Here is a 56,808-nt window from a genome sequence, read left to right on the forward strand (position 1 = left end):
GTGGGGGGCCCCGGGCTACCGGCTGGTCGCTCCTCCACGTGCGGCGACCGAGATGGTGACGTGCGCGATGATGAATGCGAGAGCGCCCAGCCCATACCAGAGCGCGCGGCGATCAATCGGAACCTGAGTGTCCGGCGCGTTGTGCGGATGGCCTCTGCCGGACCAGTGGATGATCAGCAGGATCATGAGCACCGCGCCGGCCAGTGTGAGCCACGTCGCGCAGGTGAGATGCCGTGCTCTGACGGACGCAGGCATCGAGGGAAGCGTACCGGCCAGAGGGTCTGGGGTTGCAGCGGCAGGCGGGTGGCACAACGAAAAGGGCCCGGCGCGCTCCCGCGCGTGGCCCGATGCTCACTCATTGATCCTGTCTTTCTCCGCGCCTCGCGCCTCCGCGAGAGACTTGGAGTGGGAAGGTGAGGAGGCTAGTCGCAGCTCGGGCGCGAAAGGTCGGTCAGGTCAACCGGGGTGGTCCTCAGCACCGCATCGAACTTGGCCATGCCATGATCCCGCACCAGCGCAATCTCCGCATCGGTGATGGGAAGCACGCGGCAGAGCGTGATCGGGCAGCCCTCATCGGGAGTGACAACCAGCGGGTTCGTGGATCCCACATCGTTTACCAGGCACATCAGGGCCGTGCACTGTGAGCCCTCGGCGAGCGGCCCGCGGGGGCCGATGATCTGCCCGTGGGAGTGACCGAGGCCGCGCCGGATCGTTTCGAGTCCCAGATCCTGAAGGATGGCGGGGATCGCCATCAGCGACTCGGGCCTCACGCGGATGAAGAGTTCCTCCCGCTGGACACAATCGCACGAGGACCTGCACAGTTCGACGCGCGAGAGTCCGAGCGTGGCGAAGGTCCGCTCCCCGCTGGGGTGTGCAAACTCCACGACCTGGAAGGGCATCGCTCGGCCTTCGGGGTCGCGGGACCACCCGTGCAGGATCCGCCCGAAGACATTCTCCAGCATGTCAGGCAGGGTGCTCAAGGAGCCTCCGTCTGAAGGGCGGTTGGCCGGTTGCGGCACCCGTCGCCCCTTTCGTCGCGCAGCCTAATGCAAAGGAACGAAGTCCGCGTCGAGTCCAAAGGAAAAGCGGGCTGGACCTCATGATCCAGCCCGCTCCTGATGGCTTCCTCTGTGCGCTCTGTGTGCTCTGTGGTGAAAGGCCTCCGCCTTTACGCCGCGAGCTTGCCGGACGTCGTCACGCTGCTGATGGCGAAGCCGCCGCCGGTCACGCCGAACTTGACCAGGAACACCTCGGTGGGCCCGCGCTGGGTGGAGCGCACGCCGGTGATCTGGTAGTACACCGAGCCCGAGCCCGCGGGCAGGGTGTCGTCGGTGAACTTGCGCGTGCCGCTGACGCCGAGGTACTCGAAGGGGCCCGCGTCGCTGCCGATGCTGCGCTTGACCTCGTACACCACGCCGCCCACGTTGCCGGGGTTGACGCACTTCCACGCCAGCTCCAGGCTGCCGGTCTTGCCCAGCGTGACGCGCAGGTCCGCGGGCAACCCGGGGGGCGGGGTCGGCTTGGGCGATTGCGGGGCGGGGACGTCCGCGGTTGTATAGATCGCGGTGGGGTTGCTGGAGTTGCTGGCGAAGGCGTCGATGGTCCGCATGCAGTCGCCCACGATGGTGCGGGCGCTCGTGAGCTCGGCGTCGAGCTCGGCCACCGCGTTGCGGAACGCCTGCTCGGCCGCCTCGCGGGCCTCGAACTTCGCCAGCAGGCTGGCGGACGCGGCATCGACGGCCGTGCCCTGCGAGGTCGTCAGGCCCAGGACGCTGGCCTGGGTCTTCCACTTCGGCCCGCGCGGCTTGAGCCAGTTCACGAAGTCGACGGTCTTGCGGGGAACGCGGTGTGTGTTGTTGCTCATATCTGGGTTCCTTTGAACAAGCCTTCCGATCACGCCCGCGCCCCCTCTTACTAAAAAAACGGCCCGTGATTGGGCCGCCGTTGGCATGGACGGGAGCGACGTTGCTCCACCCTTGTTTTCGTCAAGGCCGGCACACCCCTTGAGCCCCGCGCGCACGGAAAGTTGGGCATGCCCCGCAGATTCTGTTCTGGGACCTTGGCGCCGGCGCGACGCCGCCACGCCCGAGAAAACCGGCGTCTGCTGCGCTCCAACGCGGCCGCGTCGCCTCAATCCCCTCGAACGGTGGCCGCCGTCAACACCACGGCGCGGTTTGAGTGTGGCACGGCGCGGATTGAGTGCGGCCCGGCGCGGGCTGTCGAGGCCCCGGCGAGGTCTGTTGATGGCACGGCGCGGTTTGTCGAGGCCCCGAGGCGAGTTGCTGATGGCACGGCGCCGGCTGAGCATGGCCCGCCGCGGGCGGGGCCTCGACAGAACGCGCGGCGCCTGACCTCCGCGCGTCGAACCATCACCTCTCGCAGAGCCCACCTGCCGCCATGCACCACCGGCGTAAACTTTTGAACGCTACCCCCGCGATCATGTACGATCGGGTGATGAAGCAGAATCTACGATTCCTTCGCGTGTTGCTGGCGGTTTCTGCCTCGGCGCTCGCGGTGGGCTGTAAGGATCGTGGGACCACAGCCGCGACGGCGCCGGCCGCGTCGGCACCGCCGGGCGCGGGCGCTGCCACGAAGACCGATTACGAGTTCCTGGTCGATGGACGCCCGCGCAACCCCGTGGAATGGGCCCGGACGCCCGCAGCGGCGGCGCCCGGCGGTGGGGCGTTGCTTGCGAAGCTGAAGGTCGGTGAGTTCCGCGATCTGGTCGCGAAGAACGACGCGGTGGCACTGCGCAACCACCTCGTCGGCGAGACCGAGGCGCTCAAGGCGCTCAGCGGCGCCAAGCTTGACGGCATCAGCTGGGACAAGGGCGCGCTGGTGCTGCCCGCGGGCGAGCGGCTCGCTGCCGAGGACCTGGCGGCGTACTTCGCGGCCATTGAGAAGTGGGCACGCGCGGGTCAGTGGACCAACACCGAGTACGTCCCCATCGCGCAGGGCATGCTGAGCCTGGGTTATCAGGTGTACGAGTCGGACACCTCACAGGACACGCGCGCGGCTCGGGTATCGGTGTGGGAGGCCGCGTGGGGCGCCGCGTTCCGTTTCTACGAGCGGCAGATGCTCAGTGAACGCAACGACAAGGGTCGCGAAAGCTGGAAGGTCCGGCGCGAGGAGCTCAAGGATGCGGCTGCGGCGATGAAGTGAAGGAACGGGTGCCGGGTGCAACTGACGGGGGCTTCGCAGCCTGTGCCGCGGTGGGTGCGGTGGAAGGCAAAGGCTATTTGGGACGCTGCGCGAAGGTGTCGGGGGATAGTTCTCCGATTGCCGGGGGACGCTTGCCCGACACCAGTGGGGTGGCCGTGGACCGTTCTTGCGTGACCGGCCTTTCGCGCGGTGCCGTGGTTCTTGAGCGGCGGAGCGCAGGTGGCATCAACTTCGCCGTGCCACCACCTTTCTGCTCTGAGAAAGGTGGTGGTTGTGCGCGGTGCGGACCTGCGACGCCGGTTACACCCACGCCGAACCATCACCTTCGCAGAGCCGAAGGTGATGGCACGTTCAGGAGAGTGGAGCCACCAGCCGTCGTGCTCAGCCCGCGGCGTATCGGTAGTCTTTGGCGCGGCCACTCGATGGATCCCGGAGGCCCGCCAACCGGAACCTACCAATGAAGCGGCGAGCAGCGCCCTCGACAGCAGCTACCGTGATCTTCTTCCTGGTCGTCATCGGCGTCGGGGCCTTCTTCGGCTCTGAGATGGACCTGTGGCGGAACCTGCAGCGCTGCCGGACGACGTACTCGACCACCACCGGCCTCCTGACTGAGGTCGGGGCCGTGTACGAGTACCGCAGCAGCTCCGGGCGCGGCGGCCGCGTGAACACCCGCGCCTTCATGGTCCCGGCCCGATATACGTTCTTTGTCAACGGACAGACCTTCCATGGCGAGCGTGTCGGTCTCCTGGGTGACCACCGATTCCCACTTGCGGCCGACGCGGAGATCATCCGCACCGCCTTCGCGCAGCGCCGCCCGATGACCATCCGCTACAACGCGGCGGACCCCACGGACAACTACCTCATCGACCCCGTCATGGATGAACGTGCGCGCGTGAGGGGTGTGTGGATCACAGCAGGCGTCATCGGGCTGATGTTCGGCCTGAGCATCGTGATGATCGGCGTGAAGGTGCTGCGGCGGCCTTCGTGATTGCCCGTCCGGTGCGGTAGCGAATCGATTGCGCCATACGTCCCTCGATGCTCCCCGCCGTTAGACTGCGGAGATGCTTGGGCAGCGCTCAATAAGGCGGGGGAGCAAGTGGGTCTGCACGTTTGTGGCCGCGGCTTGCCTGGCGGGGTTCGCGGTGAGCTTGTTGTATTGGGTGGCTTGGCGAGACTCGTCGTACCGGGTCGCGGTTTGGATCGAGGGTGGCTTTGTCGGCGGCAAGTGGGGGAGTGCCCCCCGCACCCCGCCGCCGGTGGCAGCGGGCTTCGAGTTTGCGGAACTCCCGGCGGCCATGCGCGGCGTCGGCCTCTGGCCGCGTGTCATGCACAATCCCAACAGCGACTCGCTGGAGGTCCCCCTCTGGATGCCCTTCCTTGTGACCGCCGGCCCCGCCGCGTGGCTGTGGCGGAAGGACCGCAGACTGGCCAAGCTGGCCCGAGTGGGCAAGTGCACGGGCTGCGGTTACGACCGAGCAGGCGTGGGCGCCCGCGCCAAGTGCCCGGAGTGCGGCCTGGCCGAAACATCACCTTCGCAGAGCCGAAGGTGATGGCACGTTCCGGAGGGTGGTGCCACCAGCCGTCCATCGCGCGAGCCCCGGGAGGGGCGGCAGTCCCTTGAGCGAACGAAGAGTGCCGCCCCATCCGGGGCTCGAAGCCAAAGAGAAGAAAACAGGTGCGCGGCCCGATCACCCGGGGCTCGCGCCCCGGGCTACCGGCTGCCCGCACCTCCGGTGCTCGGGAAAGGAGTCGTTCGGCCTTACTGGTGTCGGTCGAGTTGTGCCAGGGCGCGAGTTGTGTCCTACCGACACCTGGGCGGAGCCTCCCAAAGAAAAACTACGACGGCGCGGTAGGCTGTGGGCGTGCCCGTGACCCGGCCCCGCAACTCTTCACGCCCCCGCCGCTGGACCCTCAAGCTCACCCTCGCCCTGCTTGCGGGCGCGGTGGTCACGTGGGCGGTGGCGTGCGGGTGTGCGCTGTGGGGGAGAGCCGCCGGAGGGAATGGGACGGCCAACATACCGCCTCTGCCTGAGGTTGCTCCCCTCGGATGGGCACCTGAGGTCCACATCGTGTTCAAAGCGGCGGGCTTGACCGAGCGGGTGTGGTCCGCGGATGTGATGAAAGATCGCAGCGGGCGTTTGGCGTGGGAATGCACGTACGGCTGGCCGTGCCGATCGATGAAGTACTCGATGTTCGACCCAGGCGTTGCCGCCGGTAAAGCCGTGACCACCGCGTTGGAGGTTCCAAACTGGCTGCGAGTTTCCGGCGCTCGGTCGAATCTTCCGGTGTCGCTGCTCCCCCTTGGCTTCACCCTCAACACCCTGCTCGCGGCCGCGGTCATCCTGACGCTCACCGAGGGCGCGGGGGCGTGGCGGCGGCGGGCGCGGCGGCGGAAGGGCAGGTGCCCGGGGTGCGGCTACGACCGCGCGGGGGTGGCGGGTGACGCGGCGTGCCCGGAGTGCGGGAGGGGCGCGTGAGCATTCTGCGGAAGCTGTTCGCCTGGTGCTCGCTCGCGTTGTTGCTCGGGGCGCTGTGGTTCGGCATCCGCCACTACAGCGGTTCGTGGCTCCTTCCCTGGCTGATTCCTGGTGCGATGCTCGCCTTCCTGCTGATGGCGCTCGTTCTGAGCTCGATGAACGACCAATCCAAGGGCATCGCCGCCGCCCGCCTCGCACAGGTGCGGAAGGCGGAGGGCCGCTGTCCGTCGTGCGGATATGACCGGCGCGGCCTCTCGCCATCGGTGGCGTGCCCAGAGTGCGGCCGCGCTCCACCCGCCCCGCTGGGGCGGGCATCGCCGGGGGCCGGCGATCCGGGGGTGTCGAGGACGCCACGCCCCGGCTGAGGCCGTGCGCCGCATCCGCGGCGAGAGAGGCGCGGGGCCACACGACGCATAGCGACGAAGACGTCGCCATGGCACGCGAAGACATGCTCACGCACGCGAAGACATGCTCACGCAGGGCCGTGAGCATGCCACCCGGCGCACTGCGTCACTCCGTCACTTTGCCACTTCGCCACTTCGCCACTTCGCCACTTCGCCACTTTGCCACTGGCCTTAGGCGCCGCCCTGGTAGAGCTTCTTGGGCGGGGGCTCGGGGGGCGGGGGGGGTTGGGCGGGGCCGCCGGTTTTGGTGGGGGCGGCGGGGTCGGTGCCGCTGGCGGTGGGGGCGGGGGGCGGGGGTGTGGGCTTGGGGTCGGGCTTGGGCCAGAAGACATAGACGCAGGCGGCGAGGAGGACCGCGATCAGGATGATCTGGCCCTTCTTCTCCTTGAGCGTCTCCGCGGTGATTTTTTCCATGCTCGTCTCCGTTCTTGCTGAGTGGGGGCGCGGCGGGGGTGCTGTTGAATCCACCCTTAGCCCACGTCGCGCCGCTGGAACAGGATAACACCCAGCGAGAGGAACGCGCCGATCTGGAAGATCGCGTAGAGGCTGACGTAGACCAGGTAGTCGCCCGGGATGAGGCGGTTCTGGGTCACGGCGTCGAGCAGCCAGAAGAGCTGCATGTTGGGGATGGCGGCCCAGGCGACCAGGGCGGGTTTGTTGATGCTGGTGGGGGTGTTGAAGACGTAGTCGCCGTAGATGGGGGGGCGGCTGAGGAGGATGGGCTTGTCGCCGGTGGTGCGGACCTTGATGGTCTGGCGGTCGGACTCCATGACCACGATGCTCTGGGGGGCCTCGGGGCCCATGACGTCGTTGGCCTCGCGGAGGTCGCCGTCGAAGGGCTGCATCTCCTTGTTCACCATGGGGAAGCCGCTGGGGCTGGGGCTGTAGTAGAAGATCTCGTTGACCCGCGGCGGCTCGTTCATGGGCTGCTGCAGGGTGATGGTGGCGATCTGCCCGGGCTCGTTGAAGACCTTGGACTCGTCGGCGGGCTGCACGCGGGCAACGACGCCCAGGGGCTTGTTGGTGAAGACGTGGCGGCCGATGAGGTGGTTGGACATCAGCGCCATCAGGAAGACGCCGCAGCAGACCACGATGGTCATGACCTGCCCCAGGCGCGTGGACGCGGCCACGGCAACCGATGAGAGGACGAGGATGGCCAGACCCAGGGCGATGGAGGCCATCACGATCTGGGCGTTGAGGTCCTTGGTGATGGGCTGGAGGTGCCACTCCTTGTTGAAGAGCAGCACGAGGACGTAGCCCACGCTGACGAAGGGGATGAGCAGCGACATGGTCGTCTGCGCGAAGTTCCAGCCGTAGAAGAAGTTGCACCAGGCCCCCAGGCCCGCGGCGAGGCAGACGGCGCCGAAGCCAAAGAGCATGACGGGGGCGTCGAGGTCGTCGGCGGTGGTGCTCATGACGCCGTGGCGGACGGCGAGCATGAGGAAGATGAGCATGACGAGGATGGACCCGGCAAGGGCGGCGGCGACGCCCAGGTACTTGCCGATGACCAGGGTGTGGCGGGAGACGGGCTTGCTGACGACGGTGAGGACGGTCTTGTTCTCGATCTCGCGGGACATGACCGCGGTGGCGATGAACCCGGCGAGGATGGTGCCGATGACGAAGATGGTGCCCATCCCCACGTCGAGGAGGAGCTTGTTGTCGCCGGTGAGGCCGGCGGAGTCGGTGTCGCTCATGGAGAAGCCGGTGTTCCAGGTGTTGAAGACCTGGAAGAGGCCCGACAGCAGCACCAGGAGCAGCAGGACGGGTTGCCGGACGCTCTCGACAAAGGCGTTGCGGGCGATTGTCAGGGATTGGAGGAGCATGCGGTGGGTGTGGGGGGTGGGGCCCGCGTCGGGGGGGCTAAAGGGTGAGACCCCGCGGGAGGGGATCGGGTGATCGGGAAGAGAACGCCCGCGGCGGCAACGAACTACGGAGGTCCGCGAACACGGGTTCGGGCTGATCGTACAAGCAAACCGGGACCGGGGCCGAGATGGTACCGGTCTCCCCTGAGTGCGTGTGCGGATGCGTGTGTCTGTAGAAGGTGGCAGGGACGAGAGGACAGGAAGAGGCGTGCAGGAGGCTGTTCGGTATCGGGGTAAGTGCCCTGCTGGAAAGAACGGCGTCGGCTTGCCACAATACGCCCCCCTGTTCGGACCTGACCTTGAGGTCGGAGCCCAACGAGGGGGGAGCAGGACGCTGAGAAGGGAAGGAGTCCCGCAGCGACCCCGGCCGTTCTGGTCGGGGGGTAGACGAACCCGGGGACCGGGACGGAACGGAAAGGCCTGACGCGGCGCTGAGGGGGATGCCTCCTTCACCGCCGCCGAGATGTAAGAGAAGGGTGCATGAGAGCCGACTACCTGACGTACCGGCGGGCAACGAGCGAGAGCGTGCGCGGGCTGCTGCTGCAGGCGGTGCTCGCGATCGGGGTGCTGATCTACGCGATCGTGGGAAGCGACGATGCGGCGATGAGTGCCGCGGCGTTCATCGGCATCGGCGTGCTGGGGTGGCTGACGCTGGCGGTGGTCTATGACCAGCACCGGCGCGAGCGGATCGAGGCGATCGAGAACGAGGCGCTGGCCACGGCCCCCACGGCGGGGACGAGCGTTTTCGAGAAGCAGGACGAGTTCCTCCCCGCGGCGCGCCGGCTGGCGGGGCTGTACAAGTTCTTTGTCCCGATCATGAGCATCGTCATCGGGTCCCTGCTCGTGGGGATCGGGTTGTGGCGGTTCATGGTCAATAAGGATGGGCTTGGGGAGCTTGGCACCGCGGCGGTGGGGCGCGCAGGCTGGGGCCTGGGCGTGGGCGGCCTGGCGGCGGTGATTGGGTTCACGTTCGCGCGGTACACGGCAGGGCTGGCGAAGATGCCGGCCTTCAGCAACCTGCGGGCGGGGTCCTCGTTCGCAGTGGGCGCGGCGCTGCTGGGCCTGACGCTGGCCATCGGCAAGTTCGTGCACATGCTCGGGCCCGACGTGGTGGTGAAGTACCTGCGGGTGGTGTTCCCCGCGTTCATGGTGGTGATCGGCGTTGAGGTGTTCGTGAACTTCGTGCTGGGGGTGTACCGCCCGCGACGCGCGGGGGAGACGCCGCGGCCGGCGTTTGATTCGCGGCTGCTGAGCTTCGTGGCGGCGCCGGACAAGATCGCGCAGTCGATCAACGAGGCGATCAACTACCAGCTGGGCTTTGACGTCACGGGCGGGTGGTTCTACAAGCTGCTGAGCAAGTGGGCGCTGCCGCTGCTGGTGTTCGGGCTGCTGATCGTGTGGGGGCTGACGAGCGTGGTGATCGTGAAGCCGCACCAGCGGGCGATGGTCCTGCGGTTCGGCAAGCCGGTCTCGACGCAGGATCTGGGGCCCGGGGCGCACTTCAAGATGCCCTGGCCGATCGATTCGGTCTACGTGCCCGAGTACTACTCGAAGGACGAGAAGGGGCGGTCGAAGGTCACGGACCGCACGGCGACGGGCATCCGCGTGCTGGACCTGGGCACGAGCCCGCCGGCGATCAACGACGCGATCCTGTGGACCAACGACCACGCGGGCGACGAGGTGTACCAGTTCGTGCGGGCGAGCGCGTACGACCAGGGCGGCGCCCAGCAGGAGCTGGCGGACCTTGCGATCGTGTCGGTCGAGATCCCGATGCACTACACCGTGAGCGACGTGCGGCTGTTTGACGAGCTGGCGCCGCCCGACAAGCGGGACGACGTGCTGAAGGCGGTGGCGCGCCGGGAGCTGACGTACTACTTCCAGCGGGTGCTGCTGGACGAGGTGCTGGGTGGGAAGCGCGAGCAGATGTCGCGGGACCTCAAGAAGCGGATCCAGCAGGCGTACGACAACCTGAACCCGGACCCGGCGACGGGGAAGGCGCGGGGCGCGGGCGTGCAGATCGTGTTCCTGGGGATCGCGGGGGTGCACCCGCCCAAGGAAGTGGCCGCGGCGTTCGAGGGTCCGGTGATGGCGGACCAGCGGGCGGAAGCGAATATCGAGGATGCGCGGGCGTACGCGATCATGAAGCTGGCGGACATCGTGGGGAACGTGACGCTGGCGCGGAGCATCATCGCGGAGATCGACGCCTTCGAGCGGATGAACCAGGCGAAGGCGGACCCCAAGGCGCTGGAGGAGCAGGAGCTCAAGGTGCAGGGTCTGATCGAGAGCGCGGGCGGTGGCGCGGCGATCGCGCTGGCCCAGGCCCGGGCCGACCGCTGGCAGGCGCACATGGGGATGAAGGGGCGGGCGGCGCGTCACCAGGGGCAGGTGGCCCTGTACACGGCGGCGCCCGCGTACTACAAGGCGTCGCGGTACTTTGATTCGCTGAAGGTCGCGATGGCGAACGCGCGGGTGTACATCACCAGCGAGGAGATCCGCGACCTGCGGACGGACATCGACCTCAAGGACAAGACGGTGGGCGTGGACGTGTTCTCCGAGAAGGAGGATTGACGTCCCCCGCGCCCAAGTTGAGCAAGAGCATCGAGAGAGTCGGATTGAGACAGGACCGGATTTGACACAAGGGCCGCCAGAAGGGGCGGCCTTTCCAGCCAGGAGCCTCCACGTGCGTCGAGCGCTGACCTACTTCCTGACCGCGGTATTCATCGTCGCCCTGCTCGCGTTCACCATCACGTACCAGGTGCGGTTCACCGACGCGGCCGTGGTGACCACGTTCGGGCGCGCGGAGGAGGCGGACGTCCGCAACGACGCGGGCCTGTACTTCAAGATGCCGTACCCGATCCAGTCGGTGACGATCTACGACAAGCGGATGCGGATCCTGACGAATAAGTTCGAGCAGCTGGCCACGGCGGACAACCGGCAGGTGGCGGTGGAGACGTTCTGCATGTGGCGGGTGGAGAACCCGCTGCGGTTCTTCCAGAGCTTCAGCAACGCGGGGCTGCGGGCGGAGGAGCACTACGCGAAGGCGGAGGGGGCGCTGCGGCAGAACCTGCGGGCGGCGGCGGCGCTGGTGAGCCAGTACACGATGGACGAGCTGTTCAGCGCCGGCAAGGGCGGCAGCAAGCTGCCCGAGCTGCAGAAGAAGATGCTGGAGACGTTCCAGGGCAGCGCCGACCAGAGCGGGCTGAAGCTGGCGGACTACGGCATCGAGGCGGAGGACCTGGGGCTGATGCGGGTGGTGCTGACGGAAGAGGTCTCCAAGGCCGTGATGGAGCGGATGCGGTCCAGCCGCGAGAAGATCGTGAAGGACACGCAGAGCCAGGGGCAGGCGATGGCCAACGGCATCCGCTCGCAGGCGGACAGCGACGCGAACCGGATCAGCCAGTTCGCGGAGAACCTGGCGCAGAAGATCCGGGCGCAGGGCGAGTTCGAGGCGGTGCAGTACTACCAGCAGATGAACGACCACCCGGAGCTGGCGCAGTTCAACGCGAACATGGAGTTCATCCGCGAGGTGTACGCGAAGCGGATGACGATGGTGGTGTCGGCGGGGATGCCGGGCATCGGCCTGATGTTCCCCGACGCGGTGGAGCAGATGCGGACGGGGAAGATCCCCTCGATCGTAAAGCCGGCGGAGACACGGACCACTGGGACTGAGAACAACCCGGGCGGCACGAAGGTGTCGAGCGAGGGCACGACGGCGACGCCGGCGGAGGGCGGGCGATGAGCGATCAGAACCCCAATCTGCCCGAGGAGCTGGCGGCGCCGGTGGCCCGCCGGGCGGGCTCGCTGACGCTGCGGGAGACGGGCGGCGTAGAGGCCGCGGCGGTGGACCCGGCGAACCAGTCGCTGGCGGACGCGCTGCGGGTGATGCTGCGGCTGCTGCAGTTCGGGATGGTGATCCTGGCGGTGCTCTACGTGTTCAGCGGCATGAAGCGCGTGAACGAGGGCGAGCGGGGCATCAAGCTGCTGTTCGGCAAGAAGGTGGAGACGAACCTGGAGCCGGGCTTCCACTGGACCCCGCCCTACCCCATCGGCGAGCTGGTGAAGGTGCCGCAGGGCTACCAGGAGCTGGACATCGGGCGGGACTTCTGGGTGGACGTGCCCGACGGGCAGGTTGACAAGTCGCTGGACAAGCTCGTGGGCACGCCGTCGCTCAAGCCCGACCAGAACGGCAGCGGGTCGGTGATCACCGCAGACGGGAACATCGCACACACGAAGTGGAAGGCGAGCTTCAAGCGGACGGACGTGAGCAAGTTCAGCGAGCGGGTGTACCCCGAGGCTGAGCAGGACATCGTGAAGGCCGCGGTGAAGCAGGCGGTGGTGCAGGCGGTGTCGGAGGTGACGCTGAACCAGCTGCTGCAGCAGGCGAGCACAGAAGGTGCGACGGTCCCCGCGCGGGCCAAGGCGCTGGCACAGCAGACGCTGGATGAGCTCGAGACGGGGCTGTTCATCGACGGGCTGACGATGGACCCGCCGATCCCGCCCTTGTACCTGAAGGACGTGTTCAACGCGGCGGCGGCCGCGTCGGCGCAGGCGAACAAGACGATCCAGGAGGCGCAGTCCTACCGCAGCGAGCGGCTGAACAACGTCGCGGGCGGCGCGGCCAAGTACCTCATTTACTACATCGATCAGTACGAGCAGGCCCTGGCGAAGAAGGACCCCAAGGCCGACGAGATCCTGACCACGATCGAGGCCCTGATGGTGGGGCAGAGCGAGGTTGAGGTGCTGGCGCTGGGTGACGACGGCAAACCCGAGCGCGACGAAGAGGGCGTGGCGACGGGGCGCAAGATCAGCGTGCGGATCGCGTCCACGGGCGAGATCGCGACACGGATCAGCGACGCGACGCTGTACCGCACGGGCGTGCGGAGCCGGGCGCAGACGACGCTCTCGCGCTACCAGGCGAAGCTCGCGCAGTTCCAGCAGAACCCGACGGTGATGATGCAGAACGAGTGGGACTCGGCGATGCGGTCGTTCATGAGCAAGCCGAACTTCGAACTGATGACCCTTCCCAAGGGCGTGAGCACGATCTCGCTGCTGCTCAACAGCGACCCGGACATCGAGCGGGACATCCAGGCTGATCAGAAGCGTCGCCTGCGCGAGAAGCAGGAGCGCGACCGCCAGCAGGAGCAGATGCGCCGCGGCAAGGAAACCGACACCAACGCTCTGAACGTGAAGGGTTGAGCATGACGCAGGCCGCCACTCCCAGCACAGCCACGCCGAACGTGGTACGCCCCTCGACGCCCTCGTCGCGCCAGAGCGCCGGGGCGGACGCGGTGGTGGTGTCCCAGAACCTGACGAAGGTGTTCAAGGACTTCTGGATGCGGGACCGGGCCCGCGCCGTGAACACCCTGAACTTCGAGATCAGGCCGCGGGAGGTGTTCGGGCTGCTGGGGCCCAACGGCAGCGGCAAGAGCACGACGATCAAGATGATCCTGGGGCTGCTCAAGCCCACGAGCGGGCGGGTGGCGGTCTTCGGGCACCCTCCGTCGGACGTGTCGATCAAGCGGCGGATCGGGTACCTGCCGGAGGAGAGCTACCTCTACGGGTTCCTCAACGCGCGGGAGACGCTGGAGTACTACGCGAAGCTGTTTGAGCTCGATCACCGCACGCGGACGCGGCGCATCGACGAGCTGCTGGACATGCTGGGGCTGACTGGCGCGCAGTTCCGGCCGGTGCGAGAGTACTCCAAGGGCATGCAGCGGCGCATCGGCATCGCCCAGGCGCTGATCAACGACCCCGACTTCCTGATCCTCGACGAGCCGACGACGGGGCTGGACCCCATCGGCACGAAGCAGATCAAGGACCTCATCATCGAGCTGGGGCGGCGGGGCAAGACGATCCTGCTGTCCAGCCACCTGCTGGCGGACGTGGAGGACTGCGTCGATCGTCTGATCATCCTCTACGGCGGCCAGAAGCGGGCGGAGGGGACTTGCGACGAGCTGCTGGTGGCGCAGGACCGCACGGCCATCGAGGCGGGCACGCTGGATGAGGGCACGATCGCGGCGATCGACAATGTCATCCGCCAGCGGACGGGCAGCGAGAATGCGATCCTGCGGGTGAGCAAGCCGCGGCAGTCGCTGGAGGAGCTGTTCCTGCAGATCGTGGAGCAGGCGAAGGCCGAGCAGGTCTCGACGAGCGGCGCGACGGCGGGCGGGGAGACGGCGTCGTTCCTCAAGGGCGAGGGTGTGCAGGGCGAGGCCCTGATCGATCAGCTGATGCGGAGCGAGCCGGCCCCGGCGGCGATGCCGGTGGAGGGCAAGGCGGCGGAGCCCGCGCCGGCACAGGTGCAGAAGGACGTGATCTCCGACCTCCTGAAGGAGCCCGAGCCCGCGGCGCAGCCGCTGGTGCGCGACCCGCGCACGCCCGCCGCCGAGAAGGCGAAGGCGGGCGATGTGGACCTGTCGGTGATTGGGTCGCTCCTGGACGATGGGAAGGACAGCGGGGGTAAGGAGCGGCTCCCGTGACCAAGCTGCGGGAGTTCCTGGGCCGGTGCAACCGGCTGCAGCAGCGGCGCGGGTTCAAGCTGATCGCCACGGGGGTGGTGATCGTGCTGGCCATCGCGTCGGCGGTGGCGTACGCGGTGCGCGTCGACCAGGTGGCGCGCCCGGAGCTGGAGGACGTGACGGCGGCGGAGGTGATGCCTGAGGGGCAGCCGACCTTCGCGCCCGACTCGCCCGAGGCCAAGCAGCTGGCGGCGCAGCTGGAGGCGGAGAACAGGGCGCGCCAGATCTACAGGAAGATCCTGGCGGGGCGCGAGGACCCGACGAGCACGGCGGTGGGCATCGCGATCGTGGCGGGGCTGCTGCTGGCGGTGGTGTGGCTGGGGCTGGCGCTGACGTACCTGGGGCTGGGGCTGGGCGCGGGGGCGCTGGTGGGCATCATCCACCTGCTGGGGCACTGGTTGAACGTGGGGCAGTCCACGGTGCCGCTGGTGCTGGGGCTGGCGGCGCTCACCGCGGCGTTCACGGCGCTGATGCGGCTGGCGCGCGTGCTGCTCGGGTCGGCGCACCCGGCGCTGGCGGTCGCGCGGAACGTGCTGGACGAGGCGGTGCGGATGAAGATCTCGCTGGTCTTCATCGTGCTGCTGATCTTCGGGCTGGCGGCGCTGCCGGGGCTGCTGGAAGATGACACATTTCTGCGTTACCGCATCCAGTCGTTCATGCAGTACGGCACGGGCGGGTCGTTCTGGCTGATCGCGGTGCTGGTGCTGACGTTCTCGGCATCGAGCGTGACGTTCGAGCAGCGGGACAAGGTCATCTGGCAGACGATGACCAAGCCGGTGAAGGCGTGGCACTACGTCTTCGGCAAGTGGCTGGGGGTCGTGACGCTGGCGGGGGTGCTGCTGGCGGTTTCGGCCTCAGGCGTGTTCCTGTTCACCGAGTATCTGCGCAATCAGCCGGCCTCGGGCGAGGCCACGGCGTACCGGGCGCCCGAGGGGGCGGCGGCGCTGAGCGAGGACCGGTTCATCATCGAGACGCAGCTGCTCGCGGCCCGCGAGACCAAGCAGCCCGATCCGCTGGACCTGGACCAGGGCCAGCTGATGGAGAACGTGGCGACGTACGTGGAGCGCGAGCTGAAGCGCATGGCCGACGCCGGTGACCAGACGGCGCTGCTGATGGAGAAGAAGGAGGAGATCCGCGAGCGGTACCTCAAGGACCTTCCCAAGAGCCTGCAGATGGCGTACCGCACGATCAGCCCCGGGCAGCGGAACACGTACATCTTCAGCGGCCTGAAGGACGTGCGGAACTCGACGAGCCCGCTGCTGCTGCGGCTGAAGGTGAACGCGGGCGGCAACATGCCCGACCAGACGTACCACCTCACGATCTTCGCCTCCGACGGCAGCGTGCGCACGATCGAGACGCCGCTGAACCAGTTCATCTCGGTGCGGCCGCCGATCCTGCCCACGGCCGTGGGCGAGGACGGGAAGTTCACCATCACGATCTACAACGGGCGGCCGACGGCGGAAGGGCGGATCATCCCCAACGCGGAGACGATCTCGTTCCCGCCCGACGGAATGGAGCTGTCGTACGCGGAGGGGAGCTACCGGCTCAACTTTTTCCGGTGCGTGGCCGTGCTGTGGGTGAAGCTGGCGTTCCTCGCGATGACGGCGGTGTGCGCGGGGACGTTCCTCTCCTTCCCGGTGGCGTGCCTGGTGGCGTTCGCGGTGTTCCTGGCGGCGGAGGGGGCGTCGAGCGTGCTGACGGCGATCGACTACTACCAGACCGAGGACCGCGAGGGCAACGTGATGCCGTTCCACACGGCGATCGCCTTCGTGGCGACGTGGGTCAGCAGGACATTCAAGATCTACAGCGACCTGGAGCCGACGAAGCGTCTGGTGGAGGGGCTGCGGCTCTCGTGGTCGCAGATGATCGTGGGCGTGGGCGTGCTGAGCGTCGCGACGGCGCTGCTCATGGGCGCGGGCGTGGTGATCTTCCGGCGTCGCGAGCTGGCGACCTACTCGGGTCAGTAAGGGAGCACCGATGAAGCGCGACACGCTGGTGCAGTTGGTGGCGGCCCTGGTGCTGGCGGCGTGCCTGCTGGGCTCGGGGCTCGCGGCCGTGAACATCACGGGGTATGCGAGCGCCGCGAAGCTGACGTACACGGACCGCGCGGAGGAGGGGCAGCCGCCGGAGGTGGCGCTGGGGATCGCCATGGGCGCGTTCCGCGGCATCTTCGTGAACTTCCTGTGGATCCGCGCCGAGGACATGAAGCAGGCGGGGAAGTACTACGAGGCGAACCAGCTGGCGACGGCGATCACCAAGCTGCAGCCGCGGTTCCCGCGGGTGTGGGTCTTCCACGGGTGGAACCTCGCGTACAACATCTCGGTGGGGACGCAGACGCCCGATGAGCGGTGGGCGTGGGTGAACTCGGGCATTTCGCTGCTGCGGGACAAGGGGATCCCGGCGAACCCCAACGACATGCTCCTGCACAAGGAGCTGGCGTGGATCTTCCTGCACAAGGTGGGCGGGTTCACCGACGACGCGAACATCGTCTACAAGAAGCGGCTGGCGCAGGAGTGGCAGATCGTGCTGGGTCCGCCGCCGCGGCGGACGAGCGAGGACCGCAAGCGCGAGGCGGCGATCGAGAAGTACGCGTCGTGGCTGGAGGGCTTCGAGCAGGCGCCGCTGACGCTGGAGCAGTGCATCGCGGCCGAGCCCAGCGTGCGGACGCTGCTGGACCGCATCCACACGGAGCTGGGCACGAAACCCGAGGAGAGCCCGGAGAAGATCTACGAGCTGCTGTTCAACTATGAGCGCGTGAAGGCGATGTCGACGTCGGTGCTGCTGCCGCTGTACGAGACGACGCTGGGGCCGCGGAGCAAGGTGCTGATGGCGATGGCGAACGACCCGCAGCTGGAGCGGGCGTGGGCGGCGCTGCTGAAGCATTGGCGGCGGCGGGTGGTGGTGGAGCTGTACCACATGGAGCCCTCACGGATGGCGCGGTACACGCGCGAGCACGGGCCCATGGACTGGCGGCACCACGCGTCCCACAGCCTGTACTGGGCGAAGAAGGGCGTAGAGGCGGGGCTGTCGCGCGTCGATGTGGCCCGCAACAAGAGCGACTTTGACTTCATCAATACGGACCGCGTGGTGGCGCAGTCGATCCAGGACCTCTTCCGCACCGGGGAGATCTACTTCGACTTCCTGGGGTCGTTCAACTCGGGGCAGACCGAGAGCTTCTTCCAGGGCATCCCCAACCCGCACTTCGTGCAGTCCTACGCGGAAGTGCTGGACGCGATGGCGGAGCGCTCGTGGGCGGACAACAAGGACGCCCGCGGGTACAGCCCGCTGGCGTCGGGCTACGAGAACTTCGTGCGCGAGGCGATCACGTTCTTCTACCGGCGCGGGCAGATCGACGAGGCGCAGAAGTGGGTGAAGAACCTGCTGGAGACCAAGCACTTCAACCTGAACGACCCGGACCGGCGGATGCTGCTGGAGCAGCCGCTGGAGGTGTTCGTGACCAGGGAGCTGCAGGGCGAGCTGACGCGCCCGGCGATCCTGGTGAACCAGACGATCTCGGCGCTCATGGGTGCGTACGCGGGCGGGCTGCTGGGCGGCGACCCCGACCTGTTCCTGTCGCAGTTCAACTACGCCATCCGCGTGCACAAGGTGTACATGGAGGAGCAGCTGAAGAACACGCCCGCGGCCGGCGGGGACCGCGACCGCATGGAGCAGCTGGCGTCGGACTTCCGCATGGTGGCCGGTGCGACGTTCTACCAGTTCATCACCGGGCTGAACCTTGACGATGCGCGGGTGGTGTACCAGGCGGCGCCCAACACCCTGCGGCTGTACGCCTACACGTACCTGCTGGAGGCGGTGAAGCCGGAGATGGACAAGATCCCGGGCGCGAGCTTCGCGCAGGCGTTCCCCGAGCCGCAGGGGTACAAGGAGTGGTTCGAGGCCGAGCGCCGGAAGCTGATGGAGGAGATGCGGAGGAACCGGGCGCCGGTGGAGCAGAAGTGACGCTCGTCAGCGCATGAGCCGCTCGGCCGCCTCTTCGTACTTGGCGAGGGTGGCCTGGGCGATCTGATCCGGGAGGGCGGGGCCGGGGGCCTGCTTGTTCCACTCGCCCTTGGCGACCAGCGTCTCGAGGTACTCGCGGAGGTACTGCTTGTCGAAGCTCCGCTGCGCGCGCCCCGGCTGGTAGTCGCTCGCGGGCCAGAAGCGGGAGCTGTCGGGCGTGAGGGCCTCGTCGATGAGCATGGGCTCCGTGGCCCGACTCTCCGAGTCCGGCTCCGTTGTCAGGCCGAACTCGAACTTCGTGTCCGCGATGATGATGCCGCGGGCGGCGGCGTGCTCCGCGGCCTTTGAGTAGATCGCGAGCGAGGTGTCGCGGAGGCGTTCCATCAGCAGTCGGCCGACGCGCGAGCAGGCGTCGTCGAAGGTGATGTTCTCGTCGTGCTTGCCCTGCTCTTCTTTGGTGGCGGGGGTGAAGATGGGCTGTGGGAGCTTGTCGCACTGGCGGAGGCCGGCGGGGAGTTTGACGCCGCACACGGCGCCGGTAGCCTGGTACTCCTTCCAGCCCGAGCCCTCGAGGTAGCCGCGGACGACGCACTCGATAGGGACGACGCGGGCCCGGCGTGCGATCATGACGCGGCCGGCGAGTTCGGCGCGCCCGGTGCCGCCGATGCCGAAGGCGGAGTCGGGGAGCTGGCCGACGTCGTCGGAGATGAGATGGGTGCGGCAGAGGCCGGCCTGCTCGATGAAGTGGAGCCAGAAGGTGGAGAGGCGGGTCAGCACCCGCCCCTTGCCGGGGATGGGCGTGGGCATGACGACGTCGAAGGCGGAGATGCGGTCGGTGGCGACGATGAGGAGGCGGTCGCTATCCCCGGGCAGTTCATAGACATCCCGCACTTTGCCGCGGCGGGGACCCGGGAGGTTGAGGTGGGACTCGAAGAGGCCTTGCATGGGCCAAGCGTACCGCCCGGGGGTGCCGCCTGCCCGGCGGTGCTCCAGTGCGGCGGGGGTGTGGGTTTCCGGTTAATCCAAACGCACTCCGGGCCGGTAGACTCTGCCCCCTCGCTGCCGAACCATGGTGTTCGCACGGGCGGGTTCTGGGAGGCTCGGGTTGCTCAGCTTCGTGGTCTTTGATGCCGACGGCGTGGACGCGGCCCACTTTCCGCCGCGTCATGCCTACCTGATCGGGCCCGACGAGGTGCCGATGCAGGGCGACATCTCGTTCGAGGCGGGGCTGGTGGAGTGCGAGAAGACGGTGCCGCAGACCGCCGGGCTGGCGGTGCAGTTCCAGGTGGGCAAGCCGGAGGGACCGGGGGTGCCGCCGATGCCCAATGGCCTGGGGCTTCTGACCCTGAGCACGTGCCTGCTGCCGGACCGGGCCGAGCCGTACCTGCTGACGATCGAGATCGCGCGCAACCGCATCATGTTCTTCCTGAACAAGATGGAGGACTGGGGGCTGTTCGACCTGCCGGCGGACAACCCGGTGATGCAGCAGTTTGAGCACGCGCGGGCGCAGTTCACGCAGGCGCTGGTAGCGCAGCGGGGTTCGAGCGGGGGCGCGCACGGCGAGGAGACGCCCCGCATGGGCTTCTGCCCTGCCGCGGACAAGATCGCGACCAACGCGCTGTCGCTGGCGATCAACGCCGGTGAGGGATTGACTCTGATCAACGCCGACCGGCAGCTCAAGCATCGGCTGAGCGGGCGGGCGTACACAGAGGCGGTGCAGCACCTGGCGCGGCTGACGCCCGAGGTGCCGCCGACGGGCCACCCGATCTCGATCCCGGGGGCGGGGCAGGTGGTGCTGCACGGGCCGCCGCAGATCGGCTGCGCGATCTCGCCGGGGCTGTTCGGCGAGCCGATGCACAAGGCGGTGATGGCCACCTGCGACTTCGTGACCATGCCCATGCGGTGGGTGGACATGGAGCCCAACGAGGGCAAGTACAACTTTGCGACCACGGACCGGTGGATCGAGTGGGCGGTGCGCACTGCGAAGCTGCCGGTGGTGGGGGGGCCGCTGATCGACTTCCGGCCGCAGGCGGTGCCGGAGTGGTTGTTCATCTGGGAAAACGACTACGAGACGCTGCGGGACCTGGTGTTCGAGCACGTGCAGGCGGTGGTGACGCGGTACCGGCGGACGGTGCAGCGGTGGACGGTGGCGAGCGGGCTGCACGTGAACACGAACTTCAAGATCAGCTTCGAGCAAATCATGGACCTGACGCGGATGTGCGTGCTGCTGACCAAGAAGCTGCACCCCACCGCGAAGATCCAGCTGGAGGTGGCGCAGCCGTGGGGCGAGTACCACGCGAACAACCGGCGGAGCATCCCGCCCTACCTGTACGCGGAGGCGGCGGTCGCGGCGGGGCTGTCGATCGACGCGATCGCGCTGCGGGTGCAGATGGGGCACGCGGAGCCGGGGTACGCGACTCGGGACATGATGGCGCTCTCGGCGCTGCTGGATAAGTTCGCGGGGCTGGAGAAGCCGATCGTGGTGTCGGCGCTGGGGGCGCCTTCTGCACCGATTACTCCCACGCCGTTCCGGCCGCGGGCGGGGGCGGAGGCGGAGGACGCGTACGAGCCGGGGTATTGGCGGCAGCCCTGGAGCGAGCAGAGCCAGGCGGACTGGCTGGCGCAGGCGGTGGCGGTGTGCTGCTCAAAGCCTTACGTGCACAGTGTTTGCTGGCACGAGCTGGCGGATGCGCCGCAGGGCGCCCCGGTTCCGGAAATGCCGCACGCGGGGCTCCTGAACGCGAATGGAACGCACAAGGCGGGTCTGGTGCGGCTGGCGCAGGTGCGGAACGCGATTCGGGATGGGAAGAGCCCGCTCAGTCTGCACGGGGGGAAGTAGGGGCTTGGGTGAGGAGGACAGCCGCGGGGCGCGGCTGTGCCGCTCCCTGGCGGTCGTGGTTCTTACCAGTCGCGGTTCCTATTTCGCGCTGAGTCGGTAGACTGGCCCCCCGCATGGGGGCGAACCCTTCGGTGTACAGCAGCGTGTCGGGGCCGGCAAAGTGGGCGGCGGTGGTGGTGCTGTCGTTCGCGTGCGGGGCGGGGCTGGTGTACTCGCTGGGAAGGTTGCCGCGCCGGAGCGAGGCGGCGGGGGCGGTGGTGAGGGAGCTGCCGGGGGGGAAAGTATCGCGCGCGGCGCCTTCGGTTCCGTCGCCGGCGGTGAAGAGCGAAGAGCCGAAGACGGCCGCGGGGCCTGTCGAGCAGCCGAAGAGTGAGGCGGCGCCTCAGGTGCCTGAAGCGCCGGCGAGCGCGCCTGAGGCTGAGCGCGTGGAGCCCGCGACTGTTGCTCCGCTGGTGAGCGAGCCCGAGCCGCCCGCGCCTGTGCCGGCTGCCAGCGTGGGTCGGAAGATCAACATCAACACGGCGACGCAGGCGGAGCTGGAGCTGCTGCCGCGGGTGGGGCCCGCGACGGCGAAGGCGATCATCTCGTACCGCAGCCTGCACGGGCCGTTCCGCACGGTGCAGGATCTGGACAAGGTGAAGGGGATCGGGCCGAAGACGTTGGAGAAACTGGCGCCGCTGGTGACGGTGGATTAGGCCGCCTGCTGCTTTTTCGGCGCGTAGTGCAGCACCATCAGGTCGGACTCGGTGAAGGGTGCCTGTGCATAGGTGCGCCCTTGTTCGTCAGAGAACTCGACCTCATAGACCCCTGGTGCGAGCACTTCCACAACCGTTCCGACCTGCCCGCGCACGAGCCCGTGTTTCGGCTGATCGGTGACGAGGGCGACAACGTCCAGGTCTTTGATCGGTGAAGGTTGGCTCATACAGGCTCCTAAAGCACGTAGCAGCTCGTCAATCGTACATCACTCTCATCGGCGAGGGCAATCCAGGCCGTCTTGATGACCGCAGTGCCCTTTTTTGTGGTCACCGGAATGTCGAGGTGGAATCGTTGACCATGCTCATCGAGAACGCCGACCTGAAAGTCCGATCGATGCGATTCCGCCACAGTGAGTATGTGTTTGCGCAGCCACTCAGCGTGGTCTGCCGTGAGCCCGAGAACTGATCGGAACACCCGAGCCTTGTGCCTTCCAGTTCTGTGTTCGGACGAGAGGGCGTAGTCCCGCAGTTTCTCGATTGGTATGACGAGCCGGGTGTTGGAGGGGCGGCCGCTCACGTTCGCAGTTTACAAAGGGAAAGGCTCATACACCTCACCACCGAGCCGGGGCGGGTAAGGCCGCGTCTTTGGCGGTCCGCGGATCGAGCCGCACCGCGGAGAGTGGGGTGTTTGAGCCACTATTCGCGGGGGTGCCCCGAGCACCGCGCCCCTCACTTCGTTCGGGGCTCGTTACGAACGGTCTTCGCGCGCCCCTACACTCCCGCCCTATGCCCCTCATCGTCACTGGCACTATCGGCATCGACACGGTTGTTACTCCTACCGGGCACGCGGACCGGATTCTGGGCGGGTCGTGCACGTACTTCGCGGCGGCAGCATCGCTCTATGCCCCGGTGCGGATCGTCGCGGCGGTGGGCGACGACTTCCCGCCCGAGCACCGCGCGGTGTTCGCCAAGTTCCCGGGCATCAACCTCGACGGGCTTGAGACGCGCAAGGGCAGCAAGACGTTCGCCTGGGGGGGCAAGTACCACGCGAACATGAACTCGCGCGAGACGCTGTTCACGGAGCTGGGGGTGCTGGCGGAGGAGCCGCCGCGGGTGCCGTCGGGGTACGCCGACAGCGAGTACGTGTTCCTGGCCAACACGCACCCCCGGGTGCAGCTGGGGATGGTGCAGCAGCTGCCCAAGCGGAGGCTGACGGTGGCGGACACGATGGACCTGTGGATCAACATCGCCAAGAGCGAGCTGCTGGTGCTGCTGCGGCAGGTGGATGGGCTGGTGCTCAACTACGACGAGGCGGAGCTGCTGACGGGGAAGGCCAACAGCGTGAGCGCTGGGCGCACCATCCTGGAGATGGGGCCCAAGTTCGTCGTGATCAAAAAGGGCGAGCACGGGGCGCTGCTCGTGCACAAGGAGGGCATCGCGGCGCTGCCCGCGTACCCGACCGAGAACGTGGTGGACCCCACGGGCGCGGGCGACAGCTTCGCGGGCGGGATGATGGGCTCGATCGCGGCCGCGAAGGGGGCGGCGCCGGGGTCGTTCGAGTCGATCCGCAAGGCGCTGGTGCACGGCACCGTGGTGGCGAGCTACAACATCGAGGCGTTCAGCCTGGAGCGGCTGACGCAGATCGGGCGGGCGGACCTGGACAAGCGGTACAGCGAGTACGCCGCGATGGTGCGCGTGTAGGGCAAGACGTTCGAAACGAGCCCCGAACGCAGTGAGGGGTTTGGCGGAGCGGCCCGCTCACTTGGTTCGGGGCTCATCACGAACGGTATTAGTTTCGATGGAGGTGCAGCGATGATCTACGTTCTTCAGCACTCAGACAGCGGGCACGCCGGTCGCCTCGGTGCGACCCTGCGCGACCATGGCTTCAAGCTTCACACCGTGCGGCCCGACAAGCCTTCTGTTGGGGGCGGGATGCTGCCGCCCGACCTCGACGGGGTCGAGGGGCTGGTCATCCTCGGCGGGCCGCAGAACGTCACCGACATCGAGAAGCACGCGTGGATGCAGCGCGAGGTGGACCTGATCAAGGCGGCGCACGCGGCCGAGCTGCCGGTCATCGGCATCTGCCTGGGGGCACAGCTGATCGCGCACGCGCTGGGCGGCAAGGTCACGCCCCGCGAGAAGCCGGCGATCGGGTTCTACCCGATGGGGCTGAACGCGGCGGGGCAGGTGGAGCCGGTGCTGGGCGGCGTGCCGTGGACGCACCAGCAGCTGTTCTCGTGCGGGCAGGAGGTGTCGCAGGTCCCGGCGGGCGCGGCCGTGCTGTCTGGCACTCCGCAGGTGAAGGTCCAGGTGTTCCGCGCCGGCTTCCGCACGTACGGGTTCCTGTGCCACTTTGAGTGCGACCGCCCGATGGTGGACGCAATGATGACCGAGTGCCGCGACGCGATGGAGCGGTGCGGGACCACCACGAGCGAGGTCAAGGTGCAGGCGGACCAGCAGTATGAGCGGTACGCGCGGGTGAGTGACCGCATCTGCGTGAACCTGGCGACGCTGTGCTTCCCGCTGCAGCGGCGGGTGATGGTGCTGCACTGAGCTGAAGAGAGCCGATCGCGCGAGCGATCGGACTTCTGATGTCGCGGGGCTGTCTCGTTGCAAGACATCTGGATCGCTTGCCACGATCGGCTCTATTGAGTCGGGAGGAACAGCGATGGGCGCGGAACGCACGGTGGTCGTGAACGGTGTGGAGTGCCGCGTTATTGCGGTCCCGGCGGCGCGGGCGTTGGCGGAGTGGGAGCAGCACCGCAGGAACGCGGCGCAGACCGGACGCTACCCGCTCATCACAGACATGGAGGCGATCGACAGCCTGAACGAGATGGCCAACGGGCAAGTCACGCCCGAGTACCGCACCGACGCGGAGCAGTGGCTCGAGCTCCGGCGGCTGGACGTCGAAGCCATGCTGGAGGAGGACTCCGTCGAGGGCGAGGTGATCCGCGGCGAGTTCACCGAGTGCGAGTACGAGCACCCCGGCGGGCCGCAGCTGCTGGTGGACACGCGGACCGGGCGGGAGCGGACGGACATCCTGATCCTGCTGGTGCCGTGCGGGTCGGGCGCGGAGGCGATGGAGGTGATCGGCTACGGCGGGTGGAATGACTGCCCGACGCCGGCGGCGCAGGGGGCCATGATGCGGCGGTGGCTGGAGCGGTACGGGGCCGAGCCGGTGGCGATTGGGCGCGACACGGTTGAGTGCGTTGTGAAGCGCCCGCCGATGACCGAAGAGGGGAGCATGGAGCTGGCGTGGGAGCACTTCCTGTACTGCCAGGACATCATCGAGCAGGACACTGACACGGTGGGCAACCTCGCGGGGATGATGAAGGGCTGCCCGTGGTGGTTCTTCTGGTGGGATTGAGCGTGGGTAGAGTTTGGTCTGCGCGGGAACACGGTGCGGGGGCGCCGCGTCTGACGCACCATGGACTGGTCGGCGTGGCACATCGCGGGCTGGATGGTCGCGGTCCTGGTCCCGCTGGCGCTGCGGCGGTGGGTGCTGATCGATCGCGCGAAGCTGCGGCGGCGGTGCCCCAGGTGCTGGTACGGGATGGCGGGCGTGCCCGCGACGGTGAAAGGGGCACGCAGCGTGTGGGTGTGCCCGGAGTGCACGCACAGCGCGCGGAGCGAGAGGGACCTGCTGCGGAACAGGGCACGCGTGGGGCGGGTGTGGGCGGTGCTGCTGGGCGCGGTGCTGGGGTATGGGCTGTGGGTGGTGCCGCGGGTGAAGAGCGAGGGCGCGGCCGGGGTGATTCCAACGACGGTGCTGGCGATGAGCGTGGCGGGGCCGCAGGAGGGCGGGAATCCGTTCTGGGTCAGCACGCGCGACCTCGCGGCCCGGCGCCTCGATCAGGGCTGGGCGTGGCAGCAGTCACTCGCGGCGTTCAAGTCGCGGGTGGAATACTGGGGACGCGGGCGGCTGCTGTCGCCCGAGAGCGCGATGGATGCGCAGGTGCTCGAGGTGTACGACGCGAGCGGGTTTGTGGGTGGGTGGAAGGAGTACAAAGTCGCCCGGTGGTGCTGCGGGGTGGTGCCGCCGCCGCCCGACGAGTTCCATGAGCGGCTCTGGCGCGAGGAGCGCGACGAGGTCGTCGACCTGATCACCTCGACGGTGGAGCCCGACGCGTGGGACGTGAACGGAGGGCAGTACGCGTCGCTTACGAGCTTTGGGACGCGCCTGCTGGTGCTCGCTCCCCCCTCTGTTCACGAGAAGGTGCGCGAGGTGGTCGGGCTCCTAAAGACGCCGGCGGGGCAGGCGTGCCCGCGCGTCGCGTTCCACCTGACGGTCTCGGGGCAGGTCGGCGGCAGCACCATGTCTGCGTTCGACGTCGACGACCTTGTCGTGGCGGAGCGCCCGCTCGAGAACGCCCCGCTCGGACGCGTCTCGCGCAGCGATCGCGAGACGATCCAGGACATCTGCGACATCATCACCTCGCTGATCACGACCGAGGACTGGACCTGCAACGGCGGGGACATGAGCAGCATCCGCACCTACCGCCACAGGGTGTTCGTCAAAGGGCCGCCCGCGACGGTGGACAAGGTCGGGAAGCTGATCGAGCACCTGCGGACTCCCGCGAGCGCGAGCGACCACATGGTGCACACGCCGGAACTGGACGCGGCCTGCGCGGGCGACTTTTCGGCGGGGCGGTTTGTCGCGATGCACGATGTGCAGGACATCTACGGGCGGGCCGTGCAGCTCTCGTACAACATCGTCGATGGAGAGCCGCAGGGGCGTTGTTACGGGCGCGAGGAAGTGCTGAGCGACGTCCGCGAGATCATCACGGGCACGATCGAGCCCGACACCTGGTCCGACAATGGCGGGGAAGAAGCGAGCTGCAGGTGGTTTGGCACCCGGCTGATCATCCAGGCACCCGCGCGGACGCAGGTGCAGGTGGTCGGGCTGCTGGGGTTGCTGCGGGATCGCGAGGCCGCGCGGATCCACCTCAAGGGCAGCTGGCGGGGCTTTTCCACCGCTCCTCCACGTGGGGCCGCCGAGCCGTAAAGCACCAGTGAATCGCCACTTACGAGCCGAAGCACGGCCCCGCCAGCGGGTAGCATCCTTGGCGAAAGGATGGCACCCATGGCGATGCTTCTGGCCGGGGAAAACGGCAACGAGTTCGAACTGGGCCTGATCGCGGACCGGCTCGATGACATCCAGGACAGCTACGGCGACGACACCTCGATCACCGTCACCTTCCGCGTCGCCACCGGCGAGGAGGAGTGGGAAGAGACGGCGCCGGTGCTCAACTACTTCGAGATCAAGAACCTGGCCGAGTGGCTGGAGGGGATCGTCGGCCTGCGGCCGGAGATCGGCGAACTGGAGCTGCTCGAGCCCGAGCTCAAGTTCTCGGTGGTAAAGGACACGGGCGAGACGGTGACGATCCGCGTGGAGTTCCACCTGGCGGACCGGCCGCGGGAGCTGAACGTGGACGCGGAGACCGACGCGGATCACGTGGACATCCGGCTGGACCGGTCGCAGGTGCGGGTGGCCCTGCAGCAGCTGCGCGAAGACCTCAAAGACCTCAACCTGCCGCTGAAAGACGATCTGGCGGGGGAGGCCGACATGGGCCAGGTGCGTCGCGGCGACGAGGACCTCAACATGATCGATCAGGTGACCCCCGAGCCCGAGGGCATGGGCGACGGCGAGGACAACGCGGGCGAGCGGTGACGGGGCCCGCCCAACTTATAGGACCTGGACGACTTATAGGTCTTACCACGACAGAGTGACCGATGAACAGGCTGTGCGGCCAGGACGGCCTGCACAGCGACCAAGGACGGCAAAATGAAACGCACTCACCAAAGCTTCAGCCGGTCTTATCCGATGCTTCCCGGACGGCACGACTCGACGGGGAGTAAGGACATGCCCAACCTGCGACTTCGACGCGATGAGGTGGATGAGGATGTCATCCCGTTCCCGACGCCTGGGACCGGGTGGCAGCCGCGACCATTGACGACGCCCCGCCCCTTCGGAAGGCACGAGGCCGAGCAGGCCCTGGACCGCGTGCAGGAGCAGCTGACGAAGCTCTCGCTGGCCCTGGGTAGCGATGACGACGACCGGCCGAGCGCGGCGTAAGCGGCAGCGCGCCATTCAACGATCCAACGAAAAGAGGCTCATCATCCCGGGCGTCGACGTCGTGGCCGCACCCAAGGATGGCCACATCTTCATCACAGGCCTTGTCGAGCGCCCCGGCCCCTACCAAATTCCGCAAACCGGTATCACGTTTCGGCGCGCTCTCGTGTCCGCGGGCAGCCTGAAGGCTTGGGCCAAGTCAGTCACGACACGGCTCATGGATCAACGCAAGTCACTCGACGCACACGCGGAGCAACTGCACCGGGGGGCTATCCCTTCGAACACCGCGAGTTTCAAGGCGCCTGGCAGCAAGCGCAGGCATTGGACACACACATCTAAGCCCGCTTGGAAGAGTGGGGCCGCTGACCGCGCCCGCGGGTCCAATCAGTCCCCTCAGTCCTGTCGGTCCTATCCACCCCACGCCGCCCTCACCGCAACCCATACTCCTTCAGCTTCCGGTACAGCGTCCGCTCGCCGATGCCCAGCAGCTTGGCCGCGTGCTCTCTATTCCCCCCGGTCAGCCGCAGCGTCTCGCGGATGGCGCGCTTCTCGATCTGCTCCAGGCTGGTGCCGGCGAGGGAGGCGTAGCCGGTGCCTGCGGGGGCCGCGGCGTCCTCGGGGCCTTCATCGCTCTTGATGTCCTCGGGGATGTGGCGCGTGTCCAGCACCGGCCCGTCCGCCCCGCCGCCAGTTGTGGTGGGCGCGTCGCTGAGGGCCGACACCACCATGTTCTGCACCACGTTGAGCAGCTGCCGCACGTTGCCCGGCCATGAGTAGCTGGTGAGCCGCATCATCGCGGCGTCGGTGATGGTGGGCACCACCACGTCCGCAGGCTTGGCGGCCATCTCGCCCGCGAACCGCTCGATCGCGAACTGCACCAGCGGCGGGATGTCCTCGCGCCGCTCGCGGAGCGGGGGCAGCTGCACGTGCGAGCCGTTGATGCGGAAGAACAGGTCCTCCCGGAACTGCCCGCTGGCCACCAGTTGCTTCAGGTCCCGGTTCGTCGCGGTGACGAATCGCACATCCGCGTGCCGCGCCTCGTTGCTGCCCAGCCGCACGACCTCGCCGCTCTCAAGCACGCGCAGCAGCTTGGCCTGCATCGTCAGCGGCATGTCGCCGATCTCGTCCAGGAAGAGCGTGCCGCCGTCGGCGTACTCGAACACGCCCGCGCGGTCCTTGTCGGCCCCGGTGAACGCGCCCTTCACGTGCCCGAAGAGCTGGTCCTCCAGCAGGCTCTCGCTCTGGCCCGCGCAGTTGAAGGTGACGTAGCGTGAGGAGGCGCGGCGGGAGTTGCGGTGCACCGCCAGCGCGATCAACTCCTTGCCCGTCCCGCTCTCGCCGGTGATCAGCACGGGTATGTTCGAGGGAGCCACGGTCTTGACCGTCCTCAGGATCCGCCGCATCGGCTCGCTCTGGGCCACGATCCCCTCGAAGCCGGCCTGGTCGAGCTCCTGCTTGAGGCGGTCGTTCTGGTGCCGCAGCAGCACCGCCTCCGCCGCTCGGTTCACGAGGTTGCGGAACACCTCGAGGTCGAGGGGCTTCTGGATGAAGTCGTACACGCCCATCTTGAACGCGGCCCGGGCCGTGGGCACGTCGCCGTGGGCGGTCACCAGCACCACCTTGGCGTCGGGCTGGAGCTTGAGTGCCGCCTCCAGCACCCGCAGCCCCGCGTCCGCCCCATCGGTGGCCACGGGGGCCAGCCCGGCGATCACCGCCCCGCCCGACGCCGGCATCCGCAAGTCGGTCACGATGACGTCGAACGCCCCCAGCCGCAGCTCCTCGCCCGCCTCCGCCACCGAGTTCACCACCGTGCACACATGCCCCGGCTTGCGCAGGGCATCGGACATGACGTCCGCGTGGTCGGGCTCGTCCTCCACGATCAATACCTGCGCGGCCGCGGAAACAGAAGGCTTGGACTCGGGCATAGGGGCGATTCTAGATTCGTCGCGGCACGTCCACTTCAATCAATGGTGTAGCCGTCGGCTACAGGATGTCTTCAATGAGATGGAACCGCCGTTCAAGGCTTGGCTGTTCCAGGAGCTTTGCAGCCGCCGGTACGAGTGCCATGACGTTTCGCCACTGGTTGGTTCGTGGACGCAGGACGATGACCGGTATCGGCAGCTTGGCCTCATTCTGCTGATGCTGCATCCGTTTGTCGATCGTGACAAGGACCTCGAAGTCGACCTGAGCTGCCGCAGCGATCAGCCGGCCGTTCGAGATTGCGTCCCAGCCAACCTCACTGGCATGGATCACTTCGTGGCCAGGGAGATACCGGCGCAACTTCCTAGGGAAGCAGTGGTCGAGAAGTACCCTCACGCGGCCGCGCTCTTCCGCAGGTTCTCAATCCATGTCCGAGCAAGACGCAGCACGGCTTCGGCTTGTTCCTTCTTCACGGAAGGGAAGTCATCCAGGAACTCGGACAGCGGGTCGCCCGCCTCCAGGTAGTCGAAGAGGGCGGTGACCGGCACGCGCGTATCCCGGAAGCATGGCTCGCCGCTGAGCCGCTCGGGGTCTACCCAGACGTACGGGTACAGCGGGCTCTTCGGGTCCGTCGTTTCCATGCACGATTATTAGCTCCCCACCGCATCCGCCGTCGCAAAGTGCTGCGCCCCGCAGAGTGCAATGGCCAGCGCATCAGCCAGGTCCGGCGGCTCGGGCAGGTCGGCCAGGCCGAAGTGCGACTGGATCGCCCGCTGCATCTGAGCCTTGTCCGCCTGGCCGAAGCCGGTGGCCGACTTCTTCACCATCGCGGGTTTGAGCTCCAGCAGCCGCAGCCCCGCCTGCTGGGCCGCGAGGATGAGCACCCCCCGTGCGTGCCCCATGATGATCGCCGTCGCGGGGTGCTGGTAGTGGGCGAACAGCCCCTCCACCGCTACCGCCGCGGGCTTCGTGCGCGTGATCAGGTTGCGGAAATCGCAGTCCAGCTCGTGCAGCCGTTCCGCGATCGACGGCAGCGCCTCGCCCCGCTTCGTCAGCCGGAACACCCCCGCCTCCACGATCCGGGGCGACATCCACGCCCCATCGACCACCTCGATGCAGGCATAGCCGGTGACTCGCAGCCCAGGATCAATGCCGAGAACTCGCACGCACCCACTCTATCGGAAAAAGGGGAGGCGCAACGCGAAGGACGCGAAGAGGGGAGCGAAGACGCGAAGGGGAAGGCAGGGGGCAGGATGTGGGAAAAAGAAACTGGCGAGAAAGCTGGAAGAGTGACCACGAATAGACGCTCAGGTGTGCGCCCGAGTGATGACCCTCTCTTCGCAACCCGCCCCCACCTTCGCGCCTTCGCTCTACCTTCGCGACCTTCGCGTTCAAATCTTCTGATTGCCGTAGTTCCGCAACCAGTTCACCACCGTCTTCGCGAACACATCCGCCTCAATGTTCACCTGCTCCCCGGCCCGCAGCCCCCCCAGCGTCGTCTTCTCCAGCGTTGCCGGGATCAGCGCCACCTCGATCCACTCCCCGGGCGAAACCGCGGCCAAGGTCAGCGAGACCCCCTCCAGGCACACCGACCCCTTGGGCACCATGTACTCCATGAGCCCCGCCGGCGCCCTGACGCGAATGCGGTACTCCCCCACGGTGGAAACCAGGTCCACAACGCCCACGCCGTCCACGTGCCCCTGCACCACGTGCCCGCCCATGAGCGTCGTTGGCGTTGCGGCGTGCTCGAGGTTCACCCGCGAGCCGGGCCGCAGCCGCCCCAGCGTGGTCTTTGCCAGCGTCTCGGGCACGACATCGAACGCCCAGCCCCCGGCCCCCGCCTCGACCACCGTCAGGCAGACGCCGCTCACCGAGATGCTGTCGCCCCCCGAAGGCCGGTGCCCCCATGCGCCCGGATCGACGACCACCCGCAGCCGCTCGCCGCGAAGCTCCGCCGCCGCCACCCTGCCGACTGCCTGCACCAGCCCTGTAAACATCGTCCCGCATGGTAATCGCGCGCGTGAGGTTGGAAGCGAGGAAGTCAGCGTGGAGGGCGGTCGCCGTCCCTACCCTTGCCCTCCCCCATCCAAACCGTTTGACCACGCGGCCACCGGACTCGATACTGTGCCGCTCACGAACGAACGCCCCCTGGAGCCCCCGCGGATGAACACCGTCACCCCCGCCCGCACCGCCCTCGCCCTCCTCCTGCTGGCCGGCTCCCTGCCGTCCGGCTGCAACCGCAGCACCACGACGGCGACCACGACCACAACGTCCGGCGCCGCGACGACCACCACCAAGGGCTCCGCGAGTGGGGGGGCCGACTCCCAGCGCTTCCCCGTCAACCACGACGACTGGTCCCGTATCGGCTACCGCCTCGACTGGGTCGGCTTCCCCTTCCCTGGCGCCACGGCCTCCTCCAAGGTCAGCTTCGTGAAGCCCTCGGAGGACATCCTTGTCCTCCTCCAGAACGACAGCACCCTCGCCTTGCTCGAGACCGGCAGCGGCCGCACCCGCTGGGCCACGCAGCTCGCCGGCCCGCTCACGAAGTTCGTGAGCGTCGACCGAAGCCCCGGCGACACCAACCACATCCTGGTCAGCAGTGAGAGCGAGATGTTCACCGTCTCGGCCGCCAACGGCAGCCTGCTCGCCCGCGACCGCTTCGCCCGCGTGGTCAACACCCGCCCCATCTTCGCCAACACCACCGCGGTGTTCGGCACCTCCACCGGCGAGGTCATGGCCCACGTCCTTGGCCGCAGCGGCATCAAGGCCTGGGGCTTCATGTCCAGCGGCGCCATCGAGGCCGACCCCGTCCTCTGCGGCGGCACCATGGCCTTCGTCTCGCAGCGCGGCGACGTCATGTTCTTCGGCATGGGCGGCGGCCTCGTCGGGCGTGCCGCCATCTACCAGGGCCTCGTCAACGACCCCGTCGCCGACGGCGACCGCCTCTTCATCGCGGGCCTGGACCGCTCCATCTGGTGCTTCAACACCACCGGCCTTGAGGAGTGGCGCGTCCGCACCGACGCCCCCCTCCGCCTCCAGCCCACCGCCCACAACGGCACGCTGTGGGTCAGCATCCCCGGCGGCGGCCTGACCGCTCTCGACACCGCCACCGGCAAGCAGCGCTGGGCGAATCCAAACGTGCAGGGCACGGTGATCGGCACCCGCAGCGGCCGCCTGCTCGTCCGCACCGAGAACGGCCTGGTCACCCTCAACCACGCCGACGGCAGCATCGTGGACCGCACAACCACGCCGGGCATCACCAACATCGCGGTGGACAAGTTCGAGGACGGCAACCTGTACGCGATCAGCAGCCAGGCGACGGTGGGGCGGTTTATCCCGCGGTGACCTCCGAACAACCAGTGACGTTCGCAACGAGCCCGGAACGCAGTGACGGGTCTTCGGTGAACCTTGCGCACAAGGCAGCACCGCCCACTCACTTTGTGGGCGGACGCCGCGCGAAGACGCGTCGGGGCTCGTTGCGAACGTGCACGGCACGCACCACCTGACGCGTCACTCCGCCACTTCACCACTGCGTCACTTTCCCACTACCATCCCCTATGCCCGACCTCGCCCCCGTCCGCCGCGCCCTCGTCTCCGTCTCCGACAAGACCGGCCTCGTCCCCTTCGTGCAGGCGCTCGCGCAACGCGGCGTCGAGATCGTCTCCACCGGCGGCACCGCCTCCGCCCTCAGGGCCGCGGGCATCAAGGTCACCAGCATCGACGACGTCACCGGCTTCCCCGAGATCATGGGCGGGCGGGTGAAGACCCTGCACCCCAAGGTCCACGGCGGGCTCCTGGGCGTCCGTGACGACGCCGCCCACGCCGCCGCCATGCAGCAGCACGGCATCGCGCCCATCGACCTCGTGTGCGTCAACCTCTACCCGTTCGAGCAGACCATCGCCAGGCCCGGCGTGAGCGAGCACGACGCCATCGAGAACATCGACATCGGCGGCCCCTCGATGCTGCGCTCGGCCGCCAAGAACTTCGAGTGGGTCACGGTGTGCAGCAGCCCATCGCAGTACCAGCGGGTGCTCGACGAGCTGCACCGCCACAACACGCACACCACCCGCACGCTCCGCTGCGAGCTCGCCGGCGAGGTCTACGCCCTCACCAGCCGCTACGACGCCGCCATCGCCGGCTATCTCTGCAAGGGCCACTCCCGCCTCTTCCCCGTGCTCATGCACGAGACCTTCGTGAAGGACGAGGACCTCCGCTACGGCGAGAACCCGCACCAGTCCGCCGCGCTGTACCGCACCAAGCCAAGCACGGCCGCGGGCAAGTGGCCCAGCATCGCCACCGCCGAGCAGCTCCACGGCAAGGAGCTTTCCTACAACAACATCAACGATGCCGTCGCCGCCCTCGAGCTCGTCATCTCCCTCAACCGCGTGCGGAATCAGTCGCAGGTCACCGCCGCCATCGTCAAGCACACCAACCCCTGCGGCGCATCTATCGCCGCGAACGCCAAGGACGCCATCGACCAGGCCATCGCGGGCGACCCCATCGCCGCCTACGGCGGCATTCTCGCCCTGGGCGATACCTTCGACGAGGACGCGGCCGAGCGCCTCCAGTCTAAGGAGGTTTTCCTCGAGGTGATCGTCGCCCCCCGCTACACCGCGGAGGCCCTTGAGATGCTCCGCGCCCGCTGGGCCAACGTGCGGCTCCTCGCCGTGGGCGACCTCGACTTCCCCGTCGCCGCCCACGCGCAGCAGCTCGAGTACCGCTCCATCCCTGGCGGCCTGCTCGTGCAGGAGCGCGACCTGCGCCTCGTGCCCACGAGCGAGTGGCAGCACGCGGCCGGCCCCAAGCCCACGCAGGACCAGCTCCGCGCCGCCGCGTTCCTGGAGCCCGTGTGCCGCTCGCTGTTCAGCAACGCCGTGGTCCTCGGCGGCCCCGCGACAGGTGGTGAGAGCGGTGGGGGGATCCGCATGTACGGCGGCGGCGCCGGCCAGATGGACCGCGTCACCTCCTGCCGCCTCGCCGTCGAGAAGGCCGGCAAGCTCGCCAAGGGGAGCACCGCCTTCAGCGACGCCTTCTTCCCCTTCAGCGACGGCCCTCAGATCCTCATCGACGCCGGCGTCACCTGCATCGTCCACCCCGGCGGCAGCAAGCGCGACCAGGAAACCTTCGACCTCTGCAACCAGCGCGGCGTGACCTGCCTCACCACCGGCGTGCGCCACTTCCGCCATTGAATGCAGAGACCGTTGGGAACGAGCCCCGAACTCAGTGAGCGGGCGGTGTTGCCCTTGTGCGCAGGTCTCACCCTTGGACCCGTCACTGCGTTCCGGGCTCGTATGGACGTCAACGGTGCAGCCTCCATTCGATCAGCGTCTACTCGCGGACCCAGTCAGCCTCGCTTAAGCCCGGCCCCGGCCCACTCCTAGGTCCTTCCCACACCGTTTGTTACGCTTTCACACCACTTGCCGACCCGGTTGATCCGGCGGTATGGTACCCTAACAATCAGTGTCCCCGGTCCTTCCGGGCCGACCCGGATGAACCCCGTGGACGTGCTCACCATGCACGGACGACACGGCCATCCCCGCGACCACAAGCACCCTCACAAGAAGGGCAAGGGGTCGCACCCTCACCACACCTCGCCGCACTCCACCCCCTCGAGCTCCATCGACGATGACCAGCTCATGGCCGAGCTGGACGCCGACGGCGAGATACCCGCCGATCTCACCTCCGCCCTCGCCGGCCTGAGCGTGGGCCGCGGCAACGAGGGTCTGAACGCCAAGGTCCTGGTCCTCAACAAGGCCTACGCCGCCATGCGCGTGGTGACCGCACGCCGCGCCTTCGTGCTGCTCTCCCGCGCCATTGCCGAGGTCATCCACGTTGACCCCGCCACCGCCGCCGGCGCACCCAACGCGAGCGGCGGGTTCATCAACTACGACCTCGAATCCTGGATCGAGATCAGCCAGCTGCAGCGCGAGTTCGAGCCCGACCGTCACGACTGGGTCCGCACCGTCCGCATGGAGATCGCCGTCCCCCGCATCATCCGCCTGCTGGGCTACGACCGCCTCCCCGAGCAGACCGTGAAGCTCAACCGCCGCAACCTCTTCGCCCGCGACCGCAACAAGTGCCAGTACTGCGGCCGCATTTTCCCCACCAACGACCTCTCGATCGACCACGTCCTCCCCCGCGCCCAGGGCGGCGGCGACAGCTGGGAGAACCTCGTCTGCGCCTGCATCCGGTGCAACGCGCGCAAGGGCGGCCGCACCCCCGAGCAGGCCCACATGAAGCTCGTCAAGAAGCCCGAGCGCCCCAAGCGCAACCCCATCATCGCGCTCAAGCTCGGCCACGAGAAGTACGCGAGCTGGAAGGCCTTCCTCGACCACGCCTACTGGGACGTGGAACTGCGGTAAGGCCGCAAACATGCAAATAGCAAAGGTAAAAGGGCAAATCAGAAACGCCCGGTACGGGTGCCTTGATTTGCCCTTTGACAATTTGCGATTTGCTCTTTTGGCCTTCCCTACACTCCCGCCCCATGGAAGCAGGCATCGTCGGTCTCCCCAACGTCGGCAAGTCCACCCTCTTCAACGCGCTCACCAAGGCCGGCGCCCTCGCCGCGAACTACCCCTTCGCCACTATCGAGCCCAACGTCGGTGTCGTCCCTATCCCTGACGAGCGGATGAAGACGATTACCCAGTACATTCCGCCGCAGAAGACGATCCCCGCGGCCCTGCGCCTGGTTGATATCGCGGGCATCGTCAAGGGCGCCAGCGTCGGCGAGGGCCTAGGCAACAAGTTCCTCTCGCACATCCGGGAGGTCGACGCCATCCTCCAGGTGGTCCGCTGCTTCACCAAGGCGCCCGGCGGCGAGGACATCGTGCACGTCGCCGGCAGCGTGGACCCCATCCGCGACATCGAAATCATCGCCACCGAGCTGGTGCTCGCCGACCTCCAGACCGTCGAGGGCTCTATCGGCAAGGCCGAGCGCGCCGCCAAGAGCGGCAAGCCCGAGGACATCGCCCGCTATGAGGTGCTCAAGAAGCTCAAGCCCGTCCTCGAACGCGGCGACCCCGCCCGCACCGTCCGCATCGACGAGCCCGAGCAGCAGAAGGTCCTCAAGTCCCTCGGCCTCATCACCGCGAAGAAGGTCCTCTACATCATGAACGTGGACGAGGACGACCTCGAGGGCAAGAGCCCCGCCTGCATGAAGGTCCGCGAGCACGCGAAGAAGGAAGGCGCCGAGGTCGTCCCCGTGTGCGCCAAGATCGAGAGCGAGCTCGCCACCATGGCCGACGCCGACCGCGCCGAGATGCTCGAGGCCCTCGGCCTCAAGGAGCCCGCCCTTGCCGCCGTGGCCCACGCCGCGTACAAGCTCCTGGGCCTCCAGTCCTACTTCACCGCCGGCCCCAAGGAAGTGCGCGCGTGGACGGTGCCCATCGGGGCGACAGCTCCGCAGGCCGCGGGCGTCATCCACACCGACTTCGAACGCGGCTTCATCCGCGCAGAGATCTACTCGGTCGCCGACCTCGAGAAGTACAAGAGCGAGAAGGCGATCAAGGAAGCCGGCAAGATGCGCATCGAGGGCAAGGACTACGTCATGCAGGACGGGGACATCTGCCACTTCCTGTTCAACGTGTGACTGAACGCCATCAACGGATTGCCTTCGCGACTTGATCCGGCGGAACTGACAACAGCCATGCCGCGAACTTGGTCAGCTGCCGCTTGCGCGTAACGACCTCTCGAACCCACCCGTTGTGCTGCCGCCCACAATTGACCGCCCCTTGGCGCGCGAATTCCCTCGCCACGACAAAGAGCAGGATGAATAACAGGACCTGCTGCCAAATCCAGCCGAGCAGCAACAGCGCTCCAGCCAACGCGGCCGTGCCCCAGCTCAGGACCGAAGCCCCCTCCCGCAACAGTGCCAGGACGAAGCTCGCGAGTCCGCCCGCGACGAGTGCGACCCAGGTGAGTGCCACAGTGAGGCGCACGGCTCGCGCGAGCTCGTAAGCCTTGTCACCCATCGATGTCCACCCGCCCCGCCCGCAGCCGCTCCAGCGCCGGGTGCTTCTCCCCCTTCTTCTTCGCCAGCGCCCTCACCACTAGCGGCGGCACCATGTGCTCCAGCTTCGTCAGGTCCTCACCGAGCGCCGTGATCTGCTTGATCAGGCTCGACGACGTATAGGCGAAGCTCTGCCCCGCCACGACGAACGCCGTCTCCAGCCCCGCCACCTCGCGGTTGGTGACCGCCTGCTGCACCTCGTACTGCAGGTCCGAGAGGTTGCGCACGCCCCGCAGCAGCACCGACGCGCCAGCCTCCCGCGCGAAGTCCACCGTCAGCCCCGTGAAGGGCCGCACCGTCACCGGCGCGCGCCCGGGCTCCTCCCGCACCATCTCCGCCACCAGCTCGTCCACCATCCCCACCCGCTCCTCGGGCGAGAACAGCTGGTCTTTCGCCGGGTTGTACCCCACGGCCACAATCAACTCATCAAACAGCTTCCGCCCCCGCGCAATCACGTCCAGATGCCCGTACGTGATCGGGTCAAACGAACCGGGGTACACCGCGACATGCTTCGCCATGCGGCAATCGTAGTGATTCTCGGATCACATGGCCTTGATGCCCTGATGCCCCATGCCCTGATGCCTCTCTTCTACCCGCCCCCGCCTTCCTCGGCGCAACTCCGCCCTTCCGCGAAACGCCGCGTACCGCCTTTCCCGCCTTTTCCGCTACCCTGCAAACGTGCGAGTCCTCCTCTTCACCGACACCCTCGCCGACGTCAACGGCGTCTCCCGCTTCATCATCAACCTCGCCGAGCACGCCCGCGCCACCGGTCATGACCTGCACGTCGCGACCTCCACCCGCTTCGCCTGCCCCAAGGCCGCCAACATCCACAACCTAAAACCCCTCGCGGCCGTCCGCATGCCGGGCTACCCCAACCTCGACCTCGCCCTCCCGCCCTGGCGCCGAATGCTCGCCCTCGCGCGCGAACTCAAGCCCGACGCCATCCACATCTCCACCCCCGGCCCCGTCGGCTGCGTCGGCCGCCTCGCGGCGAAAAAACTCCGCGTCCCGCTCCTGGGCGTCTACCACACCGACTTCCCCGCATACATCGACCGCCTCTTCGAGAACGAGCTCTTCACATCGATCTCGCGCCAGTGCATGCGCACCTTCTACCGCCCCTTCACGACCCTCTTCCCCCGCAGCACCGACTACGTCGGCGCGGTCCGAGCCCTCGGCATCAGGGCCGACATCCTTCCACTCCGCCCCGGCATCACCCTCGACCGCTTCCACCCGCGCTTCCGCGACCCCGCCATCTGGCTCACGCACGGCTCACGCCAGCCCCCGCACGCCCTGCGCATCCTCTACGTCGGCCGCCTCAGCATCGAGAAGAACATGCCCCTCCTCGCCGCCATCTGGCGCGATGCCGACGCACTGCTGCAGCAGCAGAACATCCCCGCCGAGCTCGTCATCGTCGGCGATGGCCCCTTCCGCGCCCAGCTCGAGCAGTCACTCGAGAACACCCGCACCCTCTTCCTCGGCTTCCGGTACAACGACGCGCTCTCCCGTCTCTACGCCAGCAGCGACCTCTTCCTCTTCCCCAGCGTCACCGACACGCTCGGCCAAGTTGTCATGGAAGCCCAGGCCTCCGGACTCCCCGCCCTCGTCACCGACCAGGGCGGCCCCAAAGAACTCGTCGTCAATGCCCGCACCGGCTTCGTCCTGCCCGCCGCCGACCCCGCCGTGTGGGTGCGCAGCATCAACGACCTCTGCGCCAACCCCACGCAGCGCCGCGTCATGTCCGCCGAAGCCCACGACCACCTGCAGCAGTTCTCAATGGCGGCAAGCTTCGACCAATGGTGGAGCGTGCACGAGCAACCGCTGTCAGGGAGAGCGTCGCACCCCGGACGGGCTCCCATCGTCGAGACTACCTCTGCGTGTTCCGCGTAAGGCTCACTTGGATGTAGCGAGCGCTTTGGCAAGCCGCTTGAGAACACGCAATGTCAGTGCGTCCTCGTTTCGCTCCATCCGTGACACTCTCGACTGTGGAACACCCAGCCGCCTCCCGAGCTCGGACTGTGTGACCCCTTGGCGCTTTCGCAGCGAGGCGATCCCATTCTCAATGATCTCGGGGAGGATGTCATTGGCGTCGTGCCACTTCGTCTTCTTACTGGTGAGGATCGCCGCCGCCTCGCGGATGAAGTCTTCGGACGGGCCCGACGACTTCTCGAGAGCGACCAGCGCCTCATACTCCTCGACAGGCACGATGCGATGGGTCACAACCCCTTCGTCATTGACGATTACACTCGGGAAGTTCTCCTTCTGCCCAGCCCTGCGTGATGGCTTCCTTGCTGCACGTTTGACAGCACTCACTTCATGCCTCCTCGAATGCCCTGCAACTGGCCAGCACCAGCCTGTCGCGTGAAGGGTCCCACTGCAGCGCGAGCCGGTGCGCTCCGAACTTCGCCCATCGCATCCCGGGCGGAACGTCGTGCCGCATAATCGGCACCGACGCGGCGGCGGGATCCGCGTCCAATCTCAGGAGCAGCTCTGCAAATGCAAGCTGATCCTCCAGATCGCAGGTTCGCACGTAGGTAAGCACCTGCCTCGAGACGTGGACGTGCCTGTGGAACGCGCGAGGCCGCCGCTGAGCAGGCCGCGCCAGCCACCGCTGGACCAATGCAATCAGACTGGACGGCGTCCTCGCCAAGCCCCGATCTCCCGCGCCCGATGCGAACCCGCTTATCGGGCGCGGTCATGTTCCGCCGGAAGGCGTGAAGTTGCAGGTGGCGCGGCGTCACTTGGAGAAGTATACCACACGAGATATATGCCGTGCAAGATATCGTCGTTTCACTCGCGCGCTTCTGGAGCCCCCGCCAGATCGTTCACCACCCCCATCAGCCCCGTCACCACCCGCGCCATCCGCTCATAATCCAGCTTGTCCGGCGTGTCCGTCGCCTTGTGGTAGTGGGGGTACCGGTACGGCGCCGTGTCCGTCACCATCAGCGCCGGGTACCCCTGCTTCCAGAACGACCAGTGGTCGCTCGCGCCCACCATCGGCACGAAGCTCGACAGAGCCGCGCCCTCGCTGGGGAAGTCCACCGTGCGCCGGAACGCGGCCACGCACCGCTTGACGAACACTTCCGCCTCGCCCATCCCCACGAACCCGATGAAGTTGCCCTTCTTCGGGTACACCGCGCCCACCGGCGGCGGGTAGCTCTGGCTCCCGTCCACATCCGTGAAGTACCCCATCGTCTCCAGGCTCAGCATGCCCACGATGTTGTCGCCGCGCTGCTTGCACGCCCGCGCGTACACCAGCGAGCCCATCTCATCGGTCCAGAAGAACGGCGGCTCCTCGTTCACGAACAGCACGAACCGCACCGTCCGCGCCATTGGCTTCCCGGCGTAGTGCCGCGCCAGCGCCATCGTCGCCGCAGTGCCGCTCCCGTTGTCGTTAGCCGCCGGGCACCCCTGCACCGCGTCGTAGTGCGCGCCCACGATGACGATCTCATCCGGCCGCGTTGTACCGCGCAGCTCCGCGATCAGGTTGCTGCACGCCACCCCGTTCACCGGGAACGTCTGCCACTCCACCCGGTAGCCGGCCTTCGCCAGCTGCGCCGCGATGTAGTCCTCCGCCGCCGCGAGCTTGTGCGGCTGGAACACGTTCCGCTCGCCGATCCGCCCCGCCAGCACCTGCACGTCCCGCCGCATCTCCTCGGCGAGCGACAGCTGCACCGGCGTGATCGCCGGCAGCGGGCCTTTGAAGCTGTCCCCTGGCATCATCACCGAGCACCGTGTGGACGCGAACAACACCGCCGCCACGCACACCGCCGCGGCAATCAGCAGCTTGACGCGCCGGCCGCGCTTCGGAATGACACTGGCCTGAGCAACCGCTTGATCCACCTGCGCCATGGCAACCTCCCGGTGTTTAGTGTACACTAACACCGTTGCGATGGTTGCACGGGCCCGCCCGGAATTGGTTAGAGGCTCAACACCCCCCTTGGGACGTGAGCCTCTACTCGTTGAGCCTCTATTCGGACCGTCTCAGCGCCGCCGGCGGGCCGCGCCCAACGCAGCCAGACCAACCAGCGCCAGCGCCCCGGGCGCCGGCACGATCGCTACGCGATCGAAGTCAAAGGTGAAGCCCTGGTCCACGCCCGCCAGGGCCTGCGGCACCATCACGCCGAACTGGATCCGCGAGATGTTGCTGAACACCGTCGCGAAGTCGCTCTGCTCAAAGTTGATGAACTGCGGGCTGCTCGCGTTGATCGCGAAGCTCAGCGGCGTCCACGTGTTGGGGGCCACCGGCGCGAATGCCACCGCGATTGCGCCCGGGAAGGGCGTCTGGGCCATGCGGGCGAAGTAGCTCAGGGGCTGCGGCGCGTTGTGCCGCACCCACACCGTCATCGTGGTCACGCCCGAGGTGATCCAGTTGCCGTTGAACGCCCCGCCGCTGAACCCGCCCTCGCCGCGCACGATCACCGGCGTCGCGTTCGCCGCCTGGCTCACGAAGTTGAACGAGCCCGACACGTAGTTGCTGTTGTTCGGACCGCCCGCCCCGAAGTAGCTCAGCGGGGCCGAGTTGTTGAAGTTGGTCCAGCCCGAGGCGTTCAGCGAGAAGTCCTCGGTGAACGGGTTGATCACGCCGAAGGCAGACGGAGCGACAGCAGAACCGACCAAGGCCGCGGCCAGGCAGAAGTTGCGCATTGAAGAACCTCTCTCACACGGGTTTCCGGCCCGCGATCAGAGTTACTGTATTACAGGAAAGAATCTTGTCCAGCAGGAGCCTACGAACGCTACCAGTCAGACCCGCGTCGCCACAAGCTCGTACACCGGCGGCAGCTGCACGAAGGCACCGGGATCACAGCTCGCCTCTTCCCACGCGGCGTCGAACGCCTCCTTGTCCTCACGGGTAATGAACCCGCTCTCGACAAGCTTGGGCAGGAAGGTCTGCCAGAACGTGTTCGGCCAGTGCCAGAGCGAGCTGCCCGGACGGGCGATCCGCTGCACCACGCCGATGTGATCGATGCGGAAGCCGTTGGCCAGCAGCATGCCGGGGAGGCGTCCCATAATGTCGGTGTCGCCGCCGCGGGCCCGCCAGGAGGCCGCGACCGCGCTGATCACCCGCGAGAAGGCCTCGCGCCGGGGCGCCAGCGTCAGCGAACGCTCGTAGTTGAAGTAATCCTGGATGGCGATGCGCCCGCCGCGCTTCACGATCTGGGCAAGGCCCTTGATCACGTCCTCCGGACGCTCGAGGAAGCAGAACACCCACCGGGCGTATGCAACGTCGACGGTGTTCTCTTCGCCGGCCAAGACCTCGGACAGGTCCTGCACGTCGCCGAGCACGCGCTCGATGTGCAGGGCCTTGCGGAGGACCGCGGCGTCGTGCAGCTGCTTGAGGAACGCCGCGGACTCGTCGATCGCGACCACGCGCCCAGTCGGTCCCACGATCTGGGCAAGGTCGAGCGTGGCGTGCCCCGGGCCGCAGCCGAGGTCCATCACCGTCTGGCCGGGTTGGATCGCGGCCTTCTCCCACAGCTCATGGGTGGCCGCGGACCACAGGCGGTGCTGGAGTCCCAGGCGTACGGATTCGTCAACGCCGGTGCCGAGCACGTAGTCGTTCTCAGGGTGCGTCGGCTGGGGTTGCGCGGGTGTTGAGGTTGGCATGGGGCACCTAGGGTACGCCAGAGTGTTCGCACAAACGGGAAGGGGGGATTCCCGTCTCTTTGCCTATGACGGCCGCCGCTCACGGTCGTCCGTCACGCACCCCCGCTGGGTGCTCCCACATGTTTCCATCGGCAGGGTTCTTGCACGTCTTGCGTCAGACCGTGCCGGAGTGACCGATATCCTGTCTCAGATTGCCGTTACAAGCACCTTCATCCGTCGGCGTGCTGTCGCAGACCCCTGTCCTGGGGCGTGCGGCGCGTGCCGTGACGTCGTTCCACCCCTCGTCACAACCTGTCCTGAGTCGGCGCTCGTACGCGCTTGAACTGATCACCACGTTCTTCTTCGCGATGACGCTGATGGTGATCGACGGCAACGTCATCGGCGTGTTTACCAGGCAGACCTACGACGGGTTGCTGCCGCTGGCCACACTCAACATCCTGGTCGCTGTGCTTGGGGCGACGGGCGAGCTCGCCAACCTGCTCAGCTTCTTCTGGGGCTCGCTGGGGCAGGGTCGGCCCAAGGTGCCGCTGATCAATGCGCTGCAGCTGTGCGTGGTGCTCACGGCGGGGCTCATTGCACTGATCCCGCAGACGCCGGCGGGGCTGTATGCGCTGGTGGCGGTTGTCATCGTGGCTCGCGTGTGCTGGTCAGGGGTGCTGACGCTGAGGCCGGCGGTGTGGCGGGCGAACTACAACGCCGCGTCGCGGCACCGGATCGTCGGCCACATTCAGACCGTGCAGATGCTCGTCGTCGCGATCGGCGGCGCCCTCGTCGGCTACATCCTCGATCAGCAGAACCCCGCGGCCTATCGCGTCATCGTGCCGATCGCGTGCACCCTGGGGCTCGTCGGCGTCCTGGCCTACAGCCGCATGCGCGTCCGCGGCGAGCGCGTGCAGCTCGCACGCGAGCGCTCCGCCAGCTTGATGCGTTTCTGGGACGGCCCCGTCGTCATGTGGCGCATCCTCCGCAAGGACCCGCGCTACGCCCAGTTCATGGGCTGCCTCTTCGTACTGGGCTTCGGCAACATCATGGTCGGGCCCGTGCTCGTGATCACCCTCGTCGAGCACTTTGGTCTGGGCTACTTCAAGAGCATCCTGATCGCCAGCTCCCTCACCAACATCGTGATCCCGCTCGCGATCCCGCTGTGGGTGCGGCTCATGGATCGGGCCCACATCGTCAAGTTCCGGGCCGTGCAGAGCTGGGCATTCGTCGTCTCCGGCTCCTGCTTCCTCGCCGGCGCCTACTTCAAAGAGCTTCCGCTGATGTTCGTCGGCGCCTTCTTCCAGGGCATCGCCTTTGGCGGCGGCAACCTCGCCTGGCACCTGGGCCACGTCGACTTCGCGCCCCCCGCCGAGAGCGGCCACTACATGGCTACCCACGTCACCCTCAACGGCATTCGCGGCCTGCTCGCCCCCTTCACCGCCGTCGCCTGCTACGAGGCCGCCCGGGCCGCCGGCATGGACCCCTCCGTCGCCATGTTCGGCATGACGCTCGCCATCACCCTCGTCGGCTGCTTCGGCTTCTGGTGGCTCAACAGCTCCATGAGCGCTCAGATCGCCAACCACAAACGCTAACGTGCCACGATCACGCTTCGTGATCGTGTCTCCACCCCGCGCGAGCACGATCATGAAGCATGATCGTGGCACGAGTTTCCAGTATCCTCCGCGCATGAAGTGCCCCGCCTGCAAGCAGTCCGCGTTTCTAACCCGAGACCTCGACCAGGGCCTCGCCTCCAACCACTGCGCCGGCTGCCACGGCAACTGGATCTCCGGCCAGCAGTACTGGGACTGGCTGCGTGCGAAGGGCGAGAACCTCCCCGAGCGCGACCCGGGCTCTCCCACCCCTCAGGTCGCGGACTCACCCAGTGCCAAGACCTGCCCCACCTGCGGCCGCTGGCTCATCAAGTACAAGGTCGGCCATGGCCTCGCCTTCCACGTCGAGCACTGCGGCGGCTGCGACGGCGTGTGGCTCGATAGCAACGAGTGGGAAGCCCTCAAGGCCCGCAACCTCCACGACGACCTCCAGTTCATCTGCGACTCCCTCTGGCAGCGCGGCGTGCACCGCGACGAAACCGAAGCCCTCGCCCAGGCCCGCTTCGCCAAGGCACTCGGGACTGACTTCGAAAAAGCCCGCGACCTGCGCGCCTGGATCACCAACCACCCCAACCGGGCCGTGCTGCTCGCGTACCTGATCGATCACCTGCCGGGGCGATGACTGATCAGCCGTTGTGTCTAGTCCTCGGCGAACATGATGTCTGCAACCGCCCGGTCGGCGGACAGGCTGTAGAAGTAATCGATGCAGTCCAGCTCGGCTGCTTCGAGTGGGCACGTGTCCACGCCTTCATTCCGAAGTCTGCTCACCAAGGCTTCGTGTGCTCGGTGCCGGTTTTTCTCCATCCGCGATAGGATGGCTTCGGTGATTCGAAGCCTGCTGAATCCATTGAGCAGCGGCGACTTGACGGCGCCAAGAATGGTAGATGCTCCTGCAAGCGCGGCCTTCGTCGGAATCCCGCCCACGACCGTTGCGGCTGCCGAAGTTCCTAACGTCGCCACTTCGATTGCATCACTGGACAGATCAGCCCCGTGGAATCGATCTTGGATATAGACATCGTGGTACTCTCTTACAAGGGCCATCTGTGCGTACACCACTCGGTCGCGGAGCAGTCGCGCGCTGTCCCGATCGTTCTCTCTGATCGCCTCGTCGTACTCCGACTTCCATGTACGGATCTTCGAGTCGTCCCTTCGGAGCTTTGCGGCCAAGGCCTGGTCCCACGGGAGACTCGCGAAACTCCGGTCGCGATGAATGGGAAGTGATAAATCGAGTGATCGGCAAGCCGGCAGCGTTGCCGAACAAGAAAGCAGCACGGTAATCAGCAGCGACCGCAGATAAACTGGCATGTGTAATCCCCCTCACAAGTCTGGACCGAGTGTAGTGGGTTGTAGCGGTTCTGCAAGGTCTCTCTCATGAGGTGTTATGGGATTGGCACGGGTACCGTTTCGAGAGCTCATTCCATCGCATTGCCCCAGTCCTCCTTGAACAGCCGCGACAGGGACCGGTCAGCGAGCACCTTCCCGCCCGTCTGGCACCCCGGGCAGTAGTTGCACTCGTTGTCCGCCCGCACAATCCGCTGCACGCGTGAGCCGCACGCCGGACACGCTTGCCCGAACTTTCCGTGCACGGCGAAGTCGGGCCGGAACGCGGTGATCTCTCCCGTGCCCGGAAAGCGGCCAGGGCCCTGATCAAGCCCGAACTCCACCCGCAGCCGCTCCCACCAAGCCGTCAGCGTGGACACGCACGCGCGGTGAAGTCCCGCGCACTCCACGTCCGTCATCTTGCCCGTCAGCTTCAGCGGCGACATCCTGGCCGCGTGCAGGATCTCATCGCTGTACGCGTTCCCGATCCCCGCGAACTTCCTGGGATCCGTCAGTGCCCGCTTCAGCGTGCGGTTCTCGCTCCGAAGGCGCTCCGCGAACTCCGCCGGCGTGCACGACAGCACCCCGATTCCGCCCGCGTCCAACTCCGCCAGCCCCGCGCGCCCGCTCACGACATGCACCGACGCCCGCTTCTGCGTGCTCGCCTCGGTGAGCACGAGCGTGCCGCTCTCGAACAGGAACTCCGCCAGCCCGATTTTCCCCACGCCCTTCACCTCACCCCCCGCACCACCATCAAACCACCGCAGCCGCCCCGCGATCATCAGGTGCAGCACCAGGAACAGCCCGCCATCCATCTCCAGCGCCACGCGCTTGCCCACCCGCTCCACCCCTGCCACCCCGCGCCCCTGCACGCTCTCCACCCGCGGCTCGAACGTCCGCACTACAAATGGCGACCGCACCCGCACCGCCGTGAGCCGGCGCGTGAGCACGCGCTTGCGCAGCGCTTCGACGTAGATCATCACATCCGGCAGTTCCGGCACGCTTCCCCCAGCATACCCCCGTCTTCCCGCCGCTCACCAACTGGGGTTCACGGCCACTGGACGCCCCTCTCACGCAGCCCCGCGAATCTAACACAGCCGCCCACGCCGGAGGAATACGTATGCCAGGACGGCCCAAGCCCGCGCACGCCAAGCCCCCCGACGCCAAACCCACGGACGCCAAGCCGCCCGCCACGAAACCCGCGCGCCCCAAGCACAGTTACGTCGGCGCCCATGCCTTCTACGCCGACGTCCTCGCCACCCTCTCGGAGTCCGGCGTCCCCTTCCTCGTCGGCGGCGGATGGGCCGTGATCGCCTACACCCAGATCGACCGCCCCGTCAAAGACATCGACGTGTTCTGCCGCGCTGGCGACTACCCCCGCATCCTCGCCTACTGCAAGCAGCACGGTTACGAGATCGCCATCGAGGACGAGCGCTGGATCGCAAAGATCTGCCGCGGCAAGTTCTTCTGCGACGTCATCTTTTCCTCCGCCAACGCCGTCGCCCCTGTCAACAACACCTGGTTCGCCCAGGAGTGCTGGGGCACGGTGCTCGGCGTCCGCGTCCGCCTGCTCCCGCCCACCGAGCTCGTCTGGTCCAAGGCCCTCATCATGGACCGCGCCCGCTACGACGGGTCCGACGTCGCCCACGTCATTATGAAGCAGCACCACCACATCAACTGGCGTCGCCTCATGGCGCACATGAACCAGTACTGGGAGGTCCTGCTGGTCCACATCCTGCTCTTCCGTTTCATCTACCCCAGCATGCGGCACGTCGTCCCTGACTGGCTCTTCGACGAGCTCCTTGAGCGTCTCGACGCCCAGCGCGGCCTGCCCGACTCGCGTAAGCGGGCCTGCCGCGGGCGCATCTTCTCCCGCGACGACTACAAGACCGACATCCAGCGCTGGGGCTACGCCGACCTCATCGGGGACGACCGCACCTGACGGCACGACCGACCTGACCACCCATGATCGACACCGCCCCCAACTACCAGCCGATCATCAGCCAGCCCCGCGACGGGCGTGTGCGCGTCGCCGCCATGGCCGATCTGCACGTGCACAAGGACCGCCACCACGACAACGCCCCGCTGTTCGCCGAGATCTCACAGAACGCCGACATCCTTGTTTTGTGTGGCGACCTCACCAACCTCGGCACGCCCGAAGAGGCCCAGCACCTGGCCAAGGACCTGATGGCCCTTCGCCTGCCCGTGCTGGCCGTGCTGGGCAACCACGACTACCACAGCGGCAAGCACGAGGAGCTCAAGGACGTTCTGCGGCGGGCGGGCGTGATCTTTCTCGATGAGGACGAGACCTTCGAGCTCGGCGGCGTCGGTTTCGCCGGCATCAAGGGTTTCGGGGGCGGGTTCGCCAGCCACATGCTCTCCTCCTTCGGCGAGGAGGCGACCAAGCACTTCGTCGCGGAGGCGCTCAAAGAGTCGCTCGCGCTGGAGCACGCCCTGCAGCGTCTGGAGACGCCGCGGAGTGTGGTGCTGATGCACTACGTGCCAGTAGCGGCGACGGCGATGGGGGAGCCGCCCGAGATTTTCCCGTTCCTGGGCTGCTCGCGCCTGGCCGAGACCATCGACCGCTTCAATGTCGTCGCCGCCTTCCACGGGCACGCCCACCGCGGCTCGCCCGTAGGCCAGACCCCCAAGGGGACGCCCGTCTACAACGTAGCCATGGAGCTCATGATGAAGGTCCACCGGCGGCCGTACCTTGTGGTCGAGGTCTGACGTGCCACCGAGATGTCTTCATCTCGGTGCTGGCGGGGCGGCGCCTCCCCGGGTGAGCTACACCCCATAAACTCCCGTGCCCGCTGCATCGGCGCCGGCGCCTGCATCGAACCCACCCGGGAGCAAACCATGAAGCCCGTCACCCTCGCCGTTCTGGTGGTCTTCCTCGTGGGGTGCCTCGTTATGGCCGCGGCCGCGCTCGGCCTCGCCCGCACGCAGCCCGAGAAGACCGGGAAACCCGACATGCACACCACGAAAACTAAGGCTCCCGCGTACTCCAAGTCCGGCTACGACATCCAGCCGCTCTCGCAGTCAAAGATCGAGGAGCTCGCCAAGAAGCTCGCCCCCGACGAGGCCAAGGTGATCCTCGCCAAGGGCACCGAGGCCCCGTTCTGCGGCAACCTCCTCGACAACAAGAAGGAGGGCGTCTACGTCTGCAAGCTGTGCGGCCTGCCGCTCTTCTCCTCGGATGCCAAGTTCGATTCCGGCACTGGCTGGCCCAGCTTCTTCAAGCCCTTCGACAGGGACCACGTCGCCGTGCACTCTGACACCTCGCTTGGCATGGTCCGCGACGAGATCCTCTGTCAGCGCTGTGGCGCCCACCTCGGCCACGTCTTCAACGATGGCCCGCGCCCCACCGGCCTGCGCTTCTGCCTGAACTCCGTCTCCCTCGACTTCGTGGAGAAGAAGGACGGCAAGCTCGATCTCCCCAAAGCCTCGCGGCCCGTGAAGACCGAGACCGCCTACTTCGCCGGCGGCTGCTTCTGGGGGGTGGAGGACCACTTCCAGCAGGTCCCCGGCGTCATCGACGCCGTGAGCGGCTACATGGGCGGCCACAAGAGCAAGCCCACCTACAAGGAAGTCTGCGCCGACAACACCGGCCACGCCGAGACCGTCAAGGTCACCTTCGACCCCGCCAAGGTCACGTACCCCGAGCTGCTCACCTGGTTCTTCAAGCTCCACGACCCCACGCAACTCAACCGCCAGGGCCCCGACTACGGCACCAGCTACCGCAGCGCCATCTTCGCCGCCGACGACAAGCAGCTCGAGGCCGCGAAGAAGTTCATCGATGAGCAGCAGAAGACCGAACGCTTCGCGAAGAAGAAGATCGTGACGCAGCTCGTGCTCGCGACGGACAAGACGCCCTTCTACCCGGCCGAAGACTACCACCAGGACTACCACGCCAAGCACGGCGGCAGCTGCCCCCTGCCGGGCGAGTGACCATCTGATAGGATCAGCTCATGGGCGTCACGCTTGGCCCATTCTCATTGGAAAGGGCGCTCAACGCTGTGGCCAAGGTGCGCGAACGTCTCTTCCGGGCCACCGGCGCCCTGAAAGCTGCGAATGTCCCCTACGCGGTCGTTGGCGGGAACGCCGTCATGCTTTGGGTCTCCCGCGTCGACGAGACCTCCGTGCGAAACACGCAGGATGTCGACCTGGTGATCAGACGTGAAAGCCTGGACGCCGCTCGAGCCGCGCTCGAATCGGTCGGGTTCGTCTACCGCCACGCTGATGGCCTCGATCTCTTCCTCGATGGGACCGAAGGCAAGCCCCGCGAGGCCATCCACATCATCTTCGCCAACGAGAAAGTCCGCGATCACGAGCCGGTCGCGAACCCCGACCTCAGCGAGAGCCTCGACGCACCCGAGGGCTACCGCGTCCTCATGCTCGAGGCCCTCGTGCGCATCAAGCTCACCGCCTTCCGCGACAAGGATCGCGTCCACCTCCGCGACCTCGCCAAGGTCGGCCTCATCGACCAGTCCTGGCCCGCCAAGTACCCCGCCGAATTGGCCGACCGCCTGCAGCTGATCCTCGACACCCCCAACGGCTGACGCGGTTGGTTCAGCTCTCCGGCGCCCCCTCCGGCTTCGCGCTCTCCGTCCCCCTGTTCATCCCCGGCGTCACCGACCACGCCGGCCAGCACACCTGCGCCACCGTCATGATGCGGTCCCACTTCTGGCAGTGGCCGTAGTTCTCGCCCTCGTACGTCGAGAGTTCGTGCGCCAGGTCCACGTAGTACGCGGGGTCCGCCGGCCGCCCGTCCACCCGCGTGTAGAACTGAGCGATGATGTCCGCCCGCGAGGCCAGCGCCGCCCGCACATCCTCGCGGATGTCCCAGTTGTACCACGACGGGTTCAGCGCCTCGTTCCAGCGGTCATCCACGAACGCCCCGAACCACCCGCTCTCGGGCCGCACGTGCTTGTTGACCCGGAAGTACTCGCCCTTCCGCACGATCATCGGCTCGTACGTCTTTCCCTTGATGGTCACCGGCTGCGTCACGTTGATGCTGAACTTCATCCCCATGAAGTTGGCCGCGAGGTCGGCGTTGCTGTACACGCCGGTCGCCACGAACCCCAGCAGGGCGTTCTCGCCGATGGCGTTGCCGTCGGCGTAGTTCTTCACCACATACGCGCTCGCCTCCTCCGGTGTCGCGCCCTTCTCGATCTGGTGCTGGTACGCGTCGTAGTAGAACCAGCCCATGTGGTGGAAGTGGCTCAGCTTGTCGGTGCCGAAGTACGTCCCGTACGCCTTCATCGTCGAGCTCTTGAACATCAGCACGATGTTCCGCGGGTCGATCCAGTAGTGCGTCTTCCGGTAGATCCAGTCGTCCGTGCGGAACCCCGTCACCTGCTGCGGGTACGACTGCATCATCGGCCCGCTCCGCAGCGCGCTCTCGATGTCCTGGATCTCGTGGAAGGCGTCGCTGAAGGCGTCGTGAACCAGGTTCGCCGCGCGCCGCGGGTTCCTGATGTAGTTCAGCGCCGCCTCCCGCTTCTTGGCGTCGGGCTCGGCGAGGGCCTTCTCGGTATCGGCGTTCAGGCGCGCTACCGCTGCCTCCACCGCACGGCAGTGCACCGCGTCCAGCCAGTCCCCCATGTCCGCGAACTTCTTGTCCAGGGGCAGCGTGTACTGGTCGGTCTCGTGGGCCCGAGCGTCAAGCACCGGAAGCGCTACGCCTGCGCCCGCCCCGGCCATCGCCGCGACCAGCGCCGGCACTTTTAGACAAGCTGCAAATCCTTGACCCATCGGATACGCTCCCTTCATCTCAATCTGGCGGTCACCTGGATTCTGGTGTACATGAACATCTACACCACGCCGCGGGAGTTCGTCTGATGCCAGCTCAATCTTTTTCGCTCCGCAAGTCGCTCGCGCTCGCAGCCCTGAGCGCAACCACGCTCCTGCTCGGGGCTTGCGGCAACTCGGTCTATCACAAGGCCGCCCAGAACCTCCCCGGCGACCCCCACGACCGCCTGGCTCTCCGCGTCCGCGAAGCCCGTGCCGCTGCCGACGCCGCGGCCCGCGCCCTCGAAAAACCCGAGGGCTCGCTCTCCCGCGGCATGACCCGCGCCGCTGCCGACCGCGTGGACGCCCTCGCCTGGGAATACTCCCGCCGCGTCGCCAGCGTGCAGGACGTCGTCCGCCGCCTCCCCACCCCCGACCTCGAGGCCCAGCAGGTCCTCGCGTCGCTCGAGAAGGCCGAGCACGAGCTCACCGCCGCGGCGGAAAAGCTCGCGGCCGAGGTCGGCACCGCGCCTGACACCGACCTGGCGACACTGACTACCCCGGCGACAAGCGCGCTCGCCGCGGCGATCGAGACTTCCGATTCCTTCGTCAACGGGCGCACCAACGCGGGTGCACTTGCTCCGACCGCCGATAAGAAGAAGTAATCGCCGCCTGCAGGTGGACCTTTTTGGATGAGGGTGATCGCCTCGATTATCGAGGAACCACCGCCTCACACCACTACCATCCCGCATGGCATTCTTCGAAGGCTCCACCCAGGCTCAGATGGATCACGTTGTCGCGATGATGCGCGACATGAGCACGCGGACGGACCCGCAGGACATGGTGCGGACCTACCGCGCGGCCGTGGCGCAGCTGGTCAAGACCGACGCGACAATGGCGCTGTCGCGCCGGGGCCTGGAGAGGCCGTGGTTCCGCATCACGCGGAGCACGCGTTGGAAGGAGAGCATCAATCCGTGGTCCGAGAAGGACAAGCTGCCGCTGATGCGCGGCGGGCTGCTGGCGGAGCTGCTGTACGCCGACCGCCCCACGATCATCCAGGACCTGCGTGTCGACGCCGGTGACCCGGCGTACGAGTACCTCAAGGGCTACGGCTCCTTGTACGCAATGCCGCTGTTTGAGCACGGCGAGGCGGTCAACATGAACGTGGCCCTGATGGCGGCGAAGAACGGCATCAACGAGGAGCGTGCCCCCGTGATGCTGTGGATGGGGAACCTCTTCGGCCGGGCGACGGCCAACCTGGTGCTGGCCGATCAGCTGCGCAAGGCCAACGACGCCCTGGACCGAGAGCTGCAGGCGGTGAGCGCGATCCAGCGTTCACTGCTGCCGCCGACGCTGCCGGATGTCAAGGGTCTGCGGCTGGCGGCGCACTACGAGACGTCGGCCCGTGCCGGCGGGGACTATTACGACCTGTTCCCGCTCAGCCACGGCAGGCTGGGGCTGCTGATCGCCGACGTCAGCGGGCACGGCACGCCCGCGGCGGTGATGATGGCGATCACGCACGCCCTGGCCCACTCCAACGCGGGGACCCCGTGCGCGGCGTCCAACGAGCCGGCAGAGATGCTCACGCACCTCAACGAGCGGCTGGTGAGGTCCTACTCGCGCGGGAACACGGGGTTCGTCACCGCGTTCTACGGCGTGTTCGACCCCGCGGCGAAGACGCTGCGGTACGCCAGCGCCGGGCACAACCCGCCGCGGGTGCGCAGGGGCAGCGGCACGGCCCCGGTGGTGGAGGGGCTGGAGGGTGGGCGCGACGTGCCGCTGGGCGTGCTCGAGGGCACGACCTACAGGGAGGCGGCAACCACGCTCTACGCGGGCGACGGGCTGCTGCTGTACACCGACGGCATCACCGAGGCCCGCAGCCCCGACGGCGAGGAGTTCGGCACTGAGCGCCTCGACCAGCGGCTGGTGAGCACGGTGCGGACGCAAGGTGCGAGTGTGGCAATGCCCGAGCCGGGGTGGACCATCCAGGGCGTGCTGGAGAGCGTGACCGAGTTCACGCGGGCGCGCCCCCCGGAGGACGACCGGACGCTGGTGGCGGGGGAGATCGTGTGAGATCAGCAGTGCTGGCCGATGAGGACCCGGAAGAAGCTCTCGATGTCCTGGTCGGTGGCGGCGTCACCATCGCCGTTGAAGTCGGCGGCTCGCTGGTCACAGGTCGAGCAGCAGTTCCCGCCGAGGCAGGCGAAGAAGGCTTGAACATCGGCGTCGGATGTGACCCCATCTTGATCAATATCCGCTGAGAGGCACCGGAGTGTGTGTGGTAACGTCGCAATCCACCCAGCGCGTCTGAAGAGTGCGTTCTCACCGTAACCAACCACTCTCAAGCCATCGTCGCTCACGTCGAGACACTCGTTCAGGATTCTCCAGTTGCTGAGGTTGACGCCACTGGACGTCAGAAGAGTGGTCAGGTCATGCACACCAGTGGAGGTCCAGACGCATGCGCGACGTGTATTCGTGCTGTCGTACCACATGCCCCCGATGATCCGTCCATCGGAGCTTGGCTCAAGTGCGTACCCGCCGACCGCGCCTGACGGCAGAGGCAGGGTGCGTAGCTGGCCATCGACCCAGGCACAAGCGATGGCCGGCGGTGTCGGCACATTCATCTTGAAGTAGCCGGTCACTGTGTGACCGTCACCGCTGATTCCCCAAGGGAACGAGAAAAGTGCGCCAGGTGGCAACGGCAGCTGCTGCAGACCCTGGTCTTGACGCCAGTGGAACGCGAACATCCTCGCACTAATCCAGCGGTACCCGGTGACCGTTCTCCCATCAGAGCTGATGCCCCCCGGCGGAGTGGCGGTGCAGCAGTCGATGAACTGGTATCCTGTGCTTTCGCGCCACAGGAAGCTCCGCCAATCATTGGGACCGAACTCCGCGCTACCAAGGATGCAACTCGCGTCGGCGCTGCTCTCGCTGAACCCTGCGGAAAGAGTTGACTGGGGCAGGTTGAAGTGCACCCAGCCTGTCACCGCCGTCCACCGCGCCGGATAGCGGACGCCATCAACCGTTCGATGGCCCATCACTGTCGAGCCGTCATGTGACAGGCCGGTGCAGTACCACTCTGTACCGGCCGGGGTGATACGTTGCAGCTGATACCCAGGGCCGACGAGCGATGTGTCCGTGAGGGCGTGCTGACCGTCTCCGCTGATCCTCTTCACCTCGCGTGTGCCCGCGACCTCGACGATCGACTGGGCGGAGGCTGCCAAAGGGAAGAACGAAACCAGAACGACAGCGTTCAGTAGGGCTGCTTTCATGTGGTCCCCGGGCCAAAAGTCTGGTGCATTTACCGGTGAACTTCAAGGCGGTTGCGGCCATTTCAGCCGATCAATGGACACCTCAGGGTCGTACGCCCCCTGCCGGTCTTCCATTGCGCTCCTCGAATGCCCGAACCACAGCCGTCATTGCAGGCCCCCGAGCCCTCGCCCGCCGTTGATCCGGCCATGCTGCCCCTGTCCAAAGCGGGCGTGGATCAGGCACCCGCGCTGGGGAAGACGGTGGGGCGCGGAATGGCGTGGATGGTGGCGGGGAGTGTGATCAGCAAGGGTGCGAGCGTCGTCACCTTCGGGGCCGTGGCGGCCCTGGTGAGCCGCGAGGACGTGGGCGTGTGGACGATGGCGTTCTCCTTCGCCGCGTTCACGCAGTTCCTGCGGGACGGCGGGGTGCCGCAGGTGCTGATCCAGCGCGGGGCCAAGGAGTACGAGACGCTCGCCGGACCGGTGTTCTGGCTGGCGCTGCTGGTGAACCTGGCGACGGGCGGCCTGCTCGCGGCCCTGGCGCCGGTTGCGGCGGGCCCGCACGTGTACAACGAGCCGCGCCTGCTGCCGCTGCTGCTCATCATGGCCCTGCAACTGCCGCTCATGAGCGCCGCCACGGTATGGTGGGCGCGGCTGCAGATCGACCTGAGGTACGACCGGCTCTCGAACATCACGACGGTGTCGGCGGTCGGGCGGGCGGTGGCGACGGTGGTGTTCGCGTGGCTGGGGTACGGGCCCCTGAGCTTCGTGCTGCCGATCCCGATGGTGATCCTGTGGGAGAACATCGCCTACGCGGTGAGTGTGCGGGAGTGGCCGTGGAAGCGGCCGGCGCGGGTGGACCTGTGGCGGGGGCTGCTGGCCACGAGCATCAACGCGGTGATGGTGACATTTGCATTCGCGGTGGTGAACCAGGGGCCGTACTTCGCCCTGGGGCGTTTCCTCACCAGTGAGCAGTTGGGTGTGTTCTCGCTGGGGTACCAGATCGTGACGCTGGTGGACCAGTTGCTGGCGGCGACCGGCGTGCAGGTGCTTTTCAGCGCTCTTTCCAAGCTGAACGAAGAGCCCGAGCGGCAGCGAGCAGCGACGCTGCGGGCCGCCCGCCTGATGACGCTGATGTCGAGCCTGGGATCGTTCGGAGTGTTCGCCACAGTCGGGCCGCTGGCCCTTCTGATCTGGGGCGAGAAGTGGGTGGACTCGATCCTGCCGGCGATGATCCTGGCCGCGGCGTTCCCATGGCGGGTGCTGCTTTGGGTGCCCTCGCCGGCGCTGCAGGCGCAGGGGCGGTTCCGCGCGAGCGCGATCATCGTCACGATCGCGGGCGCGGCCCTCACGACCGCCGCGGTGTTGGGGGCGGTGTACGGCAATGGAG

The 56,808-nt window shown here is 67.3% G+C and carries 56 protein-coding genes (1 of these 56 cut by a window edge); 33 read left to right on the plus strand and 23 right to left on the minus strand.

Going from position 1 to position 56,808, the window contains the following annotated elements:
* Positions 1-15: 15 nt before the first annotated feature.
* From VD997_15215 to VD997_15225, 3 genes are all read right to left on the minus strand, one after another.
* Positions 16-255: a hypothetical protein gene (locus tag VD997_15215; protein HYE63340.1), complete on the minus strand. Its 240-nt coding sequence runs from the start codon at positions 253-255 to the stop codon at positions 16-18.
* Positions 256-422: 167 nt separating this feature from the next.
* Positions 423-980, minus strand: a complete 558-nt coding sequence (locus VD997_15220; GenBank protein HYE63341.1) for a suppressor of fused domain protein — start codon at positions 978-980, stop codon at positions 423-425.
* Positions 981-1,168: 188 nt separating this feature from the next.
* Positions 1,169-1,864, minus strand: coding sequence for a hypothetical protein (locus tag VD997_15225; protein HYE63342.1), 696 nt, complete (start codon positions 1,862-1,864; stop codon positions 1,169-1,171).
* A 575-nt stretch (positions 1,865-2,439) separates the two neighbouring features.
* Between VD997_15225 and VD997_15230 the strand changes: the two genes are divergently transcribed.
* The 5 genes from VD997_15230 to VD997_15250 all read left to right on the plus strand — a co-directional run bounded on the left by VD997_15230 (position 2,440) and on the right by VD997_15250 (position 6,004).
* Entirely contained in the window at positions 2,440-3,162 is a 723-nt protein-coding gene (locus tag VD997_15230; protein HYE63343.1) for a hypothetical protein, read from the plus strand.
* A gap of 457 nt (positions 3,163-3,619) precedes the next feature.
* Positions 3,620-4,150, plus strand: a complete 531-nt coding sequence (locus tag VD997_15235) for a hypothetical protein (GenBank protein ID HYE63344.1) — start codon at positions 3,620-3,622, stop codon at positions 4,148-4,150.
* A 73-nt stretch (positions 4,151-4,223) separates the two neighbouring features.
* Entirely contained in the window at positions 4,224-4,712 is a 489-nt protein-coding gene (locus tag VD997_15240; protein HYE63345.1) for a hypothetical protein, read from the plus strand.
* Between the two features lie 312 nt (positions 4,713-5,024).
* On the plus strand, positions 5,025-5,639 hold the full coding sequence (locus VD997_15245; GenBank protein HYE63346.1) for a hypothetical protein: 615 nt from the start codon (positions 5,025-5,027) through the stop codon (positions 5,637-5,639).
* Positions 5,636-6,004, plus strand: a complete 369-nt coding sequence (locus tag VD997_15250) for a hypothetical protein (protein HYE63347.1) — start codon at positions 5,636-5,638, stop codon at positions 6,002-6,004. The genes VD997_15245 and VD997_15250 overlap by 4 nt, the downstream gene beginning before the upstream one ends.
* 210 nt (positions 6,005-6,214) lie before the next feature.
* Here the strand turns inward: VD997_15250 and VD997_15255 are convergent, their stop codons facing one another.
* Complete coding sequence (locus VD997_15255; GenBank protein HYE63348.1) at positions 6,215-6,457, minus strand: hypothetical protein; 243 nt, start codon at positions 6,455-6,457, stop codon at positions 6,215-6,217.
* A gap of 56 nt (positions 6,458-6,513) precedes the next feature.
* On the minus strand, positions 6,514-7,866 hold the full coding sequence (locus VD997_15260) for an ABC transporter permease subunit (GenBank protein HYE63349.1): 1,353 nt from the start codon (positions 7,864-7,866) through the stop codon (positions 6,514-6,516).
* A gap of 519 nt (positions 7,867-8,385) precedes the next feature.
* On the opposite strand from VD997_15260, the gene VD997_15265 reads away from it, so the two are divergent.
* The 6 genes from VD997_15265 (at position 8,386) to VD997_15290 (ending at position 18,383) form a co-directional block, all read left to right on the plus strand.
* Positions 8,386-10,473 carry an SPFH domain-containing protein gene (locus VD997_15265; GenBank protein HYE63350.1) on the plus strand — a complete coding sequence of 696 codons (2,088 nt, stop codon included), beginning with the start codon at positions 8,386-8,388 and terminating at the stop codon, positions 10,471-10,473.
* A gap of 112 nt (positions 10,474-10,585) precedes the next feature.
* Positions 10,586-11,644: an SPFH domain-containing protein gene (locus tag VD997_15270; GenBank protein HYE63351.1), complete on the plus strand. Its 1,059-nt coding sequence runs from the start codon at positions 10,586-10,588 to the stop codon at positions 11,642-11,644.
* On the plus strand, positions 11,641-13,101 hold the full coding sequence (locus tag VD997_15275; protein ID HYE63352.1) for an SPFH domain-containing protein: 1,461 nt from the start codon (positions 11,641-11,643) through the stop codon (positions 13,099-13,101). The genes VD997_15270 and VD997_15275 overlap by 4 nt, the downstream gene beginning before the upstream one ends.
* A 2-nt stretch (positions 13,102-13,103) precedes the next feature.
* Positions 13,104-14,384, plus strand: a complete 1,281-nt coding sequence (locus VD997_15280; protein ID HYE63353.1) for an ATP-binding cassette domain-containing protein — start codon at positions 13,104-13,106, stop codon at positions 14,382-14,384.
* Positions 14,381-16,390 (plus strand): ABC transporter permease subunit, encoded by a 2,010-nt coding sequence (locus tag VD997_15285; protein ID HYE63354.1) that lies wholly within the window; start codon positions 14,381-14,383, stop codon positions 16,388-16,390. Before VD997_15280 ends, VD997_15285 begins: the two co-directional genes overlap by 4 nt.
* Positions 16,391-16,400: 10 nt before the next feature.
* Entirely contained in the window at positions 16,401-18,383 is a 1,983-nt protein-coding gene (locus VD997_15290; GenBank protein ID HYE63355.1) for a hypothetical protein, read from the plus strand.
* 6 nt (positions 18,384-18,389) lie between these two features.
* Here the strand turns inward: VD997_15290 and VD997_15295 are convergent, their stop codons facing one another.
* Positions 18,390-19,328, minus strand: coding sequence for a phosphoribosylaminoimidazolesuccinocarboxamide synthase (locus tag VD997_15295; protein ID HYE63356.1), 939 nt, complete (start codon positions 19,326-19,328; stop codon positions 18,390-18,392).
* 160 nt (positions 19,329-19,488) lie between these two features.
* On the opposite strand from VD997_15295, the gene VD997_15300 reads away from it, so the two are divergent.
* Both VD997_15300 and VD997_15305 read left to right on the plus strand, forming a co-directional pair.
* Positions 19,489-21,222 (plus strand): endo-1,4-beta-xylanase, encoded by a 1,734-nt coding sequence (locus VD997_15300; protein HYE63357.1) that lies wholly within the window; start codon positions 19,489-19,491, stop codon positions 21,220-21,222.
* A 113-nt stretch (positions 21,223-21,335) separates the two neighbouring features.
* Entirely contained in the window at positions 21,336-21,917 is a 582-nt protein-coding gene (locus VD997_15305; GenBank protein HYE63358.1) for a helix-hairpin-helix domain-containing protein, read from the plus strand.
* Here VD997_15305 and VD997_15310 read toward each other — a convergent pair.
* Both VD997_15310 and VD997_15315 read right to left on the minus strand, forming a co-directional pair.
* Positions 21,914-22,144 (minus strand): DUF4926 domain-containing protein, encoded by a 231-nt coding sequence (locus tag VD997_15310; protein ID HYE63359.1) that lies wholly within the window; start codon positions 22,142-22,144, stop codon positions 21,914-21,916. The genes VD997_15305 and VD997_15310 overlap by 4 nt on opposite strands.
* A gap of 8 nt (positions 22,145-22,152) precedes the next feature.
* Positions 22,153-22,494 (minus strand): hypothetical protein, encoded by a 342-nt coding sequence (locus VD997_15315; GenBank protein ID HYE63360.1) that lies wholly within the window; start codon positions 22,492-22,494, stop codon positions 22,153-22,155.
* Between the two features lie 209 nt (positions 22,495-22,703).
* Here VD997_15315 and VD997_15320 point away from each other — a divergent pair, with 209 nt between their 5' ends.
* The 6 genes from VD997_15320 (at position 22,704) to VD997_15345 (ending at position 27,993) form a co-directional block, all read left to right on the plus strand.
* A complete protein-coding gene (locus tag VD997_15320) occupies positions 22,704-23,618 on the plus strand; it encodes a PfkB family carbohydrate kinase (protein ID HYE63361.1) in 915 nt (304 codons plus the stop codon).
* Positions 23,619-23,729: 111 nt separating this feature from the next.
* Entirely contained in the window at positions 23,730-24,470 is a 741-nt protein-coding gene (locus VD997_15325) for a type 1 glutamine amidotransferase (protein HYE63362.1), read from the plus strand.
* A 115-nt stretch (positions 24,471-24,585) separates the two neighbouring features.
* Complete coding sequence (locus VD997_15330; protein ID HYE63363.1) at positions 24,586-25,284, plus strand: DUF4253 domain-containing protein; 699 nt, start codon at positions 24,586-24,588, stop codon at positions 25,282-25,284.
* Between the two features lie 60 nt (positions 25,285-25,344).
* Entirely contained in the window at positions 25,345-26,922 is a 1,578-nt protein-coding gene (locus VD997_15335; GenBank protein ID HYE63364.1) for a hypothetical protein, read from the plus strand.
* A 78-nt stretch (positions 26,923-27,000) separates the two neighbouring features.
* Entirely contained in the window at positions 27,001-27,588 is a 588-nt protein-coding gene (locus VD997_15340) for a hypothetical protein (GenBank protein HYE63365.1), read from the plus strand.
* 192 nt (positions 27,589-27,780) lie between these two features.
* The gene (locus VD997_15345; GenBank protein HYE63366.1) at positions 27,781-27,993 is read left to right on the plus strand and encodes a hypothetical protein; all 213 of its coding nucleotides are present in this window, start codon (positions 27,781-27,783) and stop codon (positions 27,991-27,993) included.
* Positions 27,994-28,418: 425 nt separating this feature from the next.
* Here VD997_15345 and VD997_15350 read toward each other — a convergent pair whose 3' ends face one another.
* The 5 genes from VD997_15350 to VD997_15370 all read right to left on the minus strand — a co-directional run bounded on the left by VD997_15350 (position 28,419) and on the right by VD997_15370 (position 31,907).
* Positions 28,419-29,915, minus strand: coding sequence for a sigma-54 dependent transcriptional regulator (locus VD997_15350; GenBank protein HYE63367.1), 1,497 nt, complete (start codon positions 29,913-29,915; stop codon positions 28,419-28,421).
* 58 nt (positions 29,916-29,973) lie between these two features.
* Positions 29,974-30,306 carry a DUF5615 family PIN-like protein gene (locus VD997_15355; GenBank protein ID HYE63368.1) on the minus strand — a complete coding sequence of 111 codons (333 nt, stop codon included), beginning with the start codon at positions 30,304-30,306 and terminating at the stop codon, positions 29,974-29,976.
* Positions 30,303-30,551 (minus strand): DUF433 domain-containing protein, encoded by a 249-nt coding sequence (locus tag VD997_15360; protein HYE63369.1) that lies wholly within the window; start codon positions 30,549-30,551, stop codon positions 30,303-30,305. Before VD997_15360 ends, VD997_15355 begins: the two co-directional genes overlap by 4 nt.
* Before the next feature lie 9 nt (positions 30,552-30,560).
* Positions 30,561-31,076 (minus strand): crossover junction endodeoxyribonuclease RuvC, encoded by a 516-nt coding sequence (locus VD997_15365; protein HYE63370.1) that lies wholly within the window; start codon positions 31,074-31,076, stop codon positions 30,561-30,563.
* Between the two features lie 225 nt (positions 31,077-31,301).
* Positions 31,302-31,907 (minus strand): riboflavin synthase, encoded by a 606-nt coding sequence (locus VD997_15370; protein HYE63371.1) that lies wholly within the window; start codon positions 31,905-31,907, stop codon positions 31,302-31,304.
* A gap of 166 nt (positions 31,908-32,073) precedes the next feature.
* Between VD997_15370 and VD997_15375 the strand changes: the two genes are divergently transcribed.
* The 4 genes from VD997_15375 (at position 32,074) to ychF (ending at position 37,498) form a co-directional block, all read left to right on the plus strand.
* The gene (locus VD997_15375) at positions 32,074-33,255 is read left to right on the plus strand and encodes a PQQ-binding-like beta-propeller repeat protein (GenBank protein ID HYE63372.1); all 1,182 of its coding nucleotides are present in this window, start codon (positions 32,074-32,076) and stop codon (positions 33,253-33,255) included.
* Between the two features lie 212 nt (positions 33,256-33,467).
* A complete protein-coding gene (purH, locus tag VD997_15380; protein HYE63373.1) occupies positions 33,468-35,099 on the plus strand; it encodes a bifunctional phosphoribosylaminoimidazolecarboxamide formyltransferase/IMP cyclohydrolase in 1,632 nt (543 codons plus the stop codon).
* A gap of 324 nt (positions 35,100-35,423) precedes the next feature.
* Positions 35,424-36,272 carry an HNH endonuclease gene (locus tag VD997_15385; protein HYE63374.1) on the plus strand — a complete coding sequence of 283 codons (849 nt, stop codon included), beginning with the start codon at positions 35,424-35,426 and terminating at the stop codon, positions 36,270-36,272.
* 122 nt (positions 36,273-36,394) lie between these two features.
* On the plus strand, positions 36,395-37,498 hold the full coding sequence (gene ychF, locus VD997_15390) for a redox-regulated ATPase YchF (protein ID HYE63375.1): 1,104 nt from the start codon (positions 36,395-36,397) through the stop codon (positions 37,496-37,498).
* Between the two features lie 10 nt (positions 37,499-37,508).
* Here the strand turns inward: ychF and VD997_15395 are convergent, their stop codons facing one another.
* A complete protein-coding gene (locus VD997_15395; protein HYE63376.1) occupies positions 37,509-37,880 on the minus strand; it encodes a hypothetical protein in 372 nt (123 codons plus the stop codon).
* Positions 37,873-38,436 carry a pantetheine-phosphate adenylyltransferase gene (coaD, locus tag VD997_15400; protein HYE63377.1) on the minus strand — a complete coding sequence of 188 codons (564 nt, stop codon included), beginning with the start codon at positions 38,434-38,436 and terminating at the stop codon, positions 37,873-37,875. The genes VD997_15395 and coaD overlap by 8 nt, the downstream gene beginning before the upstream one ends.
* A 160-nt stretch (positions 38,437-38,596) precedes the next feature.
* On the opposite strand from coaD, the gene VD997_15405 reads away from it, so the two are divergent.
* Entirely contained in the window at positions 38,597-39,805 is a 1,209-nt protein-coding gene (locus VD997_15405) for a glycosyltransferase family 1 protein (GenBank protein HYE63378.1), read from the plus strand.
* Positions 39,806-39,808: 3 nt separating this feature from the next.
* Here the strand turns inward: VD997_15405 and VD997_15410 are convergent, their stop codons facing one another.
* The 4 genes from VD997_15410 to VD997_15425 all read right to left on the minus strand — a co-directional run bounded on the left by VD997_15410 (position 39,809) and on the right by VD997_15425 (position 43,522).
* A complete protein-coding gene (locus VD997_15410; protein ID HYE63379.1) occupies positions 39,809-40,228 on the minus strand; it encodes a helix-turn-helix transcriptional regulator in 420 nt (139 codons plus the stop codon).
* A gap of 477 nt (positions 40,229-40,705) precedes the next feature.
* Positions 40,706-41,767 (minus strand): M28 family peptidase, encoded by a 1,062-nt coding sequence (locus VD997_15415; protein HYE63380.1) that lies wholly within the window; start codon positions 41,765-41,767, stop codon positions 40,706-40,708.
* 132 nt (positions 41,768-41,899) lie between these two features.
* A complete protein-coding gene (locus VD997_15420) occupies positions 41,900-42,562 on the minus strand; it encodes a hypothetical protein (protein HYE63381.1) in 663 nt (220 codons plus the stop codon).
* Positions 42,563-42,658: 96 nt separating this feature from the next.
* Positions 42,659-43,522 (minus strand): methyltransferase domain-containing protein, encoded by an 864-nt coding sequence (locus VD997_15425; GenBank protein ID HYE63382.1) that lies wholly within the window; start codon positions 43,520-43,522, stop codon positions 42,659-42,661.
* A 191-nt stretch (positions 43,523-43,713) separates the two neighbouring features.
* On the opposite strand from VD997_15425, the gene VD997_15430 reads away from it, so the two are divergent.
* Together VD997_15430 and VD997_15435 are read left to right on the plus strand one after the other, a co-directional pair.
* The gene (locus VD997_15430) at positions 43,714-45,096 is read left to right on the plus strand and encodes an MFS transporter (GenBank protein ID HYE63383.1); all 1,383 of its coding nucleotides are present in this window, start codon (positions 43,714-43,716) and stop codon (positions 45,094-45,096) included.
* A 94-nt stretch (positions 45,097-45,190) separates the two neighbouring features.
* On the plus strand, positions 45,191-45,736 hold the full coding sequence (locus VD997_15435) for a zf-TFIIB domain-containing protein (protein ID HYE63384.1): 546 nt from the start codon (positions 45,191-45,193) through the stop codon (positions 45,734-45,736).
* Between the two features lie 17 nt (positions 45,737-45,753).
* Here the strand turns inward: VD997_15435 and VD997_15440 are convergent, their stop codons facing one another.
* The gene (locus tag VD997_15440) at positions 45,754-46,281 is read right to left on the minus strand and encodes a hypothetical protein (protein ID HYE63385.1); all 528 of its coding nucleotides are present in this window, start codon (positions 46,279-46,281) and stop codon (positions 45,754-45,756) included.
* A 245-nt stretch (positions 46,282-46,526) separates the two neighbouring features.
* A complete protein-coding gene (locus VD997_15445) occupies positions 46,527-47,435 on the minus strand; it encodes a DNA-formamidopyrimidine glycosylase family protein (protein ID HYE63386.1) in 909 nt (302 codons plus the stop codon).
* A 119-nt stretch (positions 47,436-47,554) separates the two neighbouring features.
* Here VD997_15445 and VD997_15450 point away from each other — a divergent pair, with 119 nt between their 5' ends.
* The 4 genes from VD997_15450 (at position 47,555) to VD997_15465 (ending at position 50,996) form a co-directional block, all read left to right on the plus strand.
* Positions 47,555-48,376: a hypothetical protein gene (locus VD997_15450; GenBank protein HYE63387.1), complete on the plus strand. Its 822-nt coding sequence runs from the start codon at positions 47,555-47,557 to the stop codon at positions 48,374-48,376.
* A 23-nt stretch (positions 48,377-48,399) separates the two neighbouring features.
* Positions 48,400-49,164, plus strand: a complete 765-nt coding sequence (locus VD997_15455) for a metallophosphoesterase (protein HYE63388.1) — start codon at positions 48,400-48,402, stop codon at positions 49,162-49,164.
* A 129-nt stretch (positions 49,165-49,293) separates the two neighbouring features.
* Entirely contained in the window at positions 49,294-50,385 is a 1,092-nt protein-coding gene (locus tag VD997_15460) for a bifunctional methionine sulfoxide reductase B/A protein (protein HYE63389.1), read from the plus strand.
* Between the two features lie 20 nt (positions 50,386-50,405).
* Entirely contained in the window at positions 50,406-50,996 is a 591-nt protein-coding gene (locus VD997_15465; GenBank protein ID HYE63390.1) for a hypothetical protein, read from the plus strand.
* A gap of 10 nt (positions 50,997-51,006) precedes the next feature.
* Here the strand turns inward: VD997_15465 and VD997_15470 are convergent, their stop codons facing one another.
* Positions 51,007-52,107 (minus strand): hypothetical protein, encoded by a 1,101-nt coding sequence (locus VD997_15470; GenBank protein HYE63391.1) that lies wholly within the window; start codon positions 52,105-52,107, stop codon positions 51,007-51,009.
* 170 nt (positions 52,108-52,277) lie between these two features.
* Between VD997_15470 and VD997_15475 the strand changes: the two genes are divergently transcribed.
* A complete protein-coding gene (locus VD997_15475; protein ID HYE63392.1) occupies positions 52,278-52,832 on the plus strand; it encodes a hypothetical protein in 555 nt (184 codons plus the stop codon).
* Between the two features lie 85 nt (positions 52,833-52,917).
* Entirely contained in the window at positions 52,918-54,240 is a 1,323-nt protein-coding gene (locus tag VD997_15480; GenBank protein HYE63393.1) for a PP2C family protein-serine/threonine phosphatase, read from the plus strand.
* 2 nt (positions 54,241-54,242) lie between these two features.
* Here the strand turns inward: VD997_15480 and VD997_15485 are convergent, their stop codons facing one another.
* Positions 54,243-55,439, minus strand: coding sequence for a hypothetical protein (locus VD997_15485; protein HYE63394.1), 1,197 nt, complete (start codon positions 55,437-55,439; stop codon positions 54,243-54,245).
* A gap of 126 nt (positions 55,440-55,565) precedes the next feature.
* Between VD997_15485 and VD997_15490 the strand changes: the two genes are divergently transcribed.
* A protein-coding gene (locus VD997_15490; GenBank protein ID HYE63395.1) for an oligosaccharide flippase family protein crosses the window boundary here: on the plus strand, positions 55,566-56,808 show its 5' portion. 362 nt of this gene lie beyond the right edge of the window; 1,243 of the gene's 1,605 nt are visible here — the first part of the coding sequence; its start codon is at positions 55,566-55,568; its stop codon lies off the right edge, out of view.

The organism is Phycisphaerales bacterium (genome assembly GCA_035627955.1).
Taxonomy (GTDB): domain Bacteria; phylum Planctomycetota; class Phycisphaerae; order Phycisphaerales; family UBA1924; genus JAEYTB01.

Excerpts from the sequence above, each read along its gene's own strand:
- VD997_15215 (HYE63340.1), bottom strand. The coding sequence starts at position 255 with ATGCCTGCGTCCGTCAGAGCACGGCATCTCACCTGCGCGACGTGGCTC.
- VD997_15225 (HYE63342.1), bottom strand. The coding sequence starts at position 1,864 with ATGAGCAACAACACACACCGCGTTCCCCGCAAGACCGTCGACTTCGTG.
- VD997_15230 (HYE63343.1), top strand. The coding sequence starts at position 2,440 with ATGTACGATCGGGTGATGAAGCAGAATCTACGATTCCTTCGCGTGTTG.
- VD997_15235 (HYE63344.1), top strand. The coding sequence starts at position 3,620 with ATGAAGCGGCGAGCAGCGCCCTCGACAGCAGCTACCGTGATCTTCTTC.
- VD997_15240 (HYE63345.1), top strand. The coding sequence starts at position 4,224 with ATGCTTGGGCAGCGCTCAATAAGGCGGGGGAGCAAGTGGGTCTGCACG.
- VD997_15255 (HYE63348.1), bottom strand. The coding sequence starts at position 6,457 with ATGGAAAAAATCACCGCGGAGACGCTCAAGGAGAAGAAGGGCCAGATC.
- VD997_15260 (HYE63349.1), bottom strand. The coding sequence starts at position 7,866 with ATGCTCCTCCAATCCCTGACAATCGCCCGCAACGCCTTTGTCGAGAGC.
- VD997_15265 (HYE63350.1), top strand. The coding sequence starts at position 8,386 with ATGAGAGCCGACTACCTGACGTACCGGCGGGCAACGAGCGAGAGCGTG.
- VD997_15275 (HYE63352.1), top strand. The coding sequence starts at position 11,641 with ATGAGCGATCAGAACCCCAATCTGCCCGAGGAGCTGGCGGCGCCGGTG.
- VD997_15280 (HYE63353.1), top strand. The coding sequence starts at position 13,104 with ATGACGCAGGCCGCCACTCCCAGCACAGCCACGCCGAACGTGGTACGC.
- VD997_15290 (HYE63355.1), top strand. The coding sequence starts at position 16,401 with ATGAAGCGCGACACGCTGGTGCAGTTGGTGGCGGCCCTGGTGCTGGCG.
- VD997_15295 (HYE63356.1), bottom strand. The coding sequence starts at position 19,328 with ATGCAAGGCCTCTTCGAGTCCCACCTCAACCTCCCGGGTCCCCGCCGC.
- VD997_15305 (HYE63358.1), top strand. The coding sequence starts at position 21,336 with ATGGGGGCGAACCCTTCGGTGTACAGCAGCGTGTCGGGGCCGGCAAAG.
- VD997_15310 (HYE63359.1), bottom strand. The coding sequence starts at position 22,144 with ATGAGCCAACCTTCACCGATCAAAGACCTGGACGTTGTCGCCCTCGTC.
- VD997_15320 (HYE63361.1), top strand. The coding sequence starts at position 22,704 with ATGCCCCTCATCGTCACTGGCACTATCGGCATCGACACGGTTGTTACT.
- VD997_15325 (HYE63362.1), top strand. The coding sequence starts at position 23,730 with ATGATCTACGTTCTTCAGCACTCAGACAGCGGGCACGCCGGTCGCCTC.
- VD997_15330 (HYE63363.1), top strand. The coding sequence starts at position 24,586 with ATGGGCGCGGAACGCACGGTGGTCGTGAACGGTGTGGAGTGCCGCGTT.
- VD997_15335 (HYE63364.1), top strand. The coding sequence starts at position 25,345 with ATGGACTGGTCGGCGTGGCACATCGCGGGCTGGATGGTCGCGGTCCTG.
- VD997_15340 (HYE63365.1), top strand. The coding sequence starts at position 27,001 with ATGGCGATGCTTCTGGCCGGGGAAAACGGCAACGAGTTCGAACTGGGC.
- VD997_15345 (HYE63366.1), top strand. The coding sequence starts at position 27,781 with ATGCCCAACCTGCGACTTCGACGCGATGAGGTGGATGAGGATGTCATC.
- VD997_15350 (HYE63367.1), bottom strand. The coding sequence starts at position 29,915 with ATGCCCGAGTCCAAGCCTTCTGTTTCCGCGGCCGCGCAGGTATTGATC.
- VD997_15360 (HYE63369.1), bottom strand. The coding sequence starts at position 30,551 with ATGGAAACGACGGACCCGAAGAGCCCGCTGTACCCGTACGTCTGGGTA.
- VD997_15370 (HYE63371.1), bottom strand. The coding sequence starts at position 31,907 with ATGTTTACAGGGCTGGTGCAGGCAGTCGGCAGGGTGGCGGCGGCGGAG.
- VD997_15375 (HYE63372.1), top strand. The coding sequence starts at position 32,074 with ATGAACACCGTCACCCCCGCCCGCACCGCCCTCGCCCTCCTCCTGCTG.
- purH (HYE63373.1), top strand. The coding sequence starts at position 33,468 with ATGCCCGACCTCGCCCCCGTCCGCCGCGCCCTCGTCTCCGTCTCCGAC.
- VD997_15385 (HYE63374.1), top strand. The coding sequence starts at position 35,424 with ATGCACGGACGACACGGCCATCCCCGCGACCACAAGCACCCTCACAAG.
- ychF (HYE63375.1), top strand. The coding sequence starts at position 36,395 with ATGGAAGCAGGCATCGTCGGTCTCCCCAACGTCGGCAAGTCCACCCTC.
- VD997_15395 (HYE63376.1), bottom strand. The coding sequence starts at position 37,880 with ATGGGTGACAAGGCTTACGAGCTCGCGCGAGCCGTGCGCCTCACTGTG.
- coaD (HYE63377.1), bottom strand. The coding sequence starts at position 38,436 with ATGGCGAAGCATGTCGCGGTGTACCCCGGTTCGTTTGACCCGATCACG.
- VD997_15415 (HYE63380.1), bottom strand. The coding sequence starts at position 41,767 with ATGGCGCAGGTGGATCAAGCGGTTGCTCAGGCCAGTGTCATTCCGAAG.
- VD997_15420 (HYE63381.1), bottom strand. The coding sequence starts at position 42,562 with ATGCGCAACTTCTGCCTGGCCGCGGCCTTGGTCGGTTCTGCTGTCGCT.
- VD997_15425 (HYE63382.1), bottom strand. The coding sequence starts at position 43,522 with ATGCCAACCTCAACACCCGCGCAACCCCAGCCGACGCACCCTGAGAAC.
- VD997_15435 (HYE63384.1), top strand. The coding sequence starts at position 45,191 with ATGAAGTGCCCCGCCTGCAAGCAGTCCGCGTTTCTAACCCGAGACCTC.
- VD997_15450 (HYE63387.1), top strand. The coding sequence starts at position 47,555 with ATGCCAGGACGGCCCAAGCCCGCGCACGCCAAGCCCCCCGACGCCAAA.
- VD997_15455 (HYE63388.1), top strand. The coding sequence starts at position 48,400 with ATGATCGACACCGCCCCCAACTACCAGCCGATCATCAGCCAGCCCCGC.
- VD997_15460 (HYE63389.1), top strand. The coding sequence starts at position 49,294 with ATGAAGCCCGTCACCCTCGCCGTTCTGGTGGTCTTCCTCGTGGGGTGC.
- VD997_15465 (HYE63390.1), top strand. The coding sequence starts at position 50,406 with ATGGGCGTCACGCTTGGCCCATTCTCATTGGAAAGGGCGCTCAACGCT.
- VD997_15475 (HYE63392.1), top strand. The coding sequence starts at position 52,278 with ATGCCAGCTCAATCTTTTTCGCTCCGCAAGTCGCTCGCGCTCGCAGCC.
- VD997_15480 (HYE63393.1), top strand. The coding sequence starts at position 52,918 with ATGGCATTCTTCGAAGGCTCCACCCAGGCTCAGATGGATCACGTTGTC.
- VD997_15485 (HYE63394.1), bottom strand. The coding sequence starts at position 55,439 with ATGAAAGCAGCCCTACTGAACGCTGTCGTTCTGGTTTCGTTCTTCCCT.